Origin of the sequence: Kitasatospora sp. NPDC056651, from assembly GCF_042792155.1 — a bacterium.
Taxonomy (GTDB): Bacteria; Actinomycetota; Actinomycetes; order Streptomycetales; family Streptomycetaceae; genus Kitasatospora.
Genome location: NZ_JBHTWX010000051.1, coordinates 9605 through 57467 on the forward strand (window position 1 = coordinate 9605; position 47863 = coordinate 57467).

At 75.1% G+C, this 47863-nt stretch carries 41 protein-coding genes; 15 read left to right on the forward strand and 26 right to left on the reverse strand.

What is annotated here, in order from left to right; translation table 11 throughout:
- The first annotated feature begins 137 nt into the window (after positions 1–137).
- From ACFRAR_RS20560 to ACFRAR_RS20570, 3 genes are all read left to right on the forward strand, one after another.
- Positions 138–1199, forward strand: coding sequence for a methyltransferase (locus tag ACFRAR_RS20560; RefSeq protein WP_380699553.1), 1062 nt, complete (start codon positions 138–140; stop codon positions 1197–1199).
- 34 nt (positions 1200–1233) lie between these two features.
- Positions 1234–2133: a phosphotransferase family protein gene (locus tag ACFRAR_RS20565; protein ID WP_380699555.1), complete on the forward strand. Its 900-nt coding sequence runs from the start codon at positions 1234–1236 to the stop codon at positions 2131–2133.
- Positions 2134–2402: 269 nt separating this feature from the next.
- Positions 2403–3791, forward strand: a complete 1389-nt coding sequence (locus ACFRAR_RS20570) for a cellulose binding domain-containing protein (protein WP_380699556.1) — start codon at positions 2403–2405, stop codon at positions 3789–3791.
- Between the two features lie 67 nt (positions 3792–3858).
- Here the strand turns inward: ACFRAR_RS20570 and ACFRAR_RS20575 are convergent, their stop codons facing one another.
- From ACFRAR_RS20575 to ACFRAR_RS20595, 5 genes are all read right to left on the reverse strand, one after another.
- The gene (locus ACFRAR_RS20575) at positions 3859–4539 is read right to left on the reverse strand and encodes a nicotinamide riboside transporter PnuC (RefSeq protein WP_380699557.1); all 681 of its coding nucleotides are present in this window, start codon (positions 4537–4539) and stop codon (positions 3859–3861) included.
- A 160-nt stretch (positions 4540–4699) separates the two neighbouring features.
- Entirely contained in the window at positions 4700–5170 is a 471-nt protein-coding gene (locus ACFRAR_RS20580) for a riboflavin kinase (protein ID WP_380699558.1), read from the reverse strand.
- A complete protein-coding gene (locus ACFRAR_RS20585) occupies positions 5163–5765 on the reverse strand; it encodes a flavin reductase family protein (RefSeq protein WP_380699559.1) in 603 nt (200 codons plus the stop codon). Before ACFRAR_RS20585 ends, ACFRAR_RS20580 begins: the two co-directional genes overlap by 8 nt.
- Before the next feature lie 35 nt (positions 5766–5800).
- A complete protein-coding gene (locus ACFRAR_RS20590) occupies positions 5801–7147 on the reverse strand; it encodes an NtaA/DmoA family FMN-dependent monooxygenase (protein ID WP_380699560.1) in 1347 nt (448 codons plus the stop codon).
- Between the two features lie 84 nt (positions 7148–7231).
- Positions 7232–8170, reverse strand: a complete 939-nt coding sequence (locus tag ACFRAR_RS20595; protein ID WP_380699561.1) for a ribokinase — start codon at positions 8168–8170, stop codon at positions 7232–7234.
- Positions 8171–8322: 152 nt separating this feature from the next.
- Here ACFRAR_RS20595 and ACFRAR_RS20600 point away from each other — a divergent pair, with 152 nt between their 5' ends.
- Entirely contained in the window at positions 8323–9315 is a 993-nt protein-coding gene (locus ACFRAR_RS20600; RefSeq protein ID WP_380699562.1) for a LacI family DNA-binding transcriptional regulator, read from the forward strand.
- 14 nt (positions 9316–9329) lie between these two features.
- Here the strand turns inward: ACFRAR_RS20600 and ACFRAR_RS20605 are convergent, their stop codons facing one another.
- The 5 genes from ACFRAR_RS20605 to ACFRAR_RS20625 form a co-directional block, all read right to left on the reverse strand.
- Positions 9330–10025 carry a DedA family protein gene (locus tag ACFRAR_RS20605; RefSeq protein WP_380699563.1) on the reverse strand — a complete coding sequence of 232 codons (696 nt, stop codon included), beginning with the start codon at positions 10023–10025 and terminating at the stop codon, positions 9330–9332.
- A gap of 160 nt (positions 10026–10185) precedes the next feature.
- A complete protein-coding gene (locus tag ACFRAR_RS20610) occupies positions 10186–10557 on the reverse strand; it encodes a cupin domain-containing protein (RefSeq protein ID WP_380699564.1) in 372 nt (123 codons plus the stop codon).
- Positions 10558–10610: 53 nt separating this feature from the next.
- Positions 10611–11798, reverse strand: a complete 1188-nt coding sequence (gene ectB / locus ACFRAR_RS20615) for a diaminobutyrate--2-oxoglutarate transaminase (RefSeq protein WP_380699594.1) — start codon at positions 11796–11798, stop codon at positions 10611–10613.
- Positions 11799–11952: 154 nt separating this feature from the next.
- On the reverse strand, positions 11953–13242 hold the full coding sequence (locus ACFRAR_RS20620; protein WP_380699565.1) for a SidA/IucD/PvdA family monooxygenase: 1290 nt from the start codon (positions 13240–13242) through the stop codon (positions 11953–11955).
- Positions 13239–15200 carry a class I tRNA ligase family protein gene (locus tag ACFRAR_RS20625; RefSeq protein ID WP_380699566.1) on the reverse strand — a complete coding sequence of 654 codons (1962 nt, stop codon included), beginning with the start codon at positions 15198–15200 and terminating at the stop codon, positions 13239–13241. Before ACFRAR_RS20625 ends, ACFRAR_RS20620 begins: the two co-directional genes overlap by 4 nt.
- 152 nt (positions 15201–15352) lie before the next feature.
- Between ACFRAR_RS20625 and ACFRAR_RS20630 the strand changes: the two genes are divergently transcribed.
- The 8 genes from ACFRAR_RS20630 to ACFRAR_RS20665 all read left to right on the forward strand — a co-directional run bounded on the left by ACFRAR_RS20630 (position 15353) and on the right by ACFRAR_RS20665 (position 26403).
- Positions 15353–16189: a GNAT family N-acetyltransferase gene (locus ACFRAR_RS20630; RefSeq protein ID WP_380699567.1), complete on the forward strand. Its 837-nt coding sequence runs from the start codon at positions 15353–15355 to the stop codon at positions 16187–16189.
- 30 nt (positions 16190–16219) lie between these two features.
- Positions 16220–18172, forward strand: coding sequence for an FAD/NAD(P)-binding protein (locus ACFRAR_RS20635; protein ID WP_380699568.1), 1953 nt, complete (start codon positions 16220–16222; stop codon positions 18170–18172).
- A gap of 261 nt (positions 18173–18433) precedes the next feature.
- On the forward strand, positions 18434–19795 hold the full coding sequence (locus tag ACFRAR_RS20640) for a hypothetical protein (RefSeq protein WP_380699569.1): 1362 nt from the start codon (positions 18434–18436) through the stop codon (positions 19793–19795).
- Positions 19792–20880, forward strand: a complete 1089-nt coding sequence (locus ACFRAR_RS20645) for a GNAT family N-acetyltransferase (RefSeq protein WP_380699570.1) — start codon at positions 19792–19794, stop codon at positions 20878–20880. Before ACFRAR_RS20640 ends, ACFRAR_RS20645 begins: the two co-directional genes overlap by 4 nt.
- Before the next feature lie 31 nt (positions 20881–20911).
- On the forward strand, positions 20912–22183 hold the full coding sequence (locus tag ACFRAR_RS20650) for an ATP-grasp domain-containing protein (protein ID WP_380699571.1): 1272 nt from the start codon (positions 20912–20914) through the stop codon (positions 22181–22183).
- Complete coding sequence (locus ACFRAR_RS20655) at positions 22177–23448, forward strand: MFS transporter (protein ID WP_380699572.1); 1272 nt, start codon at positions 22177–22179, stop codon at positions 23446–23448. Before ACFRAR_RS20650 ends, ACFRAR_RS20655 begins: the two co-directional genes overlap by 7 nt.
- Entirely contained in the window at positions 23441–24946 is a 1506-nt protein-coding gene (locus ACFRAR_RS20660; protein WP_380699573.1) for a TldD/PmbA family protein, read from the forward strand. Before ACFRAR_RS20655 ends, ACFRAR_RS20660 begins: the two co-directional genes overlap by 8 nt.
- Positions 24943–26403 carry a metallopeptidase TldD-related protein gene (locus ACFRAR_RS20665; protein WP_380699574.1) on the forward strand — a complete coding sequence of 487 codons (1461 nt, stop codon included), beginning with the start codon at positions 24943–24945 and terminating at the stop codon, positions 26401–26403. Before ACFRAR_RS20660 ends, ACFRAR_RS20665 begins: the two co-directional genes overlap by 4 nt.
- Before the next feature lie 51 nt (positions 26404–26454).
- Here the strand turns inward: ACFRAR_RS20665 and ACFRAR_RS20670 are convergent, their stop codons facing one another.
- From ACFRAR_RS20670 to ACFRAR_RS20735, 14 genes are all read right to left on the reverse strand, one after another.
- On the reverse strand, positions 26455–27429 hold the full coding sequence (locus ACFRAR_RS20670; protein WP_380699575.1) for a LuxR C-terminal-related transcriptional regulator: 975 nt from the start codon (positions 27427–27429) through the stop codon (positions 26455–26457).
- A 218-nt stretch (positions 27430–27647) separates the two neighbouring features.
- Positions 27648–27779, reverse strand: coding sequence for a hypothetical protein (locus ACFRAR_RS20675; RefSeq protein ID WP_380699576.1), 132 nt, complete (start codon positions 27777–27779; stop codon positions 27648–27650).
- 144 nt (positions 27780–27923) lie between these two features.
- On the reverse strand, positions 27924–28517 hold the full coding sequence (locus ACFRAR_RS20680) for a hypothetical protein (RefSeq protein ID WP_380699577.1): 594 nt from the start codon (positions 28515–28517) through the stop codon (positions 27924–27926).
- Between the two features lie 190 nt (positions 28518–28707).
- On the reverse strand, positions 28708–30084 hold the full coding sequence (locus ACFRAR_RS20685; RefSeq protein ID WP_380699578.1) for a class II 3-deoxy-7-phosphoheptulonate synthase: 1377 nt from the start codon (positions 30082–30084) through the stop codon (positions 28708–28710).
- The gene (locus ACFRAR_RS20690; protein WP_380699579.1) at positions 30081–32351 is read right to left on the reverse strand and encodes an anthranilate synthase component I; all 2271 of its coding nucleotides are present in this window, start codon (positions 32349–32351) and stop codon (positions 30081–30083) included. The genes ACFRAR_RS20685 and ACFRAR_RS20690 overlap by 4 nt, the downstream gene beginning before the upstream one ends.
- Positions 32352–32389: 38 nt before the next feature.
- Positions 32390–33553, reverse strand: coding sequence for an acyl-CoA dehydrogenase family protein (locus ACFRAR_RS20695; protein WP_380699595.1), 1164 nt, complete (start codon positions 33551–33553; stop codon positions 32390–32392).
- Positions 33554–33575: 22 nt separating this feature from the next.
- Positions 33576–34064, reverse strand: coding sequence for a PaaI family thioesterase (locus ACFRAR_RS20700; RefSeq protein ID WP_380699580.1), 489 nt, complete (start codon positions 34062–34064; stop codon positions 33576–33578).
- A gap of 74 nt (positions 34065–34138) precedes the next feature.
- Complete coding sequence (locus ACFRAR_RS20705) at positions 34139–35263, reverse strand: diiron oxygenase (protein WP_380699581.1); 1125 nt, start codon at positions 35261–35263, stop codon at positions 34139–34141.
- Positions 35260–36870, reverse strand: coding sequence for a class I adenylate-forming enzyme family protein (locus ACFRAR_RS20710; protein ID WP_380699582.1), 1611 nt, complete (start codon positions 36868–36870; stop codon positions 35260–35262). The genes ACFRAR_RS20705 and ACFRAR_RS20710 overlap by 4 nt, the downstream gene beginning before the upstream one ends.
- A gap of 1 nt (position 36871) precedes the next feature.
- On the reverse strand, positions 36872–37141 hold the full coding sequence (locus ACFRAR_RS20715) for an acyl carrier protein (RefSeq protein WP_380699583.1): 270 nt from the start codon (positions 37139–37141) through the stop codon (positions 36872–36874).
- A gap of 19 nt (positions 37142–37160) precedes the next feature.
- Positions 37161–38168, reverse strand: coding sequence for a hypothetical protein (locus tag ACFRAR_RS20720; RefSeq protein ID WP_380699584.1), 1008 nt, complete (start codon positions 38166–38168; stop codon positions 37161–37163).
- Complete coding sequence (locus tag ACFRAR_RS20725; protein WP_380699585.1) at positions 38165–38467, reverse strand: acyl carrier protein; 303 nt, start codon at positions 38465–38467, stop codon at positions 38165–38167. The genes ACFRAR_RS20720 and ACFRAR_RS20725 overlap by 4 nt, the downstream gene beginning before the upstream one ends.
- Positions 38464–40128 carry an AMP-binding protein gene (locus tag ACFRAR_RS20730; protein ID WP_380699586.1) on the reverse strand — a complete coding sequence of 555 codons (1665 nt, stop codon included), beginning with the start codon at positions 40126–40128 and terminating at the stop codon, positions 38464–38466. Before ACFRAR_RS20730 ends, ACFRAR_RS20725 begins: the two co-directional genes overlap by 4 nt.
- A 5-nt stretch (positions 40129–40133) precedes the next feature.
- A complete protein-coding gene (locus tag ACFRAR_RS20735) occupies positions 40134–41732 on the reverse strand; it encodes a class I adenylate-forming enzyme family protein (RefSeq protein ID WP_380699587.1) in 1599 nt (532 codons plus the stop codon).
- A gap of 308 nt (positions 41733–42040) precedes the next feature.
- Here ACFRAR_RS20735 and ACFRAR_RS20740 point away from each other — a divergent pair, with 308 nt between their 5' ends.
- Positions 42041–42586, forward strand: a complete 546-nt coding sequence (locus ACFRAR_RS20740; RefSeq protein WP_380699588.1) for an RNA polymerase sigma factor — start codon at positions 42041–42043, stop codon at positions 42584–42586.
- A 195-nt stretch (positions 42587–42781) separates the two neighbouring features.
- Here ACFRAR_RS20740 and ACFRAR_RS20745 read toward each other — a convergent pair whose 3' ends face one another.
- On the reverse strand, positions 42782–43696 hold the full coding sequence (locus ACFRAR_RS20745; RefSeq protein ID WP_380699589.1) for an alpha/beta fold hydrolase: 915 nt from the start codon (positions 43694–43696) through the stop codon (positions 42782–42784).
- 210 nt (positions 43697–43906) lie between these two features.
- Between ACFRAR_RS20745 and ACFRAR_RS20750 the strand changes: the two genes are divergently transcribed.
- Positions 43907–46150: an MMPL family transporter gene (locus ACFRAR_RS20750; RefSeq protein WP_380699590.1), complete on the forward strand. Its 2244-nt coding sequence runs from the start codon at positions 43907–43909 to the stop codon at positions 46148–46150.
- Positions 46151–46218: 68 nt separating this feature from the next.
- Here ACFRAR_RS20750 and ACFRAR_RS20755 read toward each other — a convergent pair whose 3' ends face one another.
- Positions 46219–46986, reverse strand: coding sequence for a 4'-phosphopantetheinyl transferase superfamily protein (locus ACFRAR_RS20755; RefSeq protein WP_380699591.1), 768 nt, complete (start codon positions 46984–46986; stop codon positions 46219–46221).
- A 294-nt stretch (positions 46987–47280) separates the two neighbouring features.
- Between ACFRAR_RS20755 and ACFRAR_RS20760 the strand changes: the two genes are divergently transcribed.
- A complete protein-coding gene (locus ACFRAR_RS20760) occupies positions 47281–47805 on the forward strand; it encodes an RNA polymerase sigma factor (protein ID WP_380699592.1) in 525 nt (174 codons plus the stop codon).
- Positions 47806–47863 lie beyond the last annotated feature (58 nt).

Here is a 47863-nt window from a genome sequence, read left to right on the forward strand (position 1 = left end):
GCGGCCCTGGAGGACGGCGGAGGGGGGGGGGGGCGGCCCCCCCCGCCCCCCCCCCCACGACGGTGACGGTGCGCATCGCTGCCGCCACACTGGGCAGCATCCCGGCGCACCGCACCGGACCCCATCGAGGAGGACGCATGCCGCACGACGAGAACCGGCCCGCCGCCGACCGCCCCGCGGCGGACACCGAGGAGGGCCTGCGCCGCTCGGCCGCCTTCCTGGTCGACGAGGCGCTCGGCTTCGCCTTCCCCGCCGCCCTGCGCGCCGCCGCGGAGACCGGGGTGGCCGACGCCCTCGCCGCCGGCCCCGCCACCCCCGCCGAACTCGCCGCCGCCACCGGCACGGACGCCCGCAGCCTGTACCGGGTGCTGCGCCTGCTCGCCACCCGTGACGTGGTCGCCGAGGACGAGCGGGGCCGCTTCACCCTGACCGGCGCCGGGCAGGCGCTGCGCGGCGACGTCCCGTACTCCGCCCGCGACGCCGTCCGGATGCTCACCGACCCCGCCTTCTGGCTGCCGGCCGGGCGGATGGCGCGATGTCTCACCGAGGGCGGCACCGCCTTCGACGCCGTCTTCGGGATGCCGTTCTTCGACCACTTCGCCCGGGACGAGCAGACCGCCGCCGTCTTCCACGTGGGCATGGCGGCGATGTCCGAAGCGGAGAACGCGGTCGTCGCGGCCGCCTGCGAACTCCCGGACACCGGCACGGTGGTGGACGTCGGCGGCGGCCACGGCGGCCTGCTGCGGGAGGTGCTGCGGCGCAACCCCGGGCTGCACGGCGTGCTCCACGACCGGGCCCACGTGCTGGCCGGCCACCGGCTGGACGACGAGAAGGAGATCGCCGGCCGCTGGAGCACCGCCGAGGGCGACTTCTTCACCGCCGTGCCGGCCGGGGACGTCCTGCTGCTGAAGCGGATCACCCACGACTGGGACGACGACCGGTGCGTCACCCTGCTGAGCCACTGCCGCCGCGCGCTGCGCCCCGGCGGCCGGGTGCTGGTCCTGGACGCCGTCGTCCCCCGGGACAACGCGCCGCACCAGGCCAAGGCGATGGACCTGTTGATGATGGTCTCGCTCACCGGCCGCGAGCGCACCGAGGCGGACTTCGCGGAGCTGCTCGGGCGGGCCGGCCTGCGGCTGTCCCGGGTGCTGCCGACGCCGGCCGTCCTGTCCGTGGTCGAAGCGGTCGTGCAGAATTGACCATCAGTCAATCCACGACCGACCGGGGACACACATGACCGAGCGCTTCGCCGTCCTGGACGAGCTGGCCGCCAGGTGGGGCCTGAGTGGCCTCGAAATCGTCGGCAAGGGGCTGGAGTTCACCGTCTTCCGGGCCCTGGAGCGGGACGGCGGGCCGGTGGCCGTCCGGATCGCGCACCGGCGCTTCGACTCCAACGCCAACGACCCGTACGTGGACACCCGCGACCTGCTGGTCCAGGAGTACACCATCGCCCGGCACCTGGCCGCCCACGGGCTGCCGGTCGCCCGGCCCCGGGAGCTGGTCCTGGGGGACGACCCCGGCTCCCCCGACGTGCTGCTCTCCGACTACGTCGAGGACGACGGCTCGCCGCTCGACTCGTACGCCCTGGGCCGGCTCCTGGCCCGGCTGCACGCCGTGCCGCCGCCGCGGATCCGGCCGGTCGCGGCGGAGGGCGGCGGCACGGCGGAGGCGGTCGCCACCCGGACGGCCCGCCGCTGGGCCGAGGTGGGCCGCCGGGTCGCCGGCTGGCCCGAGCCGCCGGCCGCCGCGGCGCTCGCCCGGCGGCTGACCGGCCTCACCGAGGGCAGCCTGCTCCACCTGGACGTCCGCAGCTCCAACATCCGGCGCGGGCAGGGGCGCGCCACCGCCCTGCTGGACTGGTCGAACGCCCTGCTGGGCACCCCCGCCCTGGAGTTCGGCCGGCTGGCCGAGTACGCCCGCTACCCGGAGAACGACCTCGACCCGGCGGCGCTGCGGGACGGCTACGCGAGCCTCGCCGACGTCCCCGCCGCCGACGACCCGTGTCTGCTCGCCGGCCGGCTGGACGCGGCCCTGATGCTCGCCAACGTGTTCCTCTCGGAGGCCGCCGACCCCACTCGCGGCCCGGCCGCCGCCGCCCACGCCCGCGACCTCGCCGAGCGCCTGGCCCCGTAGCGGGAACCGTTCCTCACCCACCGCGGGCCCCGCGGGCCCCGTGGGGCCCGTGGGGCCCGCGGCGTCGCGGCGCGCAATCAGCCACTCCGGGCAGCGGACGGCCGCGTTCCGGTCGATCGTCCGGTCCGGGGTTGACGGCCAAATTGGTCTATGCCACTTTCTGATCGCGCGGCCCCGCCACCTCCTCCCCCACCGCCGGAGCGCAGGTGGGACCGGGCTCCCCTCCGCCGGTGCCGCGTGCCGTCCCCCACACCAGGAGAGGAACCCCCATGAGCACCCGAACCAGCCGCCGACGCCCCCGCGTCCGCGCGGCGCTCGCCGCCCTCGTCGCCGCCGGGCTCGGCGCCGGCCTGCTCGGCGCGGCCGTGCCCGCGGCGGCCTCCGGCGAGTCGCTCGCCGTGCAGTACCGCAACGGCGGCAGCGGCGGCGCCGAAGCCGCACCGTGGCTGAAGGTCGTCAACACCGGCGCCGCGCCGGTCGCCCTGAAGCAGGTCAGGCTGCGCTACTACTTCAAGGCCGCCGCCCCCTCGGCCGTCTACCGCTTCGCCTGCGACTGGGCCGCGCGGGGCTGCGCCAACGTCACCGGCACCTTCGGCACCGTCGACGAGCCGGGCGCGGGCGCCGACCGGTACCTGGAGGTCGGCTTCACCGCGGGCGCCGGGACCCTGGCCCCCGGGGCGAGCAGCGAGGACCTGCAACTGCGCTTCCACCGCGCGGACTGGCAGCCCGTGAACCAGGGCGACGACTACTCCTACGGCGCCGCCCAGAGCGGGTACGCGGACTGGGCGAAGGTCACCGCCAGCGTCGGCGGCGTCCAGGTCTGGGGCACCGCCCCGAGCGCGCCGACCGTTCCGGGCGGCGCGGTGCTCTTCGACGACTTCGACTACACCGGGTACGACGACCCGGCGCTGGCCGCCCACGGCTGGAGCGTCCGCTCCGGCGGCGGCGGCCCGGGCGTGTGGGGCGCGAGCTGGGCGCCCGAGAACGTGACCTTCGCCAAGGAGGCCGGGAACGGGGTGATGACCCTGCGGACCTCCACCGAGGGAACGGCCGGATCCACCCGGCAGAGCGAGTTCCACAGCGCCGCCATGAAGTTCCGCTACGGCACGTACGCCGCCCGGGTCCGCTTCTCCGACGCCCCGGTGACCGGGCCCGACGGCGACCACGTCGTGCAGAGCTTCTTCGCGATCAACGACCTGACGGCCCCGATGGCCAAGGACTACTCCGAGTACGACTTCGAGTACCTGCCGAACGGCGGCTGGGGCGAGACCTCGAACATCTTCTTCGCCACCTCGTGGGACACCTACGGCCCCGAGGGATCGGTCAACCAGTACACGACGTCGCGCAGTTCGTTCGCCGGCTGGCACGACCTCGTGCTCACCGTCGACGACACCGGCATCGTCTACTACGTCGACGGGGCCGAGTTCGCCCGCCACGACACCCGCTACCTGCCCGAGCGGCCGATGCTGATCGCCTTCAACCAGTGGCTCACCGACCTCACCGGCCGCACCGGCACCGAGGCGCGCGCCTACGAGGAGCAGGTGGACTACGTCCTGCACGTCAAGGACCGGTCGCTGACGCCCGCCCAGGTCCGCGCCGGCGTGTCCGGCTACCGGGCCGCCGGGGTGTCCTTCACCGACTCCGTCCCCGCGCCCTGAGCTCGGCCGCCCGCCGCCGCGGGGCCCTCGTCGGGGCGCCGCGGCGGTGGGCGGTCGGGGCCGGCGGTCAGTCCCGGCCCTCGACCAGGACGGCGGGCTCCAGCGGCGAGGCGATCTCCTGCGGCTTGCTGCGGGAGGCCCAGTCGCGGATGCCCATCAGCACCATCACGAAGAAGACGCCGTAGACGATGCCGGAGAAGTACAGCTCGGAGTGGACGGCGAGCGGCACGCCCACCAGGTCGACGGCCAGCCAGACGAACCAGAACTCCACGTAGCGGCGCGCCTGGCTGTACATGGCGAGGATCGAGCCGACGAAGATCCAGGCGTCCGCGAGGACCATCCACAGCGGCGCGCCGGGGTAGAACGAGGCGTCCGTCCACTTCAGCACCGCGCCGAACGCGGCCGTCCCCAGCGCCATCGCGGCGATCAGCAGGACGCGCTCCCGGCCCGACGCCCAGCGGACGTTGATCGCGCCCTCCTGCTCGCGGCTGCGCTTCCAGGTCGCCCAGCCCCAGGAGGCCGACACGATGATCACGATCTGCCGGGCGGCGTTGCCCCCGAGGTGCACGTTCAGGCTGGCGATCAGCAGCAGCACCGAGCCGAGGATCTGCACCGGCCAGGCCACCAGCGAGCGCCGCAGCGCCAGCCAGACGGTGGCGAGCGCCAGGATGTTGCCCAGGAAGTCGGACCAGTAGACGGGGAGGCCGAAGAAGTCGAACTGCTCGTTCAGCCAGTGGAACGCGCTCATGACTCACACCTTTGTTCGTGCGGAGCGAGGTGGGGGAAGCCGGTCGGCCCCACCGGAGGTGGGGGAAGCGGGGCCGACCGGGCACGTGGGCGCAGGGCGCGGGAGGGGATGCGCGCCGAGCAGGTGAAGGAGGGTGAAGCGTCGGGGTGGTGACGGTCCGTCAGCGACGGGCGGCGGCGAGGACGAGCCGCCCGTGCTCGGAGTCCAGCAGGGCCTCCGAGCGGCGGACGTCCTCCCGGGCGGCGAGCAGCAGCTCGTCGACGGAGGCGAACCGCTCGGTGTCCCGGATGCGGGCGACGAACCAGAGGTCGACGCGCTCGCCGTACAGGTCGTCCGAAGTGTCGTGGCAGTACACCTCGGTGTGGATCTCGGGGGTGTCGCAGAAGGTGGGGTTGGTGCCGATGCTGACGGTGGCGCGGTGCACGGTGCCGGTCGCCCGACGGGCCAGCCAGCCGCTGTAGATCGCGGGCGGCGGGACGGCCGTGCCCGGGTCGGGGGCGATGTTGGCGGTGGGGAAGCCCAGGCCCCGCCCCCGGCCGGCGCCACGCACCACGGTGCCGGCCAGGGGGTGCGCGGCGCCGGCCGGGGGGTGCGCGGCGCCGGTCAGGGGGTTCGCCGGAGCGTCAGGCATGGGGGCTGAGCTCGCGGAACTGGCTGGTGTGGAAGACCAGCGGCTCCACCCCGGGGAACAGCTCGGAGGTGAGCAGCTCCATCAGGACGATCTCGTGGTCACCGCCGTCGTACACCGCGCTCACCCGCGCGGTCAGCCACAGGGCCGCCTCGTGGATCAGCACCGCGCCGTCCGCCGTCTCCTGCCGGCCGGCGCCCTCGAAGCGGTCGCCCGCGCGGGAGGCCAGCCGCCGGCAGAGCGCGCCCTGGCCCTTGCTGAGCACGCTCAGCCCCAGCACCGGGGCCTCCAGCAGCCTCGGCCAGGTGGTCGAGGTGCGGGCCACGCTGATCGCGACCATCGGCGGCTCCAGCGAGATGGACACGAAGGAGCTCACCGCGAGCCCGACCGGTTCGCCGTCGCGCATCGCGCCGAGCGCGACCACCCCGGTGGGGTAGGCGCCGAAGGCCTGGCGCAGCACCGCGGCGTTCAGCTCCGCCGGGGTCGGGTCCGTCGGGCTCGGGTCCGTCGGGGTCGGATCCGTCGGGCTCGGGTCCGTCGAGGCGGGTCGCGCTGCGGCGGGTTGCGCCGCGGCGGTTTCGTGAGTGGGGGTGACCATGGTCGTCGCCGTCCTCTCGTCGCGGGTCGGGTGGGTCAGTGGCGGTACTGCGCGGCCGGGTGGCTGGCCGGCAGGTCCCGGCCGGGGGCGCCGGTCAGCCGCTCGCGCAGCGACTCGCCGGCCGCGTACTCGCCGCGGAAGAGGCCGCGGGAGCGCAGGATCGGCAGCACCGACTCGACGAACTCCACGGTGGAGGCGGGCTGCACGGTGGGCGAGAGCAGGAAGCCGTCCAGGTCGGCGCCCTCCGCCAGGGCGCAGATCTCGTCGGCGATCTCCTCGGCGGTGCCGACCACCGGGCGGGCGCCGACGCCGTGGGTGTGCCAGTCGGCGAGCACGTCGCCGACGGTCTTGCCGGCGAACCGGGCGACCTGGGTCTGCGACATCTCGGTGGAGAGCTCCGACATCGGGGTGTCCGGCGCGTAGGAGGACAGGTCGAGGCCGGTGAACATGGCGTAGCTGGCGACGGTGACCTCGGGGCGCTGGGCGTCCAGCACGCGCTGCCAGCGGCGCTCGGCGTCCGAGGTGGTGGCGCCGACGACGCAGGAGAACGCGGACATCACCTTGACCTCGTCGGCCCGGCGGCCGGCCTTCACGGCCTCCTCGCGGATCGCCGCGGTGTGCCCGGCGAGCTGCCGGACCGAGCCGCTGCCGACGAACATGCACTCGCCGTGCCGCCCGCCGACCCGCCGGCCGGCCGGGGAGGCGCCGGCCTGGAACAGCACCGGGGTGCCCTGCGGGGAGCGGGCGGTGTTGCCGTAGCCCTGCGAGCGGAAGTACGGACCGTCGTGCTCGACCAGGTGGACCTTCGCCGGGTCGGCGAACCGGCCGGCCTTGTCCTTCTCCAGGGCGTCGGCCTCCCAGGCGCCCTCCCAGTACTTGTAGGCCAGGTCGAGGAAGTCCTCGGCCATCTTGTACCGGTCGTCGTGCGCCACCATCTCCATGCCGAAGGCCTTGACCGCGGTGTCGGCGGTGCCGGTGGTCACGATGTTCCAGCCGAGGCGGCCTTCGGACAGCTGGTCCAGGGTGGCCAGCCGGCGGGCGAACGCGTACGGCGGCTCCACCAGCACCGAGCCGGTCACCACCAGGCCCAGGTCGGTGGTGCTCGCCAGCAGCGCCGAGGCGATCACGAACGGGTCCAGGCGCGGCAGGTCCAGGGTCTCCTCGGTGGCGATCGGCGGGCGCACGCCGTCGATCTCCGACCAGCCCCAGGCGTCGGCCAGGAAGAGGAAGTCCAGCTTGGCGTCCTCGCAGACCTTCGCGATCTCACGCCAGTAGCCGAGGGTGTCGAACAGGTGCCGCCGGCTGTCGGGGTGGCGCCAGGTGGCGGTGCCGCTCGCGTTGGTCTGGGCGTTCTCGAACAGGCCGATCTTGAGGTTCCGCATGGGGTGTTCTCCGTTGAACTGGTGGTGCGGGGGCGTGGGGGGACTGGGAGCCGTCGGGGTACGGCGGGGAACGGCGGGGGCGGGTCAGGAGGCGGTGGGGTCCTCGGGGCCGGTGGCGGCGTCGAGCTGCGCCGCGGACGGCATGGAGGACTGGGCGCCGAGGCCGGTGACGGCCAACGAGGCCGCGCGGACGGCCCGTTCGGCGGCGGCGAGCAGGTCGGCGCCCCGGGCGAGGGAGTCGGCGAGGGCGCCGCAGAAGGTGTCGCCGGCGCCGACGGTGTCGACGGCGTCCACGACGGGGGCCGGCACGTGCACGGCCGGACGGTCCGGCCGCTTGATCAGCGCCCCGTCCGCGCCGAGCGTCACCACGACGGCCCGGCAGGGCAGCGCGGCCCGCTCCAGCAGCTCCCGCGCCGCGTCCGGCCCCGCGGGCTGCTCCGCGCCGAGCAGGGTGGCGAGTTCGCCGAGGTTGGGCACCAGCACGTCGACGGCGGCGAGCACCTCCGGGGCGACCTCCCGGGCCGGGGCCGGGTTGAGGACGACCGTGCCGCCCTGCTCCCGGGCCCGCAGCACCGCGGCGGCGACCACCTCGGCGGCGATCTCGTGCTGCACCAGGACCACCTCGCCCGCCGACCGGACCAGCTGTCGCGGCAGGTCGGCGACCGACAGCTCGGCGTTCGCGCCCGGGTTGACCACGATGGTGTTCTCCCCGGCCCGGTCGACCACCACGGAGGCGATCCCGGTGGAGGCCTCCGGCGCCGGGTGGACCGCCTCGACGTCCACCCCTTCGGCGGCGAGCGCCCGCAGGATGGTCTCGGCGTCCGCGCCGACCCTGGCGACCAGCCGCACCCGGGAGCCGAGCCGGGCCGCCGCGACGGCCTGGTTCGCGCCCTTGCCGCCGACGCCCTCGACGAAGCCCCGCGCGAGCACGGTCTCGCCGGGCCTCGGCAGGTCCTCGACGGTCAGGACGAGGTCGCGGTTGACCGAACCGACGACGGTGATGGCTGGCATCAGCACTGGCATCCGCACTCCCTGGGAGATCGATCTCCCACACTGTGGCCCAGGCCCCGGGAACCGTCAAGTACCCTTCGTGCTGCGCATTCCGCCGACCCGCGACCGCCGAGCCCGCCCCGGACCCGACGATCCCCGCCCCCGACCGCTAAGGACCCGCCCACGTGACAGCGCCCCGACTCCTCGACGTGGCCGCGGCCGCCGGCGTCTCCCGCGCGACCGCCTCACGCGTCCTGGCGGGCACCCCGCGCAACGTCGACCCCGAGCTCGCCCGCCGGGTCGAGGAGGCCGCCCGGCACCTGGGCTACCGGATCAACCACTCCGCCCGGGCGCTGCGCACCGGCTCCACGGGCACCATCGGCGTGGTCGTCCCCTCGCTCGCCAACCCGTACTTCGTCCAGCTCGCCGACGCGATAGCCCGGCAGGTCCGCGCCGCCGGCGGGCAGCTGGTCGTCTCCGACGCCGCCAACGACACCGCCATCGAGGCCGAGCAGATCGAGACCCTGCTCGGCGGCCGGGTCGACGGCCTGCTCGTCGTCCCCGTCTCGGCCGGCGCGTCCGGCCCCGCCGTCCGGGCCGCCGCCAAGCGCGCCCCCGTCGTCCTCTTCGACCGCTGGGCCACCGGCTCCGGGACGGTCGCCGTCACCCTCGACAACGCCGCCGCGATGCGCCTGCTGCTCGACCACCTCGACGGCCTCGGCCGCCACCGGATCGCCCTGGTCGCCGCCGACCAGGCCTCCTCCTCGGGCGCGGAGCGCCTCGCCGCCTTCACCGGGGCCCGCGGCGCCGACGCCACCACCGTCCTGCTGCCCAGCTTCACCACCGACGCCGGCCGCACCGCGGGCCGGCGCATCGCCGAACAGCGCGACCGGATCGACGCCGTGGTCTGCGGCGCGGACGTCCTCGCCGTCGGGCTGGTCAGCACCCTGCAGCGCTCGGCGGTCTCCGTCCCCGGGCAGATCGCCGTCACGGGCTTCGACGACACCGAGATCCTCGAACTCCTCGACCCGCCGATCACCTCCATCCGCCACCCGCTCACCGCGATGGCCGAGCGAGCTCTGACGCTCCTTCAGTCGCCGTCGCGGGAGCGGGTGGAGGGCGTGGAGCGGTTCGCCCCGAAGCTGGTGGTGCGCGCCTCCACGGACGCGACCGCCTGACGGGGCGTCCGGCCTCAGCCGCGGTGCCGGGCGCCCGGACGGCGGCGCATCCGCACCAGGAACCAGCGTCCGACGGCCAGCAGTCCCAGCGCCACCACGCCCTTCGACACCCAGCCGCCGTACTCCTCCACCAACTGCCAGTTGTCGCCCAGCCAGTAGCCCAGCAGCACGAACGCGGTGTTCCACACCAGGCTGCCGAGGAGGGTCATGGCGGTGAAGGCCATCAGCGGCATCCGCTGGATGCCGGCCGGCACCGAGATGAGGCTGCGCACCACCGGCACCATCCGGGCGATCAGCACGGCCTTGCGCCCGTGCCGCTCGAACCAGGCCTCGGCCCGGTCGATCTCGTGGGCGCTGACCATCGGGACGCGGGCGGCGAGCGCGCGGGTCCGCTCCGGGCCGAGCAGGGCGCCCGCGGCGTAGACGATCCAGGAGCCGACCACCGAGCCGACGGTGGTCCAGGCGATGACGGCCGGCAGGCTCAACGTGCCCTGCCCGGCGGCGAATCCGGCGACCGGGAGGATGACCTCGCTGGGGATGAACGGCAGCACGGTGTCGACGAGGTTGGTCAGGCCGGCGCCCGCGGCACCGAGGGTGGTCATCACGTCGACGGCCCAGCCGGCGACTCCCCCGGCAGGCTCGGCGGAGGCGGCGACGGAGACGGTGGCGGGGACGGAGGAGAGCGAAGCGGTGGCCAAGGTTGCGATCATGCCGTCGACGCTAGGAGCCGGGCCGGGCCGCCACCATGCGGTCAACCGTCCGGCCACCCTGCGGTTTTCCGCACCCCCGACCACGACGGCCGCGCCCGGGGCGGCGGGTGGGCCGCCGCCCCGGGCGGGGATACCGGGCCGATCGGGCAGGTCGGGCCGGTCAGGCCACCGAGTCGACGGTGAAGAACTTGCGCAGCGTCTCGGTGACCGTCCAGGTGGTGCGGTCGCCGGGCCGGAAGCCGGCCACCACGCCCGGGCGCAGCTCCAGTTCGGGGCCGCCCTCGACCCGCACCCGGGCGCTGCCGCGCAGCACCACCAGGACCTCGTTGCGCGAGAACGCCCAGGTGAAGGTGGACGGTTCGACCTGCCAGACGCCGCGGACCACCTCGCGGTCGCCGGACTGCCACAGCACGGCCGAGCTCATCCGCGGGCTGCCGGCCAGGACCTCGCCGGGGAAGCCCGGGTCCCTGGTCAGTTCGACGTCCTCGACGGGCACGGCGAAGGGGACGGCGAAGGGGACGGTCGAGGTCATGGCGTTCTCTCCTGGGGTCGCCGGGCGGGTCACGGGGCCGGTCACGGGGCCGGTCACAGGGCGGCGGTGACGGCCTCGCCGAGGAGGGCGAGCCCCTCGGCCAGTTCGTCGTCCGAGACGGTGAGCGGGGGCAGCAGCTTGACCACCTCGCCGACGGCGCCGGAGGTCTCCACCAGCAGCCCCCGGGCGAAGGCCTCCTGGTTGACCCGGTGGGCGGCCGTCGGGTCCGCGAACTCCAGGCCCCAGACCAGGCCGCGGCCCCGGATCCGGGCCCCGCTGTCCGGGTGGGCGGCCGCGATCTCCTCCAGGCCGGCGGCCACCAGCTCGCCGTGCCGCAGGGTCTCCTTCTCCAGGGTGCTGTCCTGCCAGTACTCGCGCAGCGCCGCCGCCCCCGTGACGAAGGCCAGGTTGTGGCCGCGGAAGGTCCCGTTGTGCTCCCCGGGGGCCCAGACGTCGAGTTCCGGGCGGATCAGCGTCAGGGCCATCGGCAGGCCGTAGCCGCTGACCGCCTTGGACAGGCAGACCACGTCCGGGACGATGCTGGCGGTCTCGAAGCTGAAGAACGGCCCGGTGCGGCCGCAGCCCATCTGGACGTCGTCGACGATCAGCACGATGCCGTGCCGGCGGCAGAGGTCCGACAGCTCGCCCAGCCACTGCGGGGAGGCGACGTTGACGCCGCCCTCCCCCTGGACGGTCTCCACGATCACCGCGGCGGGCAGGTCCAGACCGCTGTTGTCGCTCCTGATCATCGACTCGAGCAGGGCCGGCCCGTCGAACGCCCCGCCGCCGAAGCCCTCGTACGGGATGCGGTGGGTGCCGGTCAGCGGCAGGCCCGCCCCGGCGCGCTTGGCGGCGCTGCCGGTCACCGCGAGGGAGCCGAGCGACATGCCGTGGAAGGCGCCGGTGAAGGCGACCACGGTGGACCGCCCGGTGGCCTTGCGGGCCACCTTCAGCGCGGCCTCGACGCTGTTGGTGCCGGTCGGGCCGGGGAACTGGACCCGGTAGTCCAGCCCGCGCGGGTTGAGCACGTACGTCTGGAGGGCCGTCAGGAGTTCCGTCCGGGCGGCGGTGAACAGGTCGAGGCTGTGGGTGATCCCGTCGCCCTTGAGGTAGGAGAGGAGGGCGTCCTTGAGGACCGGCGGGTTGTGGCCGTAGTTGAGCGTGCCGGCCCCGGCGAAGAAGTCCAGGTACCTGCGGCCCTCGTGGTCGTGCAGGTGGGACCCCGTGGCGTGGGTGAACAGCGCGGGCCAGTCGCGGCTGTAGCTGCGGACCTCCGACTCCGTCGCGGTGTCGGACGGCCGGCCGGGGGCGGCGGACTGGCGGGAGGGAAGCGGGGAGGGAATGGCGTGCTCCTTGGGTTCCTGCGGGGCCGGTCGGGGGCCGGTCGGATGGGCCTCAACGGCTGAGCTTGCGCAGCCCGTCGCTGATGGTCTTCGCCCGGATCGAGAGGAGGCTGAACGAGCCCGCGTCGCCGATGCCGTGCGAGGACTCGCACAGGCCGTTCAGGAACAGCGGCGGGGTCCCGGCGACGGACGGCCGGGTCTCGTAGTCGGCGGAGACGTCGAGGTAGCCGTCGGCGTCGAAGGCGAGCCGGTCGGCGACTCCGGCGAGGACCTGCGGGAAGCGGTCCTGGCGCTCGCCCGGTCCGAGGTCGCGGAAGCCGGTGGCCAGCACCACGAGGTCGGCCCTGGCCTGCTCGGTGGCGCCGGTGACCGACTCCACCGCGTCGAACCGGATGCCGTCGGGGCCCGCCTCGGCCGTGGTGATCCGGCGGCTGCCGCGCACCGAGATGCGCTCCTCGCCGTCCAGCCGCTGCTCGTACATCCGGACGTACAGCTCGCGCAGCACGTCGCCGTCGGCGGAGGAGTAGTTGGTCGGCCGCATGTAGGCGTCCAGCGCCCGCTTGCCCTCGCGGGAGGCCCGGTAGTAGTAGTCGGTGAACCCGGGGAAGTAGCCCTCCTCGCTGAACGGGCTGGTGTCCTTCTCCCGCAGGCTGTGCGAGCGCGCCCAGACCGTCACCCGCGCCTCGGGGAAGCGGTGCGAGAGGTCCAGCGTCAGCTCGACCGCGCTCTGGCTGCCGCCGATCACCGCGATCTCGCGCGGCGGCCCGCCGGCCGTCTCCCGCAGGGCCCGGAGGGTGGGCAGGTACCTGGTCAGGTGGCAGACCCGCGGGTCGTCCAGGGCGTCGAACGGCGCCGGGACGTACGGTGCGCGGCCGGTGCCGACCACCAGCGTCCGGGCCAGCCAGTCGCGGCCGTCGGCCGCGGTGACCCGGTAGACGGAGCCGTGCTCGGGGTGCTCCGCCACCTCGACCCCGACGACGGTGGTGCCGTGCTCCACGTACCGGGCGAAGTGCCCGGCGACCCAGTCGATGTACTGCGCGTACTCCTTGCGCAGCGGGAACTCCACCGGGAGGTTGAGGTGGTCCAGCAGCCTGCCCTGCTCGAACAGGTAGTTGATGAAGCTGTAGCGGCTGCGCGGGTTGCGCAGCGACACCAGGTCGCGGACCGGGTGGTTCTGGATGTCCGAGCCGGGCAGCATCATCCCGCCCTGCCAGGGGGTGCCCGGCGCGCTCGCCTCCAGGAAGCGCATGTCGAGGCCGGCGTCCTCCTCCCGCAGCGCGATGGCGAGGGCCAGGTTGGCCGGGCCGAAGCCGATGCCGAGGACGTCGTGGCAGTGGCTCATACCGTCTCCTCCGTGAGCGGCGTGGCGGACGCGGGCGCGGTGCCGGCCGGCAGGAAGGCCCAGGTGGTCTCCCGCACCGGCTCGCCGGGCAGGCCGAGCCAGCTGTGCACCCGCTGGGCCAGCCCGGGCATGACGGGGTGGGCCAGGCCGGCGAAGGCCTTCGCGGCCAGGTACTCCAGGGCGAGGCTGGTCCTGGTCTCCTCGGCGAGCGAGGCGACGGTGCGCAGCGGCTCCTCGGTGGCCCGGAACTCCTCGGCGCGGGCCACCAGGGAGTCGAGCAGCCGCACGTAGCCGCGGGCGGAGAAGCAGGCGGGCAGCAGCAGGCCGTCCGCCTCCTGGATCAGGGACTGGAGCTGCCGGTAGAACTCGCGCTGGCCGTCGGTCCAGGCGCCGGTGACCGGGACCTTGGCCCCGAACCGCTCGCGCAGCGGGCCGAATCCGGCCAGCCAGTCCCGGGCCGCCCGGTACAGCGGGTCCTGTCCGCACTCCTCGGCGACCGGCCGGGAGATGCTGGTGAGCCGCCCCTCGGGGGCGGTGCGCAGCAGGGCGACCCGGACGGCGTCCGGGTCGGCCCCGGCCAGCGCGTCGTCCGCCCAGACCGCGTGGTCGCGGCTGGTGGAGAACTTGTCGCCGTCCAGCTGGAGGAACTGGTTGGTGACGTAGGAGGCGGGCAGCAGCTCCTCGGTGCCGGTGGCGAACGCGAGGGCGGGCAGCAGCACGGTGTAGAAGAAGCCGTTGTCCAGGCCGAGGAAGAGGGCCGTGTGGCCGGGGCCGTGCTCGGCCGTCTCGGCGCGGTTGGCGTCGAGGAAGGTGAGCGCCAGGTCGGCCCACGGGTCGATCCGCTGGGTGCCGTCCTCGGTGCAGGGCACGCCCCACTCGGCGGTGCGGGTCAGCCGGTACGGCGGCAGCCCGCCCGGGGCGTCGAGCAGCCGCTCGACCTGGGCGCGCAGGTCCGCCGAGAGCGTGGTGTGGGCGAGGTGGGCACGCAGGGTGGCGGCGAACCGCTGGAGGTCCAGCCAGTGGCCGCGCTCGGTGCGGGTGGTGGCCGGCTCGCCGCAGATCCGGCAGTGCGGGTCGAGGAGTTCGACCGCCTGGTTGGGCCGGCCGCAGGCCTCGCAGATCTCGCCGTCGCTGGCCGCGCCGCAGTCGGCGCAGGTGCCCCGGGCGAAGGCCTGGAACAGCGAGAGGTCGCAACCGGCGCAGTAGGCGGTCTCCTCCTCCCGGACGGTGACGGCGGGCGATTCGAGCAGCCGGTCGAACCAGGCCCGGACGCGCTCGGCGTGGCCGGCGTCCCGCGAGGGCCGGGTGGTCCGGTGGACGTCGACGCCGGCCGCGGCCAGGGTGCGCAGGATGGCGTCGCCCTGACCGCCGGCGACCTCCTGGGGCGTGCCCTTGCCGAGCCGGGAGGCGGCGGACACGTAGGACTGGTGGTCGTCGGAGCCGGTGACGTACCGCGCCTGGCGGCCCATGTCGCGCAGTGCGCGGGCGAACATGTCCGCCCGGACGTAGGGGCCGGCCAGGTGGCCCAGGTGCAGTCCGCCGTTGGGGGTCGGCGGCGGGCAGAACACCCGGACGTTCTCGGGCAGTTGGTCGCGGGGGGCGAGCCGGTCGAGCGCGGCCGTCGCGGCCTCGGTGTTCTCCCAGTAGACCGAGACCAGGTCGAAGGGCTGGTCCGACTCGTTCCTGATCTCGTGGAAGGAGAAGGGCGTGAGGTAGACCACGTCGCCCTTCGTCAGGACGCGCTCCTCCTCCCCGAGCACCACGGTGGCACGGCCGTCCAGCACGAAGAAGATCTCGCCGTCCTGGTGGGAGTGGCGCTTGGAGACGCTGTGCGCCGGGACGCTGCCGTACACGGACCCGAACGGCAGGCCGGCGATGTCCTCCGCGCTGAGCAGGGAATCCAGGTTCATCTCGTAGGACCACGTCATCCGGGTCCGGTCGAACGTTCGCGTAATCACCCTTCGAGCATGGCCAGTCGACGGGCGGCGTCGCCAGCGATGTCGGCGGCCGGAGGCTGCCGTGGCCACTCGTGGTCAGCTGCCGCGGGCCCTGTGCGCGGGGGCGAGCTGGCATGGTGAGGCCAACACCCCGATCGACCGGAGGGATTGGCATGGCCAGAGGTGTCCGTCGACTGGTGCCGTCGGACGTGCCGGCGTGTCTCGCGCTGGCCGTGGACCGCGACTGGGGGTCCGAGGAGGCCCGGTGGCGGCTGATGCTGGACGTCGGCGACGGGTACGGATGGGAGGGCCCGGACGGCGAGTTGTGCGCCACCGCGGTGCTCTCCCGGTACGGCCGCGCGGGGGTGGTCGGCATGATGCTGGTCGACTCCCGGCACGAGCGGCGCGGGATCGGCCGCGCGCTGATGGAGCATCTGCTCGGCGAGGCGCGCGACTTGGACAGCGTCTTCCTCTACTCCACCGCCCAGGGCCTGCCGCTCTACGAGAAGCTCGGCTTCACCGCCCAGCACGAAGTCGCCATGCACATCGGGGAGTTCGACGCCTCGGCGGCCGGTCCGGCGGTCACCGGCCGGCCGTCCGCCGAGGAGCGGGCGCAGGCCCGGGCGCTGGACGCGGCGGTGCACGGCCTGAACCGGTCCCGACTGCTCGCCCGGCTGCCGGAGTTCGCCGACCGGATGCTGGTCAGCAGGGGCGCCGACGGGCGGGTGGACGGCTACGCCGCGGCCTGGCGCAACCTCGACCGCACGGCGATCGGACCGGTGCTCGCCCCCGGCCCCGAGACGGCCCGGGCCCTGGTGACCGGGCTCGCGGCCGGGAGCGGCGGGCCGGTGCGGCTGGAGTGCAAGGTCACGCCGGACGCGGACCTGCGGGCCTGGGCGCTGCGGTGCGGCCTGGCCGAGGCCGGCCGGACCACCTTCATGGTCCGCGGCGCGCCCCTGCCGACCGACGGGGCGCGGATGTTCGCGCCGCTGATGCACGGACTGGGGTGACCGGCGATGGGAGCGAGGGAGACGACAGGGATGCCACCGCTGACTCCGTACCGGATCGCCGTGATCGGCACCGGCCCCCGGGGCCTGGCCGCGCTGGAACGCCTCGCGGTGCGGCTGGCGGAGCGGCCGCCCGCCCGCGAGGTCGAGATCCTCGCGATCGACGACCACGCGCCCGGCTCCGGGCGGATCTGGCGCCCGGACCAGTCGCGGCTGCTGCTGATGAACACCCCGGCCGGCGAGGTCACCATGTTCTCCGGCCCGTGGCGGGGCGGGGAGCCGAGGCCGGGAGCGGGCCCTTCGCTGGCGCAGTGGTGGAGCGGGGCCGAACCGGAGGCGGGCGGTCCCGCCGCGTACGCCCCGCGCGCCGTGTACGGCCGCTACCTGGAGTTCGTGCTGGACGTGGTGCGCGGCGCGCTGCCGGACGGGGTCCGACTGCGGCCGCTGCGGGCCCGGGTCGACCGGCTGCGCCGCCGGCCCGCGCCGGAGGCCGGCTGGACGCTCACCCTGGCGGACGGCGGCGAACCGGTGGGCAGTGGCGAACCGGTGGACGGCGGCGAACCGCCGGCCGGCCGCGAGCTGGTGGCGGACCGGGTGCTGCTGGCCACCGGCCACAGCGTGCCGCGCCCCGGCCGGGAGCAGCGCGAGCGGGCCGCCTTCGCGGCCCGCCACCGGCTGGCCCACGTGACCGCGGACTCGGCCGCCGACATGCCGCTTGGCCGGATACCGGCCGGCGCCACGGTCGGCGTGCTCGGTCTCGGCATGGCCTTCTACGACGTGCTGAGCCTGCTCACCGAGGGCCGGGGCGGACGGTTCGAGCCGGCCGGCGACGGCCTGCGCTACCTGCCCGGCGGCCGGGAGCCTCGGCTGCTGGCCGGCTCCCGCAGCGGGGTGCCGATGCCGGCCCGGGGCGTGAACCGGAAACGGCCCGACTACGCCTACCGGCCCAGGCTGTTCACCCTCGACCGGGTCGAGGAGCTGCGGGCCCGCGGCCGGATCGACTTCGAGCGGCAGCTGATGCCCTGGCTGCGCGCGGAGCTCGGACTGGTCCACCACGAGGCGGCCCTGCGCGGGCTGCACGGCGACGCGGCGGCGCGGTCCTTCACCGAGCGGGCGGTCGAGGCCGCCCTGCGCGGCCCGGCCACCGAGCCCGAGCGGGTGGTCGCCGAGGAGGCGGCGCGCGCCGGGCTGGCCGACGCCGCGCCGGTCGACCTGACCGCCTGGGCGCGGCCGTTCGCCGGCCGGGACTTCCCCGACCGGGCCTCCTACCAGCGGGAGTTGGCCGCCCACCTGACCGAGGACCTGGAGCACTGCGCCCGGGGCAACCTCGACGACCCGCTGAAGGCGTCCGTGGAACTGCTGCGGGTGGTCCGGCACGTCATCCGGGCCGCCGTCGACCGCTCCGGTCTCACGCCGCGCTCCCACGACGGCTGGTTCCTGCCGGTCTTCGCCCCGGTCTGCGCCCAACTCTCCAGCGGGCCTCCGGTGTTCCGCGTCCAGCAGGTGCTGGCGCTGCTGCGCGCCGGGGTGCTGGAGGTCGTCGGCCCGGACGCGCGGTTCACCGCCGACGCGGCGACGGGGAGGTTCACCGCGTGGTCCCCGAGGGTCGCCGGGGCGCCGACCCCGCTCGACGGGCTGATCGACGCCCGCATCCCCGCCCCGGACGTGCGCGGCGACAGCTCGCCGCTGATCCGCGACCTGGTCGGGCGCGGCACCGTCACCAGCTACGTCAACGCCTGGGACGGCGAGCTCTTCGACACCGGCGGGCTCGCGGTGACCGAGGCGCCGTTCCACCCGGTCGACGCCGACGGGCGGGCGGCGGACCACCTCTACGCCTCCGGCATCCCGCTGGAGAACGTCCGCTGGTTCACCCAGGTCGGCAGCGGGCGCCCCGGTGTCTGGACCGACTTCACCCGGGAGGCCGACGCGATCGCCGAGGACCTGGCCGCCGCCGTGGCCGGGGACCGCGCGCTCGCCGCTCCCTGACCGGTCGCGCGCTCCCCCGGGCCGGCCCCCCGCCGGGGTCTACGGCACGCTCCGGCCAGGGCAACAAGCGGTCACCGCAAAACATGGACACCCCTGCGCGGACCGGCAGAGAATCGCCAGTCAGCGGGGACCTTTCACCACCGGGGATGGAGAACCCACCATGAGCACCGCCGAGTTCGACCGGCACGCCGACGAACTGCCGCACCCCGCCGAGGAGTTCCTCGGCCTCCCCGACGCCCCGGCCGCTGTGCCGGTGACCCCGTGACCGGCGCCGGGCCCGCCGCGCCCCGGCGCGTGGACCAGGTCACCGAGCAGTACCTGAAGGACTGCGCCCGACCCGGCGGCGCACTGCTCGACGTGGTGCGCACCGCCGCCTACCCCCCGGCCTTCCGGGACTGCTGGGCCGAACGGATGCTGGCCCGCCCGCTGTTCGTCCCCGAGGGCGAGCTGCGGGCCTTCACCCGGGACCTGGACGCGTTCGTCGACCTGCTGGAGTCGATCCCGCAGCGGCTGTTCGACGCGGACCTGGGCCGCTACTGCGACCACCTCGGCATCGACCCGGCCCGGGCCGCGGTGCTGCGCCGGTTCGCCGTCGGCCCGCTGGTCCGCTACGGCCGGGCCGACGTGCTCCACGACGGGAGCGCCTTCCGGCTGCTGGAGATCAACATGGCCAGCAACCTGGGCGGCACCGACCGCGCCGAGATGCAGCGGGTCCTGATGGAGACGCCCGCCTTCCGCGCCTTCGCCGGGGAGCACGGCCTCGGCTACGTCCACACCGGCGAGCGGATCCTGCGGATGCTGGCCGCCGCCCGGCCCGGAGCCGGGGACGGCCCGGCGAGCTACGCGCTGGTCTGCGGGCGGGGCGGCCTGGCCAGGTACCGCCACCTGCTGCTGGGCTTCCAGGAGATGATGGGCCGGCTCGGCCTGGCGTTCCGCCTCGGCGAGCTGGACGACGTCGGCGAGCGCTCCGGGCGGGTCCTGCTCGACGGCACGCCGGTCGACGTGGTGCTGCGCTTCTTCAACGTCGACGAGGTCTGCGCGGACGCCGTCACCGCCGCCCGCGCCGAGGTGCTGTTCCGCGCCCACGAGGAGGGCCGGGCGCTGCTCTGGTCCCCGATCAACGGCTCGCTGTTCTCCAACAAGGGCACCATGGCGCTGCTCTCGGACCCGGCGACCCGGCAGCTGCTCACCGCCGAGGAGGCGGCGACGGTCGACCGGGTGCTCCCGCCGACCTTCCTGCTGACGGCGGACACCGTCGAGTACTGCCGCGACCGGCGCCGGGAGCTGATCCTCAAGCCGCTGCGCGACTTCGGCGGCCGGGGCATCGTGCCCGGCTGGCGGCTGGACGACGGCGCGTGGCACACGGCGCTCGACGAGGGCGTCCGGCAGCACTACGCGGTCCAGCGGCGGGTGCGCCCCGCCCCGGAACCCGTGGTCTCCCCGGAGACGGGGCGGACCGAGGACTGGCACGCCGTCTGGGGCGTGTTCTTCACCCCCGAGGGCTACGCCGGAACCGATGTGCGAGCCGCTCCGGCGGCCCACAGCGCGGTCGTCAACTACGGGCTCAACCCCGAGGTGCGCACCGGCTGCGTCTTCACCTACCCGTCGGGAGCACCGTCATGACCGCCGCAGGCTTCGAGACCGCCGAGTCCGCCGAGGTAGCCCGCCGGGGCTGGGCCGAACTGCTGCGCCCCGAGGACCTCTACCTCGGGGAGCGCTGGCTCAAGGTCGCCGAGCGCACCGCCGGCTGCCCGATGCGCTACCTGCTGCACGACGAGGACGGGGTGCCCACCGCCGGGCTCGCCACCGCGCTGGCCGACGCCACCGCGCCCTGGGTGCTGGGCCGCCCCGACACCCTGCTCGGGTTCAGCGCCGAGGCCGGCCGCCCCGGCGCGGCGGAGATCCTCGCGGCGCTGCCCGGCCCGCCCGCCGACAGCCTGCTGCCCACCCTGGTCTGCGGCGGCCGGCACATGGGGCGCAGCCGGGTGGTCACCCGCGCCGGCACCGGCCGCGCCGCGATCGAGGCGCTGGTGGCCCGGGCCGAGGAGCTCGCCGCCGAACAGGGCGCCGCCTCGGTCGCGTTCCCCTTCGTCGAGGAGGGCGACGCCCCGCTGCGCGCGGTGCTGGAGGCGCGCGGCTACCTGCGCCACGAGTCGGGCCGCTACAGCACGCTCGCCGTCGGGCCGGGCGGCTTCGAGGAGTACCTGACCGGCTTCTCCGGCACCCGGCGCCGCTCGGTGCAGGCCGAGCGGCGCCGGATCCGGGCGGCCGGCGTGGAGTTGCGGATCGAGCCGCTGAGCGCCGGGCTCGTCCCCCGGCTCGGCGAGCTGGAGGCGCAGCTGATGGCCAAGTACGGGATCACCTGGACGGCGGCGCAGACCGAGGAGGTGCTCGGCGAGATGCTGGCCGCCTTCGGCGAGGACGTCCTGGTGGTGCTGGCCGAGGCCGACGGCGCGATCCGGGGCTTCGCCACCCTGCTGGAGTTCCGGGGCCACTGGTACGCCCGGCAGAGCGGGTTCGACTACGCCTACCAGTCGGAGAAGAAGCTCGCGCTGTACTTCGAGACCGTCTACTACTTCCCGGTCGAGGCCGCGGCCCGGCGCGGCATCGGCGCCATCCAGTTCGGCCTCGGCAGCGAGGACACCAAGCTCTCGCGCGGCTGCACGGCCGAGACCCAGTACGGCTACCTGCTGCCGCTGGGCGTCTGACCCCCTCCCCCGAACGACCATCGAGGACTCCATGACCGACGGCCCTGTGATCGCCATCGTCGAGACCGGCAGGGGCGAGTACGGACTCCAGCCCCTCATCCGCGCCCGGGAGTTGGGCCTCCGCCCGGTGCTGGTCACCGACGACCTCGGCCGGTACGCCGTCGACGACGCGTCCCGGGAGCTCATCGAGCGGACCGTCCACGCCGTGGTGTCCGCCGACACCACGGACGGCGCCGCGGTGACCGAGGCGCTGCGCCCGTACCAGGAGCGCGGCGAACTGTGCGGCGCGCTCGCGGTGATCGACTACTACGTGACCGTGGTCGCCGAGGCCGCCCGGGCGCTCGGGCTGCCCGGTCTCGCCCCGCAGGCGGCGCACGCCGCGCGCAACAAGCTGCGCACCCGCGAGGTCTGCCTGGAGCACGGGGTGCCGGCGCCCCGGTTCGTCCGGGCGATGTCGGCGCGGGAGGCCGTCCGGGCCGCCGAGTCGGTCGGGTTCCCCTGCGTGGTCAAGCCGTTGACCGAGGCGGCCAGCATCGGTGTCCGGCTGTGCCGGACGGCCGAGGAGGTCGCCGGGCACTACGGGCTGCTGACCGAGTCGGCGCTCGACATGCGCGGGATCGCCAAGCCCGGCGGCGTCCTCGTCGAGGAGTACCTGACCGGGTACGAGCTGAGCGTGGAGGTCCTCACCACCGGCGCCGGCCCGCAGGTCGTCGGGGTGACGGACAAGGCACTCGCCCCGCACCCGTACTTCGTGGAGATCGGCGAGACCTTCCCGACCCAACTCCCGGACGCGGTACGGGACGAGGCCGTCGCGGTGGCGCTGGCGGCGCTCAGGGCGATCGGCCACGACTTCGGCGCCGCCCACGTGGAGATCAAGATGACCGCCGACGGCCCCCGGCTGGTCGAGGTCAACGCCCGGATGGCCGGCGCCCAGATCGGCCGGATCATCCGGGAGGCCACCGGGCTGGACCTGCTGGCCGAGGTGCTGCGCCTGCACGCGGGCCTGGAGCCGGAGCTGTCCGTCAGCCGGAACGCGGCGGCCGCCTCGCGCTACCTGACCGCGGTGGACGGCGGGGTGCTGGACGGGTTCGGCGGGGTGGACCTGGTGGAGCGGCTGCCCGGCGTGCTCGCGGTGGACCTCTACGCCCGGCCGGGCACCGAGGTGCGCCGGGGGCGCAGCAACGCCGACGTCCTCGGGCACCTGGTGGTGCGGGCCGACACCCCGGCCGAGGCGGCCCGCTGGGCGGAGACGGCGGCGCTGATGCTGACGGCCGAGGTGCGCCCGGCGGACGAACCGTGCTGAGCTCGCTCACCGCCGCGCTGCCGCGCGGCCGCGGTGCGGCGCCGTTCGCGGCGGCCGGCTTCGCCAACGCGGTGGGGATGGGCGTCTACTACCCGTTCGCGCTGCTGTTCTTCCAGTCGGTGCTGCACGTCTCGCTGTCCCGGATCGGGGTGGGCCTGACCGCGGCGGCGCTGATCGCGCTGCCGCTGATGCCGTGGGTCGGCCGCCGGATCGACGAGTTCGGGCCCAAGCGGGTGCTCTTCGTCAGTACGGCCGTCCGGGCGGCGGCCTTCGCCGCCTTCCCGCTGGTGGGCTCCTTCCCGGAGTTCGTGGGCCTGAGCGTGCTGGTCGCCCTGACCATGCGCACCGAGCAGGCCGCGAGCCCGGTGCTCGCCACCGTGCTCGCGGGCGACGGGCCGCGCGGGCCCTGGCTGGCGCTGTCCCGCGCGATGTTCAACGCGGGCTTCAGCCTGGGCGCCCTGGCCGCCGGGCTGGTCGCCACCGCGACCGGCGGGAAGCTGGTCGCGGTGGGCCTGGCGAACGCGCTGTGCATCGCCGTCACCTCGCTGCTCTACCTGGCGCTGCCGGGCGGCCGGACGGACCCCGCCGACCGGCCCGGCGCCCGGACGGCCAAGCCCTGGCGCAACGGCCCCTTCCGAGCCGTCGTCGCGGCCGGCGCCGGGCTGTGGATCATCGCGGTGGGGGTGGAGACGGCCCTGCCGGTGCACCTGCTGCACGGGCTGTCCATGCCGCCGTGGACGGTCAGCGCCCTGTTCGCGGTGAACACCCTGCTGCTCACCTTCTGCCAGGTCCCGGTGGCCCACCGGTTGGAGCGCTACCGCCCGGGCGCCCTGGTGGCGGTCGGGTCGGTGCTGCACATCGCGCTGCTCGCGGCGCTGGCCGTCGCCGGGAGCCTGGGCTCCGCCGTCCGGATCCCGGTGCTCGCGGTCGCCATGGCCGTCTACACCCTCGGCGAGCTGATCACCTCGCAGGCCGTCCTCACCCTGCTCACCTCGCTGGCACCGGAGCCGCACCGGGGCTCCTACCTCGCCTTCAACCAGATGTTCATCGGGCTGGCGAACGCGCTGGCGCCGCTGCTGGTGACGGTGACCCTGGACCGCTCGGCGGCCGCCCTGTGGTGGCTGCTCGCCGCCTGCGCCGTGCTGATCGCGGTGTTCGCCCGCCGCGACGGACAGCCCGACCACGACAGGCAGCCCGACCACGACGGCCGGACCGGCACACCGGTCGACGGCCCGGACCAGGACGGGGAGGCGGCCCGTGCCTGAGCCGGACCCGGAGTTCACCCGGCTCCCCTACCGCCGACTGTCCGAGGCCGCCCTCGGCCGGGCCGTCGAACTGGGCGCGGAGCACGCCGACTTCCGCTTCGAGCGGGTCCGCGACGCCTCCTGGCGGCTGCGCGACGCCCGGCTGACCGGCGCCTTCGACACGGTCGCCACCGGCTTCGCGGTGCGGGTCCTGCACCAGGGCGTGTGGGGGTTCGCCGCCGGCACCGAACACACCGCCGAAGCGGCGGTCGCCGCGGTCGAGCGGGCGGTGGCCGCCGCGGCGGCGGCCCGGCCGCTGACCCGGGCCCGGACCGAACCGGCCCCGGAGCCGGTCCACCGGGACCGCGTCTGGGTCTCCTCGTACCGGGTCGACCCGTTCGCGCTCTCCCCGCGGGAGCGGACGGCGCTGCTCGCCGAGCGCAGCGCCGCACTGCTGGCCGGCGCCGGGGTGCGACACGTGGACGCCGCCCTCCAGGCCGTCCGGGAGAGCAAGTACTACGCGGACACCGCCGGAACCTCGACCGTCCAGCAACGGGTGCGCGTGCTCCCGGAGTTCACCGCGTACCGGCCCGACCCCCGGTCGGGGGCTCTGGTGAGCCTGCGGACCACCGCCCCCTCGGCCGGGCGGGGCTGGGAGTACCTCACCGGGGAGGGCTGGGACTGGGACACCGAACTCGCCGCGCTCCCCGACCTGTTGGCGGAGAAGGCGGCGGCACCCTCGGTCACCCCGGGCAGCTACGACCTGGTGATCGACCCGACCAACCTGTGGCTGACCCTGCACGAGACCGTCGGCCACGCCACCGAGCTGGACCGGGCGATCGGCCACGAGGCGGCCTTCGCCGGCACCTCCTTCGCCACGCCCGACCGGCTCGGCGAGCTGCGCTACGGCTCGCCCGCCATGCACGTCACCGCGGACCGCACGGCCGAACACGGCCTGGCCACCGTCGGTTTCGACGACGAGGGGGTGGCCGCCCAGCAGTGGGACCTGGTCCGGGAGGGCATGCTGACCGGGTTCCAGGTCGACCGCGGCACCGCCGCCCGGGCCGGGCTGCCGCGCTCCAACGGTTGCGCCTTCGCGGGCGGCTTCGACCGGGCGCCGCTCCAGCGGATGCCCAACGTCTCGCTGCGGCCCGCACCGGACGGACCGGACCTCGACGCGCTGCTGTCCCGGGTCCGGGACGGGATCTACGTGGTGGGCGACGACTCCTGGTCGATCGACACCCGGCGGCAGAACTTCCAGTTCACCGGCCAGCGCTTCCACCGCATCCGCGACGGACGGCTGGCGGGGCAGGTCAGGGACGCCGCGTACCAGTCCACCACCGTCGACTTCTGGCGGTCCCTCGAAGCGGTCGGCGGGCCCGGGACCTACCTGCTGTGCGGGGCGTTCCACTGCGGCAAGGGGCAGCCCGTCCAGGTCGCGCCCGCCGGGCACGGCTCCCCCGCGGCCCTCTTCCGCCAGGTCAACGTCCTCAACACGACTGGAGCGAACCCCCGTTGATACCGGCACGGGAACTGATCGAACGGGCCCTCGGGCACTCCCGGGCCGCCCACTGCACGGTGGTCGTCGACGACTCCACCGAGACCTGGCTGCGCTGGTCCGACGGCGACCTGACCGCCAACGGCAGCGCGGACGGGCGCCGGGTCACGGTCCTGTCGGCCGTCCCGGGCGGCGGCGGGACGGCGCTCGGCAGCCGCTCCGCGACCGGCGTCGGGCCGGACGGGCTGGAGGCCCTCGTCCGGGCCGCCGAGGCGGCGGCCGGGCAGGCGCCGCCGGGCGGCGGGAGCGTCGAGCCCCTCGGCCCCGGACTCCCCGGCGGCGCGGGTGACTTCGCGGGTGACGCCACGGTTGCCGTCACGGGTGGCTTCGCGGGTGACTTCGCGGACGGGGAGCCGGCCGCCCCGCACCGCCTCGGTGACCTCGTCCCGGCCCTGGCCGACTGGCAGCGGCGCGCCGCCACCCCGCTGGCCGGTTTCGCCCACCACACCACCGTCACCACCCGGCTCGGCTCCTCCACCGGCCTGCGGCTGCGCCACACCCAGCCCACCGGCACCCTCGAACTCCAGGCCCGCTCGTCCGACGGCACCCGGTCGGCCTGGGCCGGCACGGTCGGGCCCGACCTCGGCGGCGTCGACCTGGCCGCCCTGGAGTCACTGACCACCGACCGGCTGCGCCGGGCCCTGCCGTACCGGCCGCTGCCGCCCGGCCGGTACGAGGTGATCCTCCCGCCCGGCGCCGTGGCCGACCTGATGATCACCGCCTACCGGGTCGCCGGGGCCGACGACGCGGTCGAGGGCCGCACCGTCTTCGGCCGCCCGGGCGGCGGCACCCGGCTGGGCGAGCGGCTCGCCGCCCTGCCGCTCACCCTGCGCAGCGACCCGGCCGAACCCGGCCTGGAGTGCCCGCCCTTCGTGCTGTCCCGGGGCGCCGTCTCGGACGTCTTCGGCGGCGCCGTGCAGGCCGGCTCCGACCCGCTGGACAACGGCCTCCCGCTGGGCCCGGTGGACTGGATCAGGGACGGCGTGCTGACCTCGCTGCTCACCAGCCGGGCCGGCGCCGCCCGGCTGGGCCTGCCGGTGCGCCCGGCGGTCGGCAACCTGGTCCTCGACGGCGGGGGCACCGCCTCGCTCGCCGAGATGGTCCGCACCACCCGGCGCGGCCTGCTGCTGACCTGCCTCTGGTACATGCGCCGGACCGACGCCGCCACCCTGTCGCTGACCGGCCTCACCCGGGACGGGGTCTACCTGGTCGAGGACGGGGAGATCACCGCCGAGACGGACGACTTCCGCTTCGCCGAGTCCCCGGTCTCCCTGCTCGCCCGTGCCACCGGGGCGGGCCGCACGGAGCGGGCGCTGGCCCGCGAGTTCGGCGCGCACTTCCCCCGGACGGCGATGCCGCCGCTGCGGATCCCCGACTTCCACCTGACCTCCGTCAGCCCGGCCGCGCGCGGGCGCTGAGCCCGGGCCGGGCGGCTCGGGGTCGGGCCGGGCGGTTCGGGGTCGGGCGGCTCAGACCCAGCCGCGCCGGCCGGCCAGCACCCCGGCCTGGAAGCGGCTGGTCGCGTCGAGGCGCCCGGCCAGCTCGGCGATCCGCCGGCGCACCGTGCGCAGCGAGACCCCCAGGTGGCGCCCGGCCACCTCGTCGGTCATCCCCTTGGCCAGCAGGCGCAGCAACTCCCGCTCGGAGGGTGTCAGTTCGCCGTCCCCGGGGTCGTTCACCGGAGCGCCGAACGGGGTGCCGCCGTCCCAGTACCGCTCGAAGAGCGCCAGCAGCGCGACCAGCATGCTCTTGCCGGTCAGGACCAGGGCGCCCTGCTCCCGGTCGGCCGGGTCGACCGGCAGCAGGGCGGCCTCCCGGTCGAAGATGATCATCGTCAGCGGCAGCACCGGCGTGGTGCGGATCTCGGCCCCGCTCTCGGTGAGCCAGCGGACGTGCTCGTGCGTCGGCGGGTGGTTGCGGATGCTCTCCAGGTACACGCTGCGCAGCGCCACCCCGCGTTCCAGCGCGGCCCGGTCGGTCGCCCGCCCGGCCTCCAGCGCGGCCGGCTCGTAGAGCCCGGAGCTGAAGGAGATGATCTCGGTGGTGCTGCGGCAGGTGAGTTCCTCGATCCTGGTGCGGATCGCGTCGATGCCCTCCAGGCGCTGCAGCCCGTGGCTGCCGGGGACGTAGCCCACCGTGGCGTACTCGGACACCAGGTGCGCCATGGCGGCCCGGCGGCGCTCCAGCTCCTGGCGCTGGCGCAGCAGCTGCTCCTCCTCGTCGGCGAGCAGTGCGCGCACCGCCACCTCCGGACTGATCGGCAGCAGCAGATCGGCGTCCTCCCAGGAGCGCCGGATCAGCGACATGTCGGTCAGCCGGGAGACCGCCTCCCGGACCTCCGCCTCGTCCGCCCCGAGGTCGGACACCAGCTCTCCGGTCCGCCGTCCGGCGGTGCGGAGCAACTGCCGGTAGACCGCTTCCGTCAATCCGTCCAGTCCGAGCACGAGCGCCTTCCCCCTGGCCAGCTACTAGCCTCCCACGCAGGCGGCCAATCATATTCAGAGATTGGTATAGAAATGCAATGTGCTCCCGCCGGTTGTCTCATTTCCCGGCGGAGAGCGGCGCGGAGCCGCCGCGCCGACCGGAAGTCGTCCGCGCGGCGGCTCGTTTCCGGTGCGGGGACCGGTGCAAGAACCAGTGCAAGAACCGGTGCGGGGACCGGTCACCACTCCGTGGTGCCCGGAGCGGACACCGCCACGGTCGCGGCCTGGGCGGCGGTGGCGGCGGTCAGCCCGACGGCGGGAACCGCGAGCAGGGTCAGCAGCAGGAGGGCGGCGTGGCGGGCGAGACGCATGGTCTTCCTTCCGGTCGTGGACCCCGGGCGGGCCCCGTGGCGGTGCGTGGTTCTCCTGGAAGGATCCTCACCGATGCCCGGTGCCCGGCGTAAGCGATTTCGGCGGCCGGAAGTGTCAATGGCCCGCTGTGGACAGCTCCCCGGTCAGACCTCCGGCGGCAGCCGGAAGTAGCCGGGCAGCTCGGCCGGCAGCCGCCGCCCCGGCCGCACCAGCCGTCCACCGGCCGACCGGCGCAGGTCGGCCGGGACCCCGAGCTGCCCGGCGATGAACGCCGACCAGCCGGGGAGCATCGGCCGCGCCGCCAGCGCCAGGACCGCCAGCAGTTCGACGTGCGCGGCCAGCCTCGCCCCCCGGACCTCCGGCCGCACCAGCGGGGATCTGCCGAGCCGCTGGACGTCGCGCCGCGCCTGCGCCGTCGCCCGCGCCAGGGCGGCCGCGGCGAGGTCCGGCGCGAAGCCCTCCGTGGAGAGCCACCGCCGCAGCTCGCGCGGGACGGTGCGCAGCAGCCGCCCGGCGACGCCGTCCCGTTCCATGGCCGGCCTGACGACGTGCCCGACGCCGAACGGGCCGGCGGCCGAGCGGAACAGCTGGTCGATCCACTGCTCGACCTCCTCGATCAGAACCACCTGGATCGTCTCGGCCAGCTCCCGCTCGTCCAGGACCGGCGGGCGGCCGTGGGACCACAGCAGGCAGGCGTGGAAGCGCAGCGCGTCCCGGTCCGCCGGGTGCGCGTTCAAGCGGCCGCCCCGCTCGGCGCGCGGCGGCCCGGCGGGCTCGGAAGGGCGGGTGGGGCGCTGGACACGACAACTCCTCGAACGGCAGGACTCACGACGCGCATGCGGGGTTCACCATCCTGCCGACCGCCCCACCGCCGCACGCCGTGTCGGGCGTGGCAATGAGCTGCAACGGCCTGAGGCGGCCACCGGCTCAGCCGGCCCGGTAGAGCTCGGCGGTCAGGAAGGCCAGGTCCAGCGACTGCCCGTGGTTGAGCCGCGGATCGCAGGCGGACTCGTAGCGCCGCCGCAGGTCCCGCTCGTCGAGCCGGTCGCCGCCGCCCAGGCACTCGGTCACCTGATCGCCCGTCAACTCGACGTGCAGTCCGCCCGGATGGGTGCCCAGCGCACGGTGCACCTCGAAGAAGCCGCGCACCTCGTCCAGGATGTCGTCCATCCGCCGGGTCTTGTGGCCGCTCGCCGTCCCGAAGGTGTTGCCGTGCATCGGGTCGCAGACCCAGAGCACCGGGGCGCCGGCGGCGGCGACCCGCTCCACCAGCCGGGGCAGCACCTCCCGGATCCGGCGCGCGCCCATCCGGGTGATGAAGGTGAGCCGGCCCGGCTCCCGTTCCGGGTCCAGCAGCTCGACCAGGGCGAGCGCCTCCTCGGGCGTGGTCGTCGGGCCCAGCTTGACCGCGACCGGGTTTCCCACCTCGGCGGCGAACGCCAGGTGCGCGCCGTCGAGTTGGCGGGTCCGCTCGCCGATCCAGAGCAGGTGCCCGGAGGAGCCGTAGCGCCGCCCGGTGCGCGGATCGGTGCGGACCAGCGCCTCCTCGTAGTCCAGCAGCAGCGCCTCGTGGCTGGTGAAGAACTCGGCGGTGTCCAGCGCCCGGCCGCCGGCCCCGCAGGCGTCCAGGAACCGCATCGCCCGGTCGATCTCGTCGGCCAGTCGCGCGTAGCGGCGTCCGGCGGGCGAGCTCGCCACGAACTCCCGGTTCCACTCGTGCACTTGGCGCAGTCCGGCGAAGCCTCCACCGGTCAGGGCGCGCAGCAGGTTCAGGGTGGCCGCGGAGGAGTGGTAGGCGCGGATCAGCCGGCGCGGGTCGGGGCGGCGGGCGGCGGCGGTGAAGGCCCGGCCGTTGACCGCGTCGCCCCGGTAGCTGGGCAGGGACACCCCGTCGCGCTCCTCGAACGGCTGGGAGCGCGGTTTGGCGTACTGCCCGGCGATCCGGCCGACCTTCACCACCGGCACCGAGGCGGCGTAGCCGAGCACCGCGGACATCTGGAGCAGGGTGCGCAGCTTGGCCCGCACCTGGTCGGCCGAGGCGCCGTCGAAGGTCTCGGCGCAGTCCCCGCCCTGGAGCAGGAAGGCCTCGCCGCGGGCGGCCGCGGCCAGCCGGCCGCGCAGGGTCCGGCACTCCTCGGGGAGCACCAGGGGCGGCGCGGCGGCCAGTTCCGCCCGTACCGCGCCGAGTTCGGTGGGGTCGGGCCAGTGCGGCCGCTGGGCCGCGGGGCGCCCGGGCCGGGCCGGGGCGGCCGGACCGAGGGCGAGCTCCAGGTCGAGCGGGAGGCCGGGCGAGGTGACGGTCATGGCGTGCGCTGCGCGGCGACCGGGCGGACGCCGCTCTCCTCTCCGTCGGTGGACGGGCCCGGGGCGGTCCCCGGGCCCGGGGCGGTCAGGGCGGTGACGGCGTTCTCGATGATCCGGCGGCCGACGGCACCCTTGGCGGTCATGATCGACTCCGGGTGGAACTGCACCGCGGCGAGCGGCCGGTGGCGGTGCTCCAGCGCCATCACCACGCCGTCGTCGGTCCGGGCGGTGACCAGCAGTTCGGCGGGCAGGGTGCCGGCCGCCACGTGCAGCGAGTGGTAGCGGCCGACCTCGAAGACCGGCGGCAGGCCGGCCAACAGCCGGGAGCCGGGCACGGTGACGGTGACCCGCGAGGCCTTGCCGTGGACCGGGCGGTCCAGGGTCTCCAGGGTGGCGCCGAAGTGCTCGCCGAGCGCCTGGAGTCCGAGGCAGACGCCCAGCACCGGCAGGTCGAGCCGGTCGGCCGCGGCGAGCGTGGCGCCGAGGTCGAAGTCGCCCGGGCGGCCGGGCCCCGGGGAGAGCACCAGCAGGTCGGGCCGCTCCCGCTCCAGCACGTCGAGGTGGCGGCCGCTGCGGTAGGTGGCCACCTCGGCGCCGGTCTGCCGCAGGTAGTCGGCCAGGCAGTGGACGAAGGAGTCCCGGTGGTCGACCAGCAGGATCCGCTTGCCCCGCCCCGGCAGGGCCGGGCGGGTCCGCCGCGGGGCGCGGGCGGCCGCGGCGGGCCCCTCCAGCGCGCGCAGCAGCGCGGCGGCCTTCAGCTCGGTCTCCGCCTCCTCCGCCTCGGGCCGCGAGTCGTGCAGCAGGGTCGCGCCGGCCCGGACGGTGGCCACGCCGTCCCGGATCTGGATGGTGCGCAGGGTCAGCACGGTGTCCAGGCCGCCGTCGAAGCCGAGCTGCCCCACCGCCCCGCCGTACCAGCGGCGCGGCGAGCGCTCGGTGCGCTCGATGAACTGCATCGCGGGCAGCTTGGGGGCGCCGGTCACGGTGACGGCCCACAGGTGGGTGAGGAAGGCGTCCAGCGCGTCCCGGTCCGGGCGCAGCTCGCCCTCCACCCGGTCCACGGTGTGGATGAGCGTGGAGTAGAGCTCGATCCGGCGGCGCTCGGTGACCCGCACCGTGCCCGGTACGCAGACCCGGGCCTTGTCGTTGCGGTCGACGTCGGTGCACATGGTCAGCTCGGACTCCTCCTTGACGGAGCCGAGCAGTTCGCGGATCCGGTCGGCGTCCTCCAGCGCGTCCCGGCCGCGGGCGATGGTCCCGCTGATCGGGGAGCTCTCGACCAGGGTGCGCGGCAGGCCGTGCGCCTCGTCCGGCCGGACCCGGACGAACCGCTCCGGGGAGGCACCGACCAGGTACTCGCCGCGGCCCAGGTTGGCCAGCAGGCTGTGCGGGGCCGGGTTCCCGGCGTACAGCCGGGCGAAGACGCGGGACGGGGGCTCGGGGCACGGCCGGTGGAACACCTGGCCCGGCACCACCTCGAACAGGTCCCCGGAGCGGAACAGCGGCATCGCCCGCCGCACCACCTCGGCGTAGCCGCCCACCGGGTGGTCGCGCTCCAGCTCCGGCACCCCGGGGGTGAAGGGTTCGGCGGCGGTCGTCCCGGGCAGCCCGGGGGTGGTCAGCCCGCGGTGGGCGAACTCGTAGCGGTGAATCCTCAGTTCGTCGCTTTCCAGGTCGAACTCATGGATCTGGTCGGGAAGTTGGAGTACCAGATCGCGGTCGCCGGTCTGCCGCGGGCGGCACAGCTCGATCGGCTCCAGCCGGAAGGCCAGGTCGTAGCCGAAGGCGCCGTACAGTCCGAGCAGCCGGTCGGCCGGGGAGGCCATGGCGTCGAGCACGGCGCGCACCGCGCGGAACGCCCCGGCCTGCCGGGTGCGCTCCTCCTCGGCGAAGTGGGCGGCCGGCGCCGGGACGCGGCCGGTCAGGCCCTCGGGGTGCCCGGTGACGCCGGTCAGCACCCCGGTGAGCGCGGTGCGCAGCGCACCGAGCAGCACCAGGCCCCGGGCGTTGTTCGCGGACACCGTCAACTCGTCGCCGCTCAGTGCCAGTTCGACCGGCGGGTCGACGTATCCGACGGCCCGGTGCGGGCCCCGGTGGACGAGCAGGCCGCGCCGCTGGTCGAGGGCCCGGGTCAGCTCCGCCATGGCGGCCCGGGCGCCCGCGCGGCGTTCGGTGGCCCGGGTGACGGTGACCCCGGCCGGAGTGGTCCAACTGGCGCGGTCCACCGGTGAGTCGGCCGGGCGGCGCTCGGTCTCCAGAATCGTCATCGAAACTCTCTGTGGTGATGGTCCGTCGGATGCGGTGGTCAGACGCCGAGCGAGCGGCCGATGATCTCCTTCATGATCTCGTTGGTGCCGCCGTAGATCGGGTGCACCCGGGTGTCGACGTACGCCCTGGCCACCGGGTACTCGCGCATGAACCCGTAGCCGCCGTGCAGTTGGACGCACCGGTCGAGCACCCGGCGCTGGAGGTCGGTGGCCCACCACTTGGCCTTGGCGGCGCCCACCTCGTCCAGCCGGCCGGCGTTGTGCCGCTCGACGCACCGGTCCACGTAGGTCCGGGCGATCTCCAGTTCGGTGGCCATCTCGGCGAGTTCGAAGCGGATGTGCTGGAAGGAGCCGATCGGCTGCCCGAAGGCGGTGCGGGTCCTGCAGTGCGCCAGGGTGTGCGCGAAGGCGGTCTCGGCGCCGGCCACCGCGTAGGCGGCGATGCCCAGGCGTTCCTGCGGCAGGTTGTCCGCCAGGTGCAGGAAGCCCCGGCCCGGGCGGCCGAGCAGGTTGGCGGCCGGCACCCGGACGTCGTCGAAGAAGAGCTCGGCGGTGTCCTGGGCGCGCATGCCGATCTTGTCCAGCTTGCGGCCGCGCTCGAAGCCCGCCATACCGCGTTCGACCACCAGCAGGCTCAGTCCGCGCGCGCCGCTGCCCGCTTCGGTGCGGGCCGCGACGATCACCAGGTCGGCGTGGACGCCGTTGGTGATGAAGGTCTTGGCGCCGTTGAGGACGTAGTGGTCGCCGTCGCGGCGCGCGGTGGTGCGGATCGCCTGGAGGTCGCTGCCCGCCTCGGGCTCGGTCATCGCGATCGCCGTCACCAGGTCGCCGGAGCAGAAGCCCGGCAGCCAGCGCCGCTTCTGCTCCGCGGTGCCGAGCCGCAGCAGGTAGGGCGCCACCACGTCGTTGTGCAGCGCGAAGCCGAGCCCGTAGGCACCGACCCGGACGATCTCCTCGCTGAGCGCGGCGTGGAAGCGGAAGTCCGCCACCCCCGCGCCGCCGTACTCCTCCGGTACGTCCAGCCCCAGCAGGCCGTGCCGGCCCGCCGCCCGCCAGACCTCGCGGTCGACCAGCCCGGCCTCCTCCCAGGCCGCGTGGTGCGGCACCACCTCACGGACCAGGAAGGTGCGGGCCAGCTCGCGGAAGGCCGCCAGCTCCTCGTCGTGGCCGGCCGGTGCGGGGCCCTTCGGCTGTCCGGGCATCGGCTGCTCAGGCATCGGCTGTTCAGACATCGGCCGCTCCGCTCCGGTGGATGATCTGCTCGACGGTGGCGACCGCGGCGAGCCGGCCGCCCTGGCGGAACCTGATCTCCACCAGGGCGTGCCGGGTGGAGCAGCGGGTGACCTCCGCCTCGACGTCCGCCGCTCCCGGCACCAGCGGGGCCCGGTAGTCGACCGTCAGCGAGGCGGTCAGGAAGCCGACCCCGTCCGGCAGCGCGGAGAGCATCGCCAGGCCGGCGAAGTGGTCGACCAGGCAGGCGATCCAGCCGCCGAACACCACCCCGGGGGTGAGCGTGTGCGCGGTCTCGAAGACGGTCCGGGAAGTGACCAGGCCGGGCTCGAAGCCGGTGGCCGGCGGCAGTTCGAGCAGGTCGACGACCGGAGGGTTCGGCGCGGTGCCGGCGATCAGGCCGGTCAGCAGCCGCCGTCCCGCGGTGTCGGCCCCGGGCGGGGCCGCGCCGCGGTGCTTGCCGGCGATGGTGGTCGAGGGCACGTCAGGATCTCCTGGAGTCCGATGGGGTGGCAGGATCCGGTGGGGCGGCGGGGGCCCGGCGCGGCGGCGGGCGGTCAGTTCTCGGCGGCGGCGGTGCGGCCCAGGGAGATCGTGTCGGCGATGTCCCGGCGCCGGTCGTCCAGCTCGCGCGCCGCCATCGCGTCGACCGCGGCCTGGTCGTCCAGCGCGCGCAGCGCCGCCTCGTCCACGTCCTGGAAGCCGAGCACGCCCATGCTCGCCAGCGCGGCCTGCACCCGCGGGCCGAACAGCCCGATCTCCTTGAGTCCCGGCACGATCCGCATGAAGACCAGCCGGCGGAACTCCCGCTTGGCGGGCGAGCGGCGGGAGGCCTTGACGGCCTCCTCGCCGTAGCCGAGGCGCTCCCAGATCTCGTCGTCCACGTAGCGGTCGCGCAGCGCCCAGCAGCCCTCGACCACGAAGTCCTCGCGCTCGCGCAGCTCGGCCTCGGACAGCTGCGGGTAGTACTGGCGCAGCAACAGCCGGCCGAAGGCCACGTGCCGGGACTCGTCGCGCGCCACGAAGGCGCTGAACGAGCGGGCCAGCGGGTCCTGGAGCCGCTCGCGGTGCACCCCGAAGGTGGCCAGGCCCATGTTCTCCACCAGGATGTGCGCGGCCAGCACGCCGAAGTCCCAGCGCGGTTCGCGCATCGCGTGCTCGAACATCGAGTTCAGCGACGGGGAGAGGCCGTAGCGCAGGCCGATCCTGGTGCTGATGAAGCGGTTGAAGCCCTCCACGTGCCGGGCCTCGTCCATCAGCTGGGTGGCCGCGTACATCTTGGAGTCGAGGTCCGAGACGGCCTGGCAGATCTTGCCGACGCCGATCAGCGCGAACTGCTCGGAGTGCAGGAACTGCGAGTACAGCCAGCCGCTGGTGTGCCGGCGGATCACCCGCCGCTCCTCCTCGGGCAGCCGGTCCCACAGCTTCGAGCCGGCGATCGAGATGAAGTCCTCGGGCAGGCCCAGCGGGTCGTCGGGGTCGCCCTGGTGGTCCCAGTCCAGCTTGTCGTCCATGTCCCACTGGCGCTGCTTGCCCTGGACGTACAGCCGCAGCATCTTCTCGTTGCGCCGGTCGTAGTCCCACTGGAAGACCGCGGTGCCGTTGATCGGGATGGCCTTGCCGCCCGCCAGGTCGGTCAGCACGTTCCGGTCGAGGTAGTCGGGTTCGAGGGAGGTGGTCATCGGGGCAGCTCCGGTTCGGTGGCGGTGGTCGGAGTGGCGGTCGTCACGGCGGCGGTCGTCGCGGCATCGGTGGCAGTGGCGGTCGTCACGGCGGCGGTGGTGGTCGCGGCGGCGGCCAGCGCGCGCAGCTCGGTCCGCAGCGGCTTGCCGGCCGGGTTGCGGGGGATCCGCTCGATCGCGGTGAAGCGGCTGGGCCGCTTGTAGCCGGCCAGTTCGGCGACGCAGAGGTCCAGCAGCTCGCCCGGGTCGAAGGCCCCGGGCGCGGTCGGCTGGACGAAGGCGACCGGGGTCTGGCCCCAGACCGGGTCGGGGGCCGGCACCACGATCACGTCCGCGACGTTCGGCGAGCGCCGCAGCACGTGCTCGATCTCGGCCGGGTAGACGTTCTGGCCGCCGCGCAGGATCAGGTCGTTGCGCCGGTCGACGATCCAGACCAGGCCGTCCGCGTCCTGGCAGCCGAGGTCCTTGGTCCGCAGCCAGCCGGCCCGCAGGGTCTCCGCGGTGGCCTCGGGGTTCTTCCAGTAGCCCCGCATCAGGCCGTCGCCGCGCACCTCCAGCTCGCCGATCACGCCGGCCGGCACCGGGTGGCCGCTCTCGTCGGTGAACCGCACCGCGACGCCCATCATCGGGCGGCCGACGCAGACCGCGCCGGACACCGGGGCGGGGCCGGGCTCGGTGCCCGGCGCCAACGAGATCACCGGGCCCCCGCCCTCGGTGATCCCGAAGATCGTCTGGGTGCGCGCGCCCAGCAGCCGCTCGGCCTCGGCGGCCAGCTCGGCGGGCATCGGCGCCGCGCCGTGCAGCAGGAGTTCCAGCGCGGACAGGTCGGCCGCGGCCAGTCCCCGGGCGTCGAGCAGCAGTTTGACCATCGAGGGCACCAGGAAGGCGTGCGAGACCCGCCACCGTTCCAGGGCGGCCAGGCAGCCCTGCGGGGTGAACCGGTCGAGCACGCAGACCGTGCCGCCCGCGGCGAGGTAGTCCAGCGCGATCACCATGCTGCCGTGGAAGAGCGGGCCGGCGTTCAGGAAGACGCAGCCCGGCTCCGGGCCCACGTCGGCCAGCCAGGAGAAGGCGTTGGCCTGGAACGAGCGCTGGTCCACCAGGACGCCCTTGGCCCGCCCGGTGGTCGCGGAGGTGTGCAGGACGGCGACCGGGGCGGCCGGGTCGCCGCCCTCGGCGCCGGGGCGGTCCGCCGCCGGGCCGTCCGTGGCCGGCGGCGGCAGCTCGGCCACCGCGGTCAGGTCGAGCACGGCCGGCCGGGGCAGCGAGCCGGCCAGCCGGTCGGCGTACTGCGGCTCGACCAGGGCGACGGTCGGCTCCACCGGGCCGAGGATGTCGGCGATCTCCCGGTCGGTCAGCTGGGGGTTGACCGGGACGGCCACCAGGCCGGCCAGCGCGCAGGCCAGGTAGGCCTCCAGCACCTCGACCCGGTTGCCGCTGACCACCGCCACCCGGCCGCCGGGGCCCACCCGCTCCCCCAGCAGCGCGGCCAGCGCCCGCACCTCGGCGTCCAGCGCGCGCCAGCTGACGTCGCGCCGGGCGTCCCGCAGCGCGAGCGCGTCGGGCCGCCGCTCCAGGTGGCGCCGCAGGACCTGTGCGAGCCACATCTCAGCGGCCTCCGATCGCGCCGACCGGCTGCCGGTCCGCGGCGTCCGCCAGGTCGGCCGTGAACAGCGCGGCGACGGCGGAGACCGTGGTCAGCTCGGCCAGTTCGAGGTCGTCCAGGGCCCGGCCGAGGGCCTCCTCGCAGGCCAGCGCAATCTTGATCAGCTCACCGGAGTTGACTCCGGCGCTGGTGAAATCGGTGTCGTCGGCCAGCCGGTCGATCAGGCCGGGGTGGTCCAGGGCGGCCCCGACCAGGGCACGGGCGATGCTCATGGCTTCTCCACAGGGGTTGTCAGACGGCTCTGATGGGCTTGGCGCCGACGCCGGTCATCGCCCAGTAGGGGGCGGGCTGGTCGGCGAAGTACACCAGCGGCTCGGCGCTCTCGGTGCGGCACGGCAGCAGGCGGTTGAACCGGCCGCCGAAGCAGGCGGCGGAGAACTCGGGCGACTCGGCCACCCCGCGGGTCGGGTCGCCGACCCGCGAGACGAAGGCGAAGACCGGGTCCAGCGCCTTGACGACGCCGTCCTCCTCCACCTCGCACCAGGCGTGGTCGCTGCCGAACAGGCCGAGCAGGTAGCCGCGCCGGGAGCGGGCCCGGTAGCCGCGCTCGGTGAGCAGTCCGGCGAGCAGCCGGGAGGCGACCACGCAGTCCGCCACGCCCAGCCGCCAGGCCCGGCGGTGGTCGGCGCGCAGCCGTTCCGGGACGGTCTGGTAGAGCACCTCGCGGCGGGCCAGGGTGTCCACCACGCCGTCCCAGACCTCCCGGATCGCCGGGTCCCGCACCGGCTGGTCGGCGCCGGTCAGCCGCACCTCGACCCGGTAGCCGCCGTCGGTCAGCTCGCCGGCGGGCAGCGGCCGGCCGCCGAGCACGGTGACGCCCGGGCCCTCGGCGTCGGGCAGCCGCACCCGCACGTGGTGGCCGGCCGGCGCGTCGGCCGAGCCGCGGGCCGGGTACACCCCGACCTCCCAGTCGCGCGGCTCGAACCAGCTGGGCCGGGCGGTCGCGGCGAACCGCATCAGGAAGCGCAGGCCGAGCTCGGGCACGGTCTGCCCGCTGCCGCAGAACATCCCGACGTTCATCAGGTCGTCGTAGTCGAACAGCGGGGCGCCGTCGCCGTCCCGGTGGTGCGGCAGGCCGCCCTCGGCCAGCCGGAGCACCTGCTCGGGGGTGGCCCGCAGGGCGCGGGCCGCGACCTCGACCGGGGTGTCGTACCGGGCGACGTCCTCGGGTGCGGTACGGAAGCGGCCGACCGCGTGCAGCAGTGCGGCGGGGTCGGTGGCCAGGTCGACGGCGCTCACGCGCGCGCGCCCCGGGCCACCAGCTCGGCGACGAACCCGGCGAGCTCGGCCACGGTGGCCGTCTCGAACAGGAAGTCGTCCGGGATCACCACCTCGCACTCGTCCTCGATCTCGGTGATCGCGCGCAGCGCCTTCACCGACTCGATGCCGGGGACCGCGGCGAGCGGCTTGGCCGGGTCGATCGCCTCGACCGGCACGCCGGACTGGGTGGCGAGCGCGCCGCGCACCACGCCCAGGATGCGGGGGTCGACGGTGCTGCTCTGCTCGCCGGCGGTGGCGGTGGCGGTGGTGGTGGTCATGTCCGGTTTCCTTCCGAGGAGTTGGCGGTGGCGGTGGACAGCTCGGCGGCGGCGGACCGCTTGACCTTGCCCGAGCTGGTGAAGGGGATGGAGTTGGCGGGCACCGGGTGCACCTCGACGGCGCCGAGGCCCAGCCGGTCGGCCAGCGCGGTGCGGATCCGCACGCTGACGTCGGCGGCCTCCCCGGCATCGAGCTTGGTCTCCCAGAGCACGACCATGCGCTCGTCGCCGTCGTCGTCCCGGACGAAGGCCGCGCAGTGCCGGCGGTCGACGCCAGGGGTGGTGCGGACGATGTCCTCGACGTCCTCGGCGTAGTAGTTCTGGCCGTGCACCACGGCCATCGCCTTGATCCGGCCGACCAGGTACAGGTCGCCGTCCAGCAGGAAGCCGAGGTCGCCGGTGCGCAGCCAGCCGTCCGGGCCGAACGGCTGCCGCTCGGGGGCCAGTCCCAGGTAGCCGCGGGTGACGGGGGCACCGCTGATCTGGACCTCGCCGACGGTGCCGGCGGCCAGGGCCTCGGCGGGCCGCTCGACCGAGCAGATCCGCACCGCCACCCCGGCCACCGGGGCGCCGCAGCCGATCACGGTCTTGGCGCGCGGGACGCCGGCCGGCAGCGGGACGACCGCCTCGCCCGGCCCCAGCCGCAGCCGGTCCACCTCGACCGAGCGGTAGGGCGCGCCGGGGCGGCCGCCGGTGACCATCAGGGTGGCCTCGGCCAGCCCGTACTGCGGCTGGACGGTGCGCTCGGGCAGACCGGTGCCGGCGAAGGTCCGCTGGAAGGCCAGCAGGCTGCGCAGCTGCACCGGCTCGGAGCCGTTGCCGGCGATCCGCCAGCGCGACAGGTCCAGGCCCGGCGGCACGCCGTCGACCAGGGCGGCCGCGATCAGGTGGTCGTAGAAGAAGTTCGGCGCGGGGGCCGCGGTGGCGCCGCAGGCGGCGAACTCGCCGAGCCAGCGCAGCGGCCGGCGGATGAAGTCGCCGGGCTGCCACAGCGTCACCCGGCTGCCCCGGCGCAGCGCGTTCAGCAGGGTGAACAGGCCCATGTCGTGGAAGAGCGGCAGCCACAGGCCCAGGTGGTCCTCGGCCCGCCACTCGGTGCCGGCCGCGATCGCGTCCAGGCCCGCCGCGACGTTGTCGTGCCCGAGCACCACGCCCTTGGGCGCCGAGGTGGACCCGGAGGTGTACTGGAGCACCGCCGGGGTGGTGCCGCCGTCGCCGGGCGGCGGCAGCTCGACGGCTTCGGCCGGCGCCTCGGCGACGTCCACCAGGCGAACCCCGGGCAGCGCCGCGGCCACCCGGTCCAGGATCCGCCGGCCGATCGAGCCGTCCACCAGCACCACGTCCAGCTCGGCGTCGGCGGCGATCCGGGCCAGGTGCGCCGCGTAGGCCTCGACGCCGCCGAAGGCGACCGGCAGGGCCAGCGGCACCGCGGCCGCGTCCAGCCGCAGCACCGCGAGCAGCGCGCGCACCCACGGCTCGCCGTTGGCCATCAGCAGCCCGGCCCGGCGGACCGGGCCCGCCGCGTGCAGCTGCCCGGCGGTGCGCTCGGCCCGGGCCAGCAGCTCGGGGCCGGTGACCGGCTCGTGGTCGCGGGAGGGGGTGGTGAGCACGGTGCCCTCGTGCACCGACGCGGCCAGCAGCCGCCACAGGTGGACGCCCATCGCGCTCACCGGGCCCCGGCCGGCACCGCGGTGGCGGCCTTGCGGCTGCCGAGCCGCTGACGCAGCACCGCGCGGCGGACCTTGTACGAGCCGGTCACCGGCATCGCCTCCCACTCCCAGAAGCAGACGGTCAGGTCCGTCAGGCCGACCTCGGCGGCCGCGGCCAGGAACCGCTCCCGGTCGGGCAGCGTGCCGGGCCGCGGACAGGCGACCGCGACGACGCCGCCGTCGTCCGCCTTGACCAGGACCAGTTCGACCAGCTCGGGCAGCGCCTCCAGCAGGTGGTCCTCCTTCTCCAGCAGGCTGTCCAGGCCGTCCACGTGCTCGACGATCCGGTCCAGCAGCTCCAGCGAGCCGTCCGGCAGCAGCCGGCCGATGTCGCCCATCGGCCACCACGCGTCGTCGGCCGGCATCGGGTCGCCGCTGCCCACGTAGCCGCGCATCCGCCCGGTCGAGCGGGTCTCGATCCGCCCGGTGGCGCCGGTCGGCACCGGCTCGCCGGCCTCGTCGACGACGCGCACCTCCATGCCGCCGCCGGAGTACCCGACGTTGCGCGGGGAGTAAGCGGCGGCCTGGTCGCGGGTGACGATCTGGAGGCAGATCGGGCCCGACTCGGTCTGGCCATAGGCCTGGAGGTAGTGCGCGCCGGGCTGCTCGGAGGCGCCGAGCAGGGCGCGCACGGTGCGCGGGTGCATCGCGTCGAAGGTGGAGATGAAGCGCTCGATCCCGGCGAACGGGCGGTCCGGGTCCTGGGCGAGGTGCTCCCACTGGATGAAGACGTTGGGGTGGGTCTCCAGCGAGGTCGGGCGCTGCGTCAGCAGCAGCCGCTTGACGTTCTCCGGTGAGGCGTCGGCGATCGACAGCGCGGGCATCGCGGTCTCCAGCGAGGCCAGGGTGCCGGCACAGGTGCGGGCGTGCACGAAGGAGAGGTGCTTGGCGTTCAGGTCGTCCTGGTTGTACTGGTCCCGGAAGATCATGATCATCGGGGCGACCATGCCGAACAGCGAACGGGTCGAGTGCGCGGCCAGCTTGGGCGCTCCGGTGGTGCCGGAGGAGTGGGTGACGACGAACCACTCGTCCGCGTCGCGCGGCGCGGGGGTGTGCGTGGCGCGCTCCTGGAGCGGGCGCACCCGCTGGTCCTCGGTGGCCTCCAGCGAGAACACCTCGCGGGTCAGCATCTTCAGCGCGGCCCGGTGATCGCCCAGCTTGGCCAGCCCCAGCGAGTCCACCAGCAGGTACGGGTTGCCCAGCCGGGCGAAGCACTCCAGCAGTTCGCCGGTCTCCATCGCGCTGGAGAGCAGCGCGGGCAGCGCGCCGATCCGGCCCAGCGCGCACATCACGCCCTCGACCTCGATGTGGTTGCGCTGCACCACCGCCACGGTGTCGCCGCGGCGGATCCCGGCCGCCCAGAAGCGGTCCGCGTAGTCCTCGATCGCGGTGGCGAACTCGGCGAAGGTGGTGACCGGGCCGTCGTAGGTGCGCCAGGGCAGGTCGGAGCGGAAGGCGGTGTCGGGATTCTTGGCGGCCGCCACCTCGGGCAGCACGCCCAGCGGGGCCGTCGGCTGCGGGATGGTGCCCAGTTGCAGGGCGGAGACGTCAGGCATGCGGTTTCCCTGGGGCGTCGGTGGGCACGCCGGAGCACGGCGTGTGCGGTCAGGAGGCGCTCGTGGAGCGGTCGCCGCGGCGGGGCGGCGGACCACGGAGCGGAAGGTCGGGCGAGGTGCGACAGCCGGTCGCACGGAGTGCGGTGCGGACCTCGGTGCCCGACCGGGCCCGGTTCCCGGTCGGCGCCCCTCGGCGGCCCGACACCGGATAAGAGCGCCCCGGTGGCGGTCGCAATCCACCGGGATCCGAAAAACTTTCGCGTCGGACGTGACGGAGTGCGTCGGCGGTTCGGCTCCTCCTCTCAGGCATGAGGGAGAATGAGCCCAGCCCTGTCCGCGCCCCGGTCCCCGCCCCGTGGGACGTCGCCGCCCCGCTGGTCCGCGCGGCCCAGGAGGGCGACACCTTCGCGCTCAACGACCTGATGGAGCTGCTGCTGCCGTACGTCACCGGGCTCTGCCGGCCGATCGCCCAGGAGCACGCCATGGACGCGGTGCAGGAGTCGCTGATCGTGGTGTTCCGCTCGCTGAACGGGCTCAAGGAGCCCAGGCTGCTGTACGGCTGGGTGCGCACCATCACCGTGCGCGAGGCGGTCCGGGTGGCGCGGCGGGTCGCCCGGGAGCTGCCGGTGGCCGAGGTGGCCGACCGGCCCGGCCGGGAGGACGGGGAACTGGCCGCCGACGTGCACGACGTGCTGCGGCGGCTGTCGCCCGAGCACCGGGCCGTCCTCACCCTGCGGGAGCTGCACGGCCTGGACGAACGGGCCGCCTGCGAGCTGCTCGGATTACCACCCGGGACGGTCAAGTCACGTCTGTTCCGGGCGCGTTCGCAGTTCCGGACGGCCTGGACGGCCTGACCGGGGGCCGGGCCTGCGAACAAGGCCTGGGGCAGGGCCTGGGAGCAAGGCCTGGGGCAGGGCCTGGGAGCAAGGCCTGGGGCAGGGCCTGGGAGCAAGGCCTGGGAGCAAGGCCTGGGAGCAAGGCCTGGGGCAGGGCCGCCCGGCGCCGCGGCGCCGGGCGGACACTCGGCCCGGCGCCGTCCGGCGGCGGCCTCAGCCCTGCCCGTCCGCCGCCTCGGCGAACAGCCGCAGGGCCTCCGCGGCCACCAGCTCGGGGCGCTCCTCGTGCAGGTAGTGCCCGGCGTCCGGCACCCCCGCCACCCGCAGCCGGGTGGCGTTCCGCTCGCCGCCGCCCAGCACGCCCGGCGGCAGCACGAAGTCCCGTTCCCCGGTGAGCAGTCGGGTCGGGGTGGTGAGGCGCAGCCGGCGGTAGCGGCCGAGCGCGAGGCCCGCGGTGTCGCGCAGCGCGAACGCCCGGTGCAGCGCCTCGCCGGCCCGGGCCGCGCCGGGCTCGGCACTGGCCGCCACGAACTCCTCCAGCGCGCCGTCCGCCCAGACCGACTGGTCCACCACGCCGCGGCGCATCAGGTAGCGGGTGAAACCCTGGCGGCGGCGCAGCAGCCAGCGGCCCAGCAGCGGCGACTCCAGCGGGGTGGTGTACCAGAACCGCCAGGCCTGCGGGGCCAGTCGGTGGTGCAGCGGCCAGGGGTGCACGATGTTCAGCGCGAGGAAGGCCGAGAACCGCTCGGGGGCCAGGCAGCAGGCGTGGAAGCCCAGCCAGGCCCCCCACTCGTGCCCGATGAGCTTCACCGAGGGCAGGTCCAGGGCGTCCAGCAGGGCCAGCACGTCGCGCACCCGGGTCGCGGTGTCGTAGCCGTGCGCGGGGGCCTCGGACCAGCCGAAGCCGCGCAGGTCCGGGCAGATCAGCCGGTACCGGTCGGCCAGCAGCGGGGCCAGCCGCCGCCAGGCCCACCAGTGCTGCGGGAACCCGTGCAGCAGCAGGACCGGCTCGCCCTGCCCGAACTCGGCGACGTGCAGCCGCACTTCGGGCAGGTCGACGTAGCGGTGCCGGACGCCGGGCGCGTCGGGGAACGGCCGGGGCGGGCGGTCCACGGTCTCTTCGGTCATGGTGGTCGCTTCCTCGGAGGTCGGGGGGAGGGTCGTCCTGTCGCCCTGTCAGGAGGGGCCGTCCGGCGCGAAGGTTCCGTCCGCCGGTCCGGAACCCTGGCCGGAAAATCCCGCGGAACGCCACGGCGGGCTCCCTCCTCCTCTCCATGACGGCTCGTCCGAGAGCCTGGCCGGCCCCGCCCGGCCGATGCGACTGACGTGGGAGAGATCGTGCGAAGCAGGCGAGGACTCGCTGAAGCTGCCGGGCGCTGGAGCGCCACCCATCGATGGACCGCCGTGCTGGTCTGGCTGGCCTTCGTGGTGGCGACCACCCTGCTGGGCAGCGCCACCCGGCAGCCCACCGCGGCCCAGTTGGCCAGTGGCCAGGCCCAGCGGGCCGAGCAGATCATGGCCGAGGCCGGCCTGTCGCTGCCGGCCCACGAGGTGGTGCTGGTCCAGGACCCCGGCGGCACCGTGGACGACCCCGCCTTCCGGACCGCGATCGGCGACACCGTCGCGGCCCTGGACGCCACCGGCCGGACCGCCGGCGTGGTCTCCCCGCTCGACCCGGCGGGCGGCGCCGCGGTCTCCGCCGACCGCCACTCGGCGCTGGTCCAGTTCGACGTGGCCGGCGCCGGGAGCAGCGCCAAGGAGCGGGTGCAGCCGGTGCTGGACGCGGTCGGGAAGCTCGGCGACGCCCACCCGGGCTTCCGGATCGAGGAGTTCGGCGAGGCCTCGTTCCAGCACGGCTACGACGCCAAGCTGCACACCGACTACGGCAACGCCGAACTGCTCTCGATCCCGGTGACCCTGGCGATCCTGATGGTCGTCTTCGGCGCCGTGGTGGCCGCCCTGCTGCCGCTGCTGCTGGCCGCGACCGTCGTCACCGCGGCCTCCGGCCTGCTGGTGCTCGCCAGCCGGCTGACCCCGATCGACGTCAACGGCACCTCGGTGATGTCGCTGATCGGCATCGCGGTCGGCGTGGACTACTCGCTCTTCTACCTCAAGCGGTTCCGCGAGGAGCGCGCCGCCGGCCGGGAGACGGCCGCCGCGGTCGCCGCCGCCGCGGCCACCTCGGGCCGCTCGGTGCTGGTCTCCGGCATCACCGTGATGGTCTCGCTGGCCGGCCTCTACCTGTCCGGGACCGGCACCTTCGTCGGCATGGCCACCGCCACCATCACGGTCGTCGCGGTCGCCGTGGTCGGCTCGCTGACCGTGCTGCCCGCGCTGCTCTCGCTGCTCGGCGACCGCGCCGACAAGGGCCGGATCCCGCTGGGCCGCGGGCGGGCCGCCCGCACCGGCGCCGGGCGCGGCGGCGTGGTGAACGGGGTGCTCCGCCGCCCCGGCCTGTCGCTGGGGCTGTGCGGTGTCTTCCTCGTCGCGCTGGCGGCGCCCGCGTTCGCGCTGCACACCTCGGACTCCGGCATCAGCGACCTGCCCGCCGACTCGCTGCCCGCGCTGCGGACCTACCAGCGGATCCAGCAGGCCTTCCCCGGCTCCACCACCCCGGCCAAGGTGGTGGTCAGGGCCGCGGACCTGTCCGGGCCCGCCGGGCGCCGGGCACTGGCGGCGCTGAGCGCGGCCGCGGCCGACACCCCCGGGCTGCACGGCCCGGTCGCCTTCCACGCCGACGACAGCGGGACGGTCGGCGTGGCCACCCTGGGCCTGGACGGCAACGGCACCGACCGGGCCTCGGTCGCCGCGCTCGACGTGCTGCGCTCCACCGTGGTGCCCCGGGCCTTCGCCGGTCTGCCCGGTGCGCAGACCGCCGTCGGCGGCACCACGGCCGTCTCGGTGGACGGCAACCGGCAGCTGAGCGACACCACGCCGTGGGTGGCGGGCTTCGTCCTGCTCCTCACCTTCGGGGTGATGCTCTGCTCGTTCCGCTCGCTGGTGCTGGCCGGCCTCACCCTGCTGCTGAACCTGGCCTCGGTCGGCGCCGCCTTCGGTCTGGTGGTGGTGATCTTCCAGCACGGCTGGGGGCACGGCCTGCTGGGCTTCACGCCGACCGGCGGGATCGCCTCCTGGGTGCCGCTGTTCCTCTTCGTCTTCCTCTTCGGCCTCTCGATGGACTACCACGTCTTCGTGGTCAGCCGGATCCGGGAGGGCCGGCTGGCCGGGCTCGACCCGGTCCGGGCGGTGGCCGAGGGCGTCAGGGGCACGGCGGGCGTGGTCACCGGCGCGGCCGCGGTGATGGTCGCGGTCGCCGCGGTCTTCGGGGCGCTGCCGCAGCTGTCGATGAAGGAGTCGGGCATCGGCATGTCGGCCGCGGTGCTGATCGACGCCACCCTGGTCCGGGCGGTGCTGCTGCCGGCCGCGCTGACCCTGCTGGGCGAGCGGGCCTGGTACCTGCCGAGCTGGCTGCGCCGGCTGCCCGGGGAGCACCCGGTCGAGCCCGCGGCCGCTGCTCCGTCCGCCGCCGCGGCAGCGCGGCCCGGCTCCGACGCGGAGGTTCCCCGGGAGGCGCTGGTCTGAGCCGGCGGACCGTGCGACGGGTGGGCCGCCCCCGATCGGGGGCGGCCCGCCCGTCGTCGCGCGTCCTCTCACCGCCGTGTGCCCTCCCGGCACGGTTCGTCGGGCGCCACCGGGGGCTCGGCCGGCAGCGCCCAGCTCAGCACCGCGCCCGGCGCCAGCCGGCGGACCGTCACCCGCACCGGCGGGCCGCCCGCGCGGGCCCGGGCCACCGCGTGCCAGCCGTCGGCCAGGGGGACGGCCGGCGCCAGGCGCAGTGCCCGCAGGCCGGGCAGCGCGGCCCCGAGCCGGGGGCTGAGAGCCTTGAAGGCGGCCTCCTTGGCCGAGAAGCACTCCAGCAGGTACTGGGCGGCCCCCGGGGCGTCCGGGTCCAGCCCGGCCCGCTCGTCCGGGCCCAGCACCAGATGCGCGGCGGCGGCGGGCGGACCGTTCAGTTCGAGGTCCACGCCGAGCAGCGGATGGCCCGCCGCCGGGGCGGCCAGGGCCACCGCCAGGCCCCGCGAGTGGCTGAGCGAGGCGCTGGCGCCCGGCGGCAGCCCCGGGCCGCGCCCGCCCGGGAGCAGTGGGCCGTCCGCCGCCAGCCCGGCCGCCGCCAGGGCCCGGCGCAGCGCGGCGCGCCCGGCCAGGAAGTCGGCCCGGCGCCGCTCGGGCATCGCGGCGGCGTGCCGCAGGTCGGCGGCGTGGTGGGCCGCCCGCCCGCCGACCGGGGCCACCGCCAGCCGCGGGCCCGCCGCGGCGGTGAGACCGGCGGCGGTCGCGGCGAGCGTCCGGAGCACCTCGGCCGGCGCGGCGGGGCCGGGCGCGGGCCGGACGTCGGAGTTCGCCGTTTCTGCTGCCATTTCTCCCACGACCATTCTTGCCATTCCCATGTCAAGTTCCGTCAAATCTTGCACTAAAAGCCTCGCGGGGTGTCAGGGGTTTGCACGAATTGACCGCCTTCGCAAATTCTGAGCGGATTGGCCACCGACCCGAATCCCCGGGCTTCTGACCTGCCTTCCCCTATCTCGTGCGCCCATTCCGGCGAAGTCCGCTATTCTTCGGCGGAGATCGTTGGCAACGGTAGGCTGCCCCGCCGCAACGGACCGCACAAAAAGGTCCGCCGGAGGGGTTGAATTCATGGGGGAATTCTGCTGATGGTGTCGAACCCGGGGAGAGCGCCGAGAGAGTCGCAGGACCTGGCCGCGCTGGTGCGCAGCGCGCAGCGCGGTGACGTACTGGCGATGGACGAGTTACTGGCGACCCTCGGCCCGTACGTCGGCCGGGTGTGCGCGCCGATCGCGCTCCAGGACGCGGCGGACGCGACCCAGGAGGCGATGATCGCCGTCTTCCGCCGCCTGGACCAGCTTCAGACGCCGGAGGCGCTGTACGGCTGGGCCAAGGCGATCGCGGTCCGCGAGGCGATCCGGGTGGCGAACCGCAGCCGCCGGGTGCCGCCCGCCGAGGTGGTGGAGGAGGCCGATCCCACCGACACCGAGCTGGCGGCCGACATCCGCGACGTCCTCGCCCGGCTGTCGCCCGAGCACCGGGCGGTGCTGACCATGCGGCACATCGAGGGTCTGGAGGAGCAGGCGGTGGCCGGCATTCTCAATGTGCCGATCGGCACCGTCCGCTCCAGGCTCTTCCGGGCCCGGACGATCTTCCGCAGGTCCTGGGCCTGAACCGGCCGCGGGAGACCGGCGGCCCGGCCCGGTTCGGGGATCGACAGCATTCCCGGAC

Excerpts from the sequence above, each read along its gene's own strand:
- ACFRAR_RS20580 (WP_380699558.1), bottom strand. The coding sequence starts at position 5,170 with ATGCCTGACGCTCCGGCGAACCCCCTGACCGGCGCCGCGCACCCCCCG.
- ACFRAR_RS20715 (WP_380699583.1), bottom strand. The coding sequence starts at position 37,141 with ATGAGCATCGCCCGTGCCCTGGTCGGGGCCGCCCTGGACCACCCCGGC.
- ACFRAR_RS20730 (WP_380699586.1), bottom strand. The coding sequence starts at position 40,128 with ATGGGCGTCCACCTGTGGCGGCTGCTGGCCGCGTCGGTGCACGAGGGC.
- ACFRAR_RS20695 (WP_380699595.1), bottom strand. The coding sequence starts at position 33,553 with ATGCCCGGACAGCCGAAGGGCCCCGCACCGGCCGGCCACGACGAGGAG.
- ACFRAR_RS20705 (WP_380699581.1), bottom strand. The coding sequence starts at position 35,263 with ATGACCACCTCCCTCGAACCCGACTACCTCGACCGGAACGTGCTGACC.
- ACFRAR_RS20755 (WP_380699591.1), bottom strand. The coding sequence starts at position 46,986 with ATGGCAGCAGAAACGGCGAACTCCGACGTCCGGCCCGCGCCCGGCCCC.
- ACFRAR_RS20565 (WP_380699555.1), top strand. The coding sequence starts at position 1,234 with ATGACCGAGCGCTTCGCCGTCCTGGACGAGCTGGCCGCCAGGTGGGGC.
- ACFRAR_RS20585 (WP_380699559.1), bottom strand. The coding sequence starts at position 5,765 with ATGGTCACCCCCACTCACGAAACCGCCGCGGCGCAACCCGCCGCAGCG.
- ACFRAR_RS20595 (WP_380699561.1), bottom strand. The coding sequence starts at position 8,170 with ATGCCAGTGCTGATGCCAGCCATCACCGTCGTCGGTTCGGTCAACCGC.
- ACFRAR_RS20570 (WP_380699556.1), top strand. The coding sequence starts at position 2,403 with ATGAGCACCCGAACCAGCCGCCGACGCCCCCGCGTCCGCGCGGCGCTC.
- ACFRAR_RS20575 (WP_380699557.1), bottom strand. The coding sequence starts at position 4,539 with ATGAGCGCGTTCCACTGGCTGAACGAGCAGTTCGACTTCTTCGGCCTC.
- ACFRAR_RS20760 (WP_380699592.1), top strand. The coding sequence starts at position 47,281 with ATGGTGTCGAACCCGGGGAGAGCGCCGAGAGAGTCGCAGGACCTGGCC.
- ACFRAR_RS20735 (WP_380699587.1), bottom strand. The coding sequence starts at position 41,732 with ATGCCTGACGTCTCCGCCCTGCAACTGGGCACCATCCCGCAGCCGACG.
- ACFRAR_RS20675 (WP_380699576.1), bottom strand. The coding sequence starts at position 27,779 with ATGCGTCTCGCCCGCCACGCCGCCCTCCTGCTGCTGACCCTGCTCGCG.
- ACFRAR_RS20620 (WP_380699565.1), bottom strand. The coding sequence starts at position 13,242 with ATGAGCCACTGCCACGACGTCCTCGGCATCGGCTTCGGCCCGGCCAAC.
- ACFRAR_RS20725 (WP_380699585.1), bottom strand. The coding sequence starts at position 38,467 with ATGACCACCACCACCGCCACCGCCACCGCCGGCGAGCAGAGCAGCACC.
- ACFRAR_RS20630 (WP_380699567.1), top strand. The coding sequence starts at position 15,353 with ATGGCCAGAGGTGTCCGTCGACTGGTGCCGTCGGACGTGCCGGCGTGT.
- ACFRAR_RS20745 (WP_380699589.1), bottom strand. The coding sequence starts at position 43,696 with ATGACCGAAGAGACCGTGGACCGCCCGCCCCGGCCGTTCCCCGACGCG.
- ACFRAR_RS20710 (WP_380699582.1), bottom strand. The coding sequence starts at position 36,870 with ATGTGGCTCGCACAGGTCCTGCGGCGCCACCTGGAGCGGCGGCCCGAC.
- ACFRAR_RS20560 (WP_380699553.1), top strand. The coding sequence starts at position 138 with ATGCCGCACGACGAGAACCGGCCCGCCGCCGACCGCCCCGCGGCGGAC.
- ACFRAR_RS20685 (WP_380699578.1), bottom strand. The coding sequence starts at position 30,084 with ATGACCGTCACCTCGCCCGGCCTCCCGCTCGACCTGGAGCTCGCCCTC.
- ACFRAR_RS20645 (WP_380699570.1), top strand. The coding sequence starts at position 19,792 with ATGACCGCCGCAGGCTTCGAGACCGCCGAGTCCGCCGAGGTAGCCCGC.
- ACFRAR_RS20605 (WP_380699563.1), bottom strand. The coding sequence starts at position 10,025 with ATGATCGCAACCTTGGCCACCGCTTCGCTCTCCTCCGTCCCCGCCACC.
- ACFRAR_RS20650 (WP_380699571.1), top strand. The coding sequence starts at position 20,912 with ATGACCGACGGCCCTGTGATCGCCATCGTCGAGACCGGCAGGGGCGAG.
- ACFRAR_RS20610 (WP_380699564.1), bottom strand. The coding sequence starts at position 10,557 with ATGACCTCGACCGTCCCCTTCGCCGTCCCCTTCGCCGTGCCCGTCGAG.
- ACFRAR_RS20690 (WP_380699579.1), bottom strand. The coding sequence starts at position 32,351 with ATGACGATTCTGGAGACCGAGCGCCGCCCGGCCGACTCACCGGTGGAC.
- ACFRAR_RS20740 (WP_380699588.1), top strand. The coding sequence starts at position 42,041 with ATGAGGGAGAATGAGCCCAGCCCTGTCCGCGCCCCGGTCCCCGCCCCG.
- ACFRAR_RS20635 (WP_380699568.1), top strand. The coding sequence starts at position 16,220 with ATGCCACCGCTGACTCCGTACCGGATCGCCGTGATCGGCACCGGCCCC.
- ACFRAR_RS20590 (WP_380699560.1), bottom strand. The coding sequence starts at position 7,147 with ATGCGGAACCTCAAGATCGGCCTGTTCGAGAACGCCCAGACCAACGCG.